Source organism: Rhodococcus sp. HNM0563 (assembly GCF_012726195.1).
Classification (GTDB): domain Bacteria; phylum Actinomycetota; class Actinomycetes; order Mycobacteriales; family Mycobacteriaceae; genus Rhodococcus.
This window is the reverse complement of sequence record NZ_JAASAF010000008.1, coordinates 230687-286975: the sequence shown is the minus strand read 5'-3', so window position 1 is coordinate 286975 and position 56289 is coordinate 230687. Positions and strand designations below refer to the sequence as shown.

Genomic DNA, 56289 nt, shown 5'->3' with positions numbered 1-56289 from the left:
GCGACGTTCCGGTGATGTATTGGAGGGGAATCCGCTTTGCCCGTTGCGCGATCATTGCCCGGTACGCGTCGACCATTGCGGGATCGACGAGAGGCACCAGACCGAGGCGGGTGCGTTCGATTCCGAGGAGGTGAGCAGCAAGCAACTCGGCGTCCACACGGGGACTCGGGACGCCCGCTTCTTCGAGCACCGATACGGCTTCGATGATGGCCAGGCGCAGGGGTTGACGACTCACGAGTACAGGGTCCCATGCGATCACGAACAGAACACGGATAGGTCTACTTCGCCACATCCGACACCACATCGTCGATAACGTCCCGGAAGTTGGGGAAACCGAAAGGAGTGTCATGAACAAGAACACATCACGCGCTGTCCGCGCCGCGGCAGTGGTCGCGGTGGGCGGTGCGGCAGCATTCGCAGGGACCGGCACCGCAGCGGCTGCTCCCATCGACTTCCAGCCGATTCCGGTGCTGTGCCCCGCCGGAATCGCGGAGACCCAGTCGTTGACACACACCGAGAACGACGCCGTCGAAGGTGACGAAGTCCTCTATGTCGTCAACCAGAAGAGTGTCGGCGGCGGGACGGTGTCCTGGATCAACATCAACACCGGTGCAACCGGAAATACGACTCTGGAATCGACCGAGGGCCTGTGGGGAGCTCCAGCCGCGCTGACCGAACCCGAGGCGGGAACGGTTCTGGCTGCGATCTGGGGTATGCACGAGAACGAAGCAGGTGAGCGGTGCTTCCTGCTCCCCGGCGTCGACATCGCTCAGGTGCCGGGCGAGTCGGACGAGGAAGAAGGATAAGAGCCGTCCACTCGACGAGAGGTCCGGTTCCGACGATCATTCCGCCGCGAGCCGGGCCTCTCTGTCTGCAGTACCCAGCGCGTCGAGCAGCGCGTCCATCTCACCGTCGAGTACGGCGTCGAGGTTGTGGGCCTTGAATCCGATCCGGTGGTCCGTGATCCGATTCTCCGGGAAATTGTAGGTGCGAATCCGCTCGGAACGGTCGACGGTGCGTACCTGGCTGGCCCGACCGGCCGACGCCTCGGCGTCCGCAGCTTCCTCCGCCGCTGCCTGCAGCCGTGCCGCAAGCACCTGCATGGCGCGGGCCTTGTTCTGCAACTGCGAACGTTCGTTCTGGCAGGTGACGACGATGCCGGTCGGCAGGTGGGTGATGCGGACCGCGGAGTCCGTCGTGTTGACTCCCTGCCCGCCCTTGCCGGACGAGCGGTAGACGTCGATCCGCAGGTCGGTCTCGTCGATCTGGACTTCTTCGACCTCGTCGGGCTCCGGGTAGATGAACACACCCGCCGCGGAGGTGTGCACACGCCCCTGCGATTCCGTCACCGGAACACGCTGGACGCGGTGGACGCCCCCTTCGAACTTGAGCCTGGACCACACCCCGTCACGCACGTCGGTCTTGGATTTGATCGACAAGGTCACGTCCTTGAAACCCCCGAGATCGGAGTACGTGGCCCCGAGGACTTCGACGCGCCACCCGGCGTGCTCGGCGAAACGCGTGTACATGCGGGCGAGATCTCCTGCGAACAATGCGGATTCTTCGCCGCCCTCACCGGACTTGACCTCGAGCACCACGTCGTCGGCGTCGTGGGGATCACGGGGAGCGAGCAGGTCGGTAAGCGTCTTGTCGAGCTCGGCGACGCGTTCTTCGAGGTCGGGAACTTCGGCGGCGAACGACGAATCGTCGGCTGCGAGTTCGCGGGCGGCCTCGAGGTCGTCACGCGCAGCTGCGAGCTTCGTGTAGGTCGACATGATCGGCGCGAGCTCTGCGAACCGTTTGCCCACTTTGCGAGCGGCCGACGGATCGTTGTGCAATGACGGGTCGGACAGTTGCTGTTCCAGGCCGGCGTGTTCGGCCAGGATGTCGTCGATGGCCGATGGCTTGGTCTGCCCCGCCATGGGTTCGCTCCGCTCTTGTCGTGAAAGTGCTGTGTTCTGCAGGAATCGGGGTCTCTGCAGGATCCGTTCCTCGGACGGGAACAAAAATGCCGACGCCCGGTCTGTACGAGGACAGAACCGGGCGTCGGCATTGCAGCTAGCTGTCGGCCGCAGCCTTCTTCGCAGTGCGCTTGCCGTAGCGAGCCTCGAAGCGTGCGACGCGTCCGCCGGTGTCGAGGATCTTCTGCTTGCCCGTGTAGAACGGGTGGCAGTTGGAGCACACCTCGACGTTGACACGGCCGGACTCGGACGTGCTGCGGGTCTCGAACGTGTTTCCGCAACCGCACACGACGGTCGTCGCGACGTAGTTGGGGTGGATTCCTGCCTTCATGGTGTCCCTTTCGTGGTCGCCGGGTCGCCTTCGCCATTCGAAGCCGTGAACCGGAACCGGACTCAACTGCTCGATTATGCCAAACGTATGGGCCCGGAAAAAATTCCCGGGCCCCGACGTCAGTCTTCCAGCGCCCCCGGCGCGGTCTTCGCGACCTGCATGAGGAACTCGATATTCGTCTTGGATTTCTTGAGCCGGTCGATCAGCAGATCGATCGCCTGGTGTGAGTCCAGACCCGACAGCACGCGACGCAGCTTGTGCACGACCGCGAACTCGTCGGGACTCATGAGGAGCTCGTCCTTACGTGTACCCGAGGGATTGACGTCCACAGCGGGGAACACGCGACGTTCGGCGATCTTGCGATCGAGCTTGAGCTCGGCATTGCCGGTGCCCTTGAACTCCTCGAAGATCACGGTGTCGCCGGTCGAGCCGGTCTCGACCATCGCGGTCGCGATGATCGTGAGCGACCCACCGTTCTCGATGTTGCGCGCAGCACCGAGGAAACGCTTCGGCGGATACAGCGCAGTCGAGTCGACACCACCGGAGAGAATGCGTCCCGAGGCGGGCGACGAGTTGTTGTATGCGCGGCCGAGGCGAGTGATGGAGTCGAGCAGGACCACCACGTCGCGACCCATTTCGACGAGACGCTTGGCACGCTCGATCGCGAGTTCGGCAACCGAGGTGTGATCTGACGGCGGCCGGTCGAAGGTCGAGGCGATGACCTCGCCCTTCACCGAGCGCTGCATGTCGGTGACCTCTTCGGGACGCTCGTCGACCAGAACCACCATCAGGTAGCACTCCGGGTTGTTGACGGCGATCGCATTGGCGATGTCCTGCAACACGGTGGTCTTACCGGCCTTCGGCGGCGAGACGATCAGCGCGCGCTGCCCCTTACCGATCGGCATGACCAGGTCGATCACACGCGTGGTGAGGATGTTCTGCTGCGTCTCGAGACGCAGGCGCTGGTTCGGGTACAGCGGGGTCAGCTTGTTGAACTCGGGGCGACGTTTGGCTGCGTCGACCTCACCACCGTTGACGGTGTCGAGCCGCACCAGCGGATTGAACTTCTGACGCTGATTGGCCTGTTCACCCTCACGCGGCACCCGCACCGCGCCGGTGATGGCGTCGCCACGGCGCAGACCGTTCTTGCGCACCATATTCATCGACACGTACACGTCGCTCGGGCCCGCGAGGTAGCCGGAGGTCCGTACGAAGGCGTAGTTGTCGAGCACATCGAGGATGCCCGCGACCGGCTGGAGGACGTCGTCTTCCCGGATCTCGGGTTCGCGCGAATCTCCGCCCCCGGATTCTCCGCGGTCGCGTCCGCGACGACGCTCGCGGAAGCGACGACCCCGGCGGCCGCGGCCGCCCTCTTCGTCGTCGTCCCCGCGGTTGTCGCGGTTGTCCTGACGCGGGCCCTGGTTGCGATCGCCCTGGTTGCGATCGTCACGGTTGCGATCACCCTGGTTGCGATCACCCTGGTTGCGATCACCCTGGTTGCGATCACCTCGCTGGCGTCCGCCATCGGATTCGCCGCGGTCCTGAGCCTTCCCTCGGTCTGCCGACCGATCACGGGACTCGCCACCACGCTCGGGGTCGGAGGTCTGCGACTCGCCGGAGACCTGCGACTCACCGCTCTGATTCTGATCCTGCTGGTCCGCACCGCGACGACCGCGACGCTGACGGCCGCGGCGCGGCGCCTCGTCGTCCGAGTCGGATGTCGGCACATCGACGGCAGATTTCTCGGCGGCTGCACGCTTCTCGGCAGGGGCACCCGCCTGGGCGGGCTCGGCCTGGGGCGCCTCGGCGGCGCGGGCGCGACGAGTACGCGCGGGGCGACTCGGTGCTTCCTCTGCGGCTTCGGCAGGAGCCTGGGCCGGCTCGGCCTGCGCCTTGGCAGCAGGCGCACTCTTCGTGCCGCTTCCTTGCTTTTCCTTGATCGCAGCGATGAGGTCGCCCTTGCGCATTCCCGATGTGCCCTTGATACCGAGTTCGGTAGCGAGAGCCCTCAACTCGACGAGCACCATGCCCGCAAGCCCGGTGCCACGGCGGGCTCCGCGCGCGGACTGTGCAGAATCGCCGGATCGGGTTCCTGCGGAAGCCTCGGCGGTGTCGGAAGCTGGTGTAGCGATCAGGTCCGTATCTGTCACGGAGATCCTTTCCTTCCCTCGCCCACTCATTCAGAGTCGAGGGTTCGTTCCGCAGATCAGCTACATGAACTGAGCTGGGATTTGCCGTACGAGTTCACGGAAGTCGAACGGTCGGCACGTCCGCCACCACACCGATGTCGGTTGGGTACGGCCGTGTCCCGTTCCCAAGATCGAGAGCAGGTGAGGATCGAACCAGGATCGGACGCCCCGATGGAGCTGGAGTGAATGCCCTGGAGAACCCGGCGACACGAGCGCACGACGTGCGGACATCCTCAGGATAGCGACGTTCTGCACGCAGGGCAAGAATCTATGTGACGCGAGGTTCTTGTGTGATGCACCACTCTCGCTCCCCGGCCGGGTCCGTCGACGACAACGGCCGGCCCGGATCTCCGGGCCGGCCGTCTCGTCACGATCACGCGACGTGATCACAGCGGTGGCAGTCAGTCGGTCTGCACCCCATCGGCGATGGGAAGGTCGAGCACGGTGAGGTCATCCGCCTCTGCAGCCGCGCGGAGTTCAGCCGGGATCGGTTCGGTTGTCAGGGCAAGTACCGTCGGCCCCGCCCCGGACACGGTCGCCGCGATCCCCGCACCGCGAAGAAGCGAGATCCACTTGGTGGTCAACGGCAGCGCCGGAGCACGCTGCGCCTGATGGAGCAGATCCTCGGTTGCCTGCATCAGCAGATCGGGTCGCTCGGTGAGCGCGACGACCGCGAGCGCAGCGCGACTGACATTGAACGCGGCATCACGATGCGGGACCAGGTCGGGCAGCAATCCACGAGTGTGGGCGGTCGACGACCGGACGGACGGAACGAGGGCGACGGCGTTGATGGACGGGTGCACCTTCAACGACACCGCTTTGTAGGCGCGGCGCTCCGAGTCGACCTCGGCCTCACTCCACGAGACGACAGCACCGCCGAGAACGCTCGCCGACGCATTGTCGGGATGTCCCTCGAATTCCGACGCCAACTGCACGAGCTGCGCTGAGTCGAGAGCTCGCTCCGGCGCGATCTTCCGCACCAGACCGTTCGCGGCAGCAAGCCCGCCCACAGCCGCAGATGCCGACGAACCCAATCCTCGCGAATGCGGAATCACGTTGCGACACAAGACATCCAGTCCGTCCGCCCACACGCCCGCGGCTTCGAGCCCACGTTCGACCGCGCGCACCACCAGGTGCGACGGCCCCCACGGCACCTCCTGCGCCCCTTCCCCTTCGACACGCACGTCGAGGCCGGAACCGGTTGTGGTGACGGTGATCTCGTCGTACAGCCCGAGCGCCAATCCGAGCGTGTCGAATCCAGGTCCCAGGTTGGCGCTCGAGGCCGGCACCCGGGCTGTCACCGAGACCCCTACGGGCAACGTCTGCGTCATGTCCTGTTTCCCAACGGAGGAGGGCGAGGCGGTCACTAGGCCAGCTCGAGCGCCGATGCCACGGCCACGGGATCGACCGGGATGGGTTCGACGACGGGCACATCGCGCAGCGCGGTGTCGGGGTCCTTGAGGCCGTTGCCGGTGACGGTGCACACGATCTTCAGGCCGGGCTCGAGCCAGCCTTCCTTCCGTGCCGCGAGCAGACCGGCGATCGACGCTGCCGAGGCGGGCTCGACGAAGATCGACTCGGTCTTGGCGAGGAGCCGGTAGGCCTCGAGGATCTCCTCGTCGGTAGCCGCACGGAACGCCCCACCCGACTCGTCCTTGGCTGCAACAGCACTGTTCCACGAGGCAGGCGCACCGATCCGGATTGCGGTGGCGATCGTCTCGGGATTGTTGACCGGATGACCGAGGACCAGCGGGGCAGCACCGGCAGCCTGAACGCCGAGCATGCGCGGTCGACGAGTGCTCATCCCATCCGAGAAGTACTCGGAGTACCCCTTCCAGTACGCGGTGATGTTGCCTGCGTTGCCGACGGGCAGCACGTGCACGTCCGGTGCGTCGCCGAGCGCGTCGACGATCTCGAATGCAGCGGTCTTCTGGCCCTCGATGCGCACAGGGTTGACCGAGTTGACGAGACCGATGGTGTCGAACTCGGAGGTGGTCTTACGGGCCAGTTCCAGGCAGTCGTCGAAATTGCCCTCGACCTGAACGATCTTCGCACCGTGCATGACGGCCTGTGCGAGCTTGCCCATGGCGATCTTGCCCTGCGGGACGAGGACGGCGCATCCGATCCCGGCCTTCGACGCGTACGCGGCGGCAGAGGCCGAGGTGTTGCCGGTGGAGGCGCACAGCACGGCCTGCTTGCCGGATGCGAGCGCCTCGGTGACGGCCATGGTCATGCCGCGGTCCTTGAACGAGCCCGTGGGGTTGAGACCCTCGACCTTGATGTGCACCTCACACCCGGTGAGCTCGGAGAGCCGTTCCGCCTGGAGCAGCGGGGTACCGCCCTCGCGCAGCGTCACCGTCTTCCAGTCGTCACCGATCGGGAGGCGGCCGCGGTACGCCTCGATCAGACCCGGCCACGGGGTGTGCACGGGGGTGGTGTTCTTGTCGACCGCACTCATTCGGCGGATCCCTCCAGTCTCAGGACGCTGGTGACAGCAGTAACGGATTCGAGATTCTCGAGCGCGGCGACGGTGTCCGCAAGCGCCCGGTCGGTGGCTCGGTGCGTGAGCACCACCAGACGAGCGCCGTCGCCGGCACCCTCCTGGCGCACAGCGGAGATACTGACACCCCGCGTGGCGAATTCGGCGGCGACAGCAGAGAGCACGCCGGCACGGTCGGCGACCTGCAGGTTGACGTAGTACCGGGTGACGATATCGCTCATCGGGGCGATCTCGAGCTTGGCGTACTTCGATTCGCGCGGACCCCGGCCACCCTGGACACGGTTACGCGCCGCCATCACGAGATCCCCCATGACCGCGGATGCGGTGGGCGCTCCCCCGGCTCCCTGGCCGTAGAACATGAGGCGACCGGCGGCCTGCGCCTCGACCACAACGGCGTTGAACGCACCGGCAACGGTTGCCAGGGGATGTTCACGCGGCACGAGAGCCGGATACACGCGGGCCGAGACACGGTCGCGGCCGTCCGGCCCTGCGATGCGTTCGCAGATCGCCAACAGCTTGATGGTGCAGTTGAGCGCACGGGCCGAGGTGAGGTCGGCGGCGGTGATCGAGCTCATGCCTTCGCGGTAGACATCCGAAGCAGTCACGCGGGTGTGGAAGGCGATGGACGCGAGAATCGCAGCCTTGGCCGCGGCGTCGAATCCTTCGACGTCTGCAGTCGGATCGGCTTCGGCGTAGCCGAGGCGGCCTGCTTCGGCCAATGTCGTCTCGTATTCGGCGCCGCTTTCGTCCATGGCGGACAGGATGTAGTTCGTCGTGCCGTTGACGATGCCCATCACCCGGTCGACGCGGTCGCCCGCGAGCGACTGGGTCAGTGGGCGGATCACCGGGATGGCGCCGGCGACGGCGGCTTCGAAGTACAGGTCGGCATTGTGCGACTCGGCCGCCTCGGCCAGTTCACCGGTGTAGGCAGCGAGGAGCGCTTTGTTCGCAGTGACCACCGACTTGCCTGCGTCGAGCGCGGCGCGCACCAGCGTGCGGGGTAGTTCGATACCCCCGATGAGTTCGACGACGAGGTCGACATCGTCGCGACGGACGAGCGCTTCTGCATCGGTCGTCAGCAGCTCCGCGGGAATTCCACGATCGGACGATGCGTCGCGCACCGCGACGCCCCGCAGTTCCAGGGGCGCACCGATGCGCTCTTGCAGGTCGAGCGCATCCTGCCGGATGATGTTGACGACCTCGGCACCAACGGTGCCGTGGCCGAGAACCGCAACACCGAGGGGCCGCTGCCCGGATGCACCCTCCGCCGTTGTGCTGGTCACTCCGTAACCTCCAAGCTCAGCAGATCTTCGATCGTTTCCCTACGCAGCAGGACGCGAGAGACCCCGTCCTTGACTGCCACGACAGCGGGGCGGGTCAGCATGTTGTACCTGCTGGACATCGAGTAGCAGTATGCACCGGTCGCCGCGACAGCCAGCAAATCTCCCGCACCGACGTCGCCTGGCATCCACGCGTCTCGAATGATGATGTCACCACTCTCGCAATGCTTACCGACCACCCGTGCGACGACAGGTTCGGCTTCGCTCCTGCGCGACACGAGCCGCGACTCGTACTCCGCCTGATACAGGGAGGTTCGGATGTTGTCGCTCATCCCACCGTCGACGCTGATGTAGCGCCGGCTCTGGCCGGCACCGACGGCCACGTCCTTGATGGTGCCCACCTCGTAGAGGGTGATGGTGCCCGGGCCTGCGATGGCGCGTCCCGGCTCGACGGCAAGGGTCGGCGTAGGCAATCCGACCAGTGCCGACTCCGTACGCACGATGTCGTTGAGTTTCGCCGCGAGGTCGGTGACCGGCGGCGGATCGTCGCTCGGCACGTACGAGATTCCGAGACCACCGCCGAGATCGACGATGTGCAGCTGCGAGGTCTTGTCGACCCCGAATTCGGCAACGATGTCGCGCAGCAGCCCGATGACACGGTGAGCAGCGAGTTCGAATCCGTCGACATCGAAGATCTGGGAGCCGATGTGGCTGTGCAGCCCGACCAGGCGCAGGTTGTCGGCCGCGAACACCCGGCGTACAGCGTCCATCGCGTGGCCGCCCGCCAGGGAGAGACCGAACTTCTGATCCTCGTGCGCGGTGGAGATGAATTCGTGGGTGTGTGCTTCGACACCGACGGTGACGCGAATCAGCACATCCTGAACGGCATCCAATTCACCGGCGATGGCATCGAGGCGGTCGATCTCGGCGAGCGAGTCCAGCACGATGTGTCCGACGCCGAACTCGACGGCGGTGCGCAGTTCGGCCACAGACTTGTTGTTGCCGTGCAGCGCGATCTTCTGAGCCGGGAAGCCTGCGCGCAGCGCTACCGCGAGTTCGCCCCCGGATGCGACATCGAGGCACAGGCCCTCCTGGTGCACCCACCGGGCGATCTCGGTGCACAGAAACGCCTTGGACGCGTAATGGACACGTGCTTCGGGGCCGAAGGCCTCAGCGATCTCACGGCACCGCGACCGGAAATCGTCCTCATCCACGACGAACAGCGGTGTGCCGTAGGTCTCGGCGAGTTCGGTGACGGAGACACCCGCGATGTGGGTGACGCCGTCGTCACCGCGGCTGGTGTTACGCGGCCACACGTGCCGGTGGAGCTCGTTCAGTTCGGTGGCGTTCTCGGGTCGTTGCGGCAGACCGGGCGCGTGCGGGATCTCTGCGTGCCGCGGGCCCGCGGGATGCGCGTTCACATCCGCTCCGGTGCACTGACGCCGAGAAGACCGAGCCCGTTGGCGAGGACCTGACGTGCGGCGGCACACAGAGCCAGACGAGCGGTGTGCAGGTCGCCGGGCTCTTCGTCGCCCTGCGGCAGGATGCGGCATGCGTCGTAGAACCGGTGGTAGGTACCGGCGAGTTCTTCGAGATATCGCGCCACGCGGTGCGGCTCCCGCAGTTCCGCTGCCTTCGCGACGACCCGCGGGTATTCACCGATGGTGCGGATCAGGTCGCCTTCGCGGTCATGGGTGAGCAGGGCCAGATCGGCGCCCTCCCCGCTCAGGCCGAGGTCGGCAGCGTTCCGCGCGATCGACGACAGGCGCGCGTGCGCGTACTGGACGTAGTAGACGGGATTCTCACTCGAGGCGGAGGCCCACAATGCCAGATCGATATCGATGCTCTGATCCACCGACGAGCGCACGAGCGAGTATCGGGCAGCGTCGACGCCGATGGCCTCGACGAGGTCGTCGAGCGTGATCACTGTGCCCGCACGCTTGCTCATCTTCACGGCCTGGCCGTCGCGCACGAGATTGACCATCTGGCCGATCATGACCTCGACGGTGTCGGGATCGTCGCCGAAAGCAGCGGCAGCCGCCTTGAGCCGTGCGATGTAGCCGTGGTGGTCGGCGCCGAGCATGTAGATGCACAGATCGAAGCCGCGGGAGCGCTTGTCCTGGAAGTACGCGATATCGCCGGCGATGTAGGCCGCATTGCCGTCCGACTTGATGACGACGCGGTCCTTGTCGTCGCCGTAGTCGGTGCTCTTGAGCCACCACGCACCGTCGTCGAAGTACAGGTTTCCGGACGCTTTGAGGGTCTCGACCGACTTTTCGACGGCGCCGGACTCGAACAGCGAGTTCTCGTGGAAGTACACATCGAAGTCGACGCCGAACTCGTGCAGCGTGCGTTTGATGTGTTCGAACATCAACTCCACGCCGACCGACCGGAACGCTTCGTTCCTCTCGTCCTCGGGAAGTTCGAGCACGCCGGGACGCTGGTTCTGGACCGACTGCGCGATGTCGACGATATAGGCGCCTGCGTAACCGTCCTCGGGGGCGGGTTCGCCGAGCGCGGAGGCGATGAGTGACCGGGTGAAACGATCGATCTGCGCGCCGTGATCATTGAAGTAGTACTCGCGGGTGACCTCTCCGCCCTGCGCGGTGAGGATGCGGCCGAGCGCATCACCGACCGCCGCCCAGCGGGTGCCGCCGAGGTGGATGGGGCCGGTCGGGTTCGCGGAGACGAATTCGAGGTTGATCTTCGTGCCCGCGAGGACGTCGGCGCTGCCGTACGCGTCGCGCTCCCCGAGCACCTTGGCGACTATCGCACCCTGTGCGTCGGCCGCGAGCCTGATGTTGAGGAAGCCGGGGCCTGCCACATCGGCGGAGTCGATGCCGTCGGCGGCGGTGAGCGCTTCGGCGAGCCACGTCGCGAGATCACGGGGATTCACGCCGACCTTCTTGGCAACCTGCATCGCGACATTGGTTGCGTAGTCGCCGTGCTCGGGGTTGCGAGGCCGCTCGACAGTGAGGGTCGCAGGCAGTACAGACGCGTCGAGGTCACGGTCGGCGAGCACTCTCGCGGCGGTTCCGTGGAGCAATTCGGCAAGATCGGCAGGAGTCACAGGTGTTCATCCTATTGGCTGCGGGGTAAAGGTGCGGACGGTCCCCCGCTGCCGGCGCCCGTAGAGTTGACGATGTGTCGTACCCGATGGTGCGCACGTTCGCCTGTCCATCCGTCGAAAGAGCACCCAGCGATGCCCAGCGGTCCGAGCAACGGCAGTTCCGGCAAGAAGAACACCGGCGCAAAATCGTCGAAGGCCATCCAGGCCGCCAAGAAGAACAGTGGCGGGGCCAAAGGCCTCCCGAAGCAGCGTCAGATTCCGTGGCTGACGATCGGTGGCATCGTCGCTGTCGTCGCACTGGTCGCTGTGATCGCGGTCAGCATCATTCCGCAGTACCAGGACAAGCAGGAGTTGTCGGCCTGGGTGCCGACCGAGGAGAACCAGGACCCGTCGCTGGCCATCGACGGCGTGGTCAATATCGAGTATCCGGCGGGCCAGCACGTAGCTCCCACCCAACGGGTGGCCTACGACCAGAACCCGCCGTTCGGCGGACCGCACGACGCGATCTGGGCCACCTGCACAGGGACCGTGTACGAGCAGGCCGTTCGCACCGAGAACATGGTCCATTCACTCGAGCACGGTGCAGTCTGGATCGCCTACAACCCCGATCTCCTCGACGACGCAGCAATCGAGACGCTCGCGGCGAAGGTCGACGGACGCACGTACATGTCGATGTCGCCGTACCCCGGACTCGACACGCCGATCTCGTTGCAGTCGTGGGGTCACCAGCTCAAGGTCGACAGCGTCGATGACGAGCGCATCGATCACTTCATCGAAGCACTGCGCCTGAACCGGTACACCTACCCCGAGATCGGTGCGAGCTGCTCGACGCTGCCATCGTCGTTCGATCCCGCGAATCCGCCTCCGTTCGATGCGTCCGCACCCGGCCCCGACGCGGTACCGATGGACGGCGGCACCGCGGACGGCACCGAGCAGATTCCCGCCGACATGCAGGCACCGGCAGGGAGCTGACGATGAACATCCCGGACGATCTGACGCGCGACTCGACCGGCCCCGCCCACGGGACCGGGAACCGTCGGATGCTGCTGGTGCTCGCTGCGGTCGCTGTGCTGGCGGTCGGTTTCCTGCTCGGGTTTCTCGCGCGGATCCCCCTCGAGGACTCGCGGCCGGCGGATCCGACGGCAGGTTCGGTGGATGTCGGGTTCTGCCAGGACATGACGGTTCATCACAACCAGGCGATCGAGATGTCGGCGATTGCGGTGACGAGCTCGCAGGATCAATACGTTCGCAATCTCGCCTACGACATCCTCACGACCCAGCAGAATCAGGTCGGACAGATGGAGGGCTGGCTCACGATGTGGGGGCAGCCACCGCTGCCGTCAGGCCCCTACATGACTTGGATGAGCGAGGACAGCGGTCATTCGCACGCGAGTACGGGCGAGGGCCACGGATCCGACTCGAAGGCAGGTTCCGACGGAATGGCCATGATGCCGGGGATGGCCTCTTCCGAGGATCTCGCGAACCTGCGCGCGGCGACCGGTATCGAGCAGGATGTGCTGTTCCTGCAGTTGATGCTGCGTCACCACGAGGGTGGGCTGCCGATGATGGAATACGGCGCGCAGTACGCGAGCGAATCGGTCGTTCGGGGCCTGGCTCAGAAGATGGTCGACACACAGACCAGCGAGTCCGAGCTGATGACGTCGATGCTGGCCGAGCGCGGTGCCGAGCCACTCCCGATGAACTGATCGATGGTCCGGCGTACCCCCGCCTGGGTCAGTAAACCGGCCCTGACCAGCCGATGTGGTGTTGAGCCGACAATGCGCTAGGCTGACTCCCGCACCACTGGTCACCCAGCGGGCCCGGATTGCCCTCGTAGCTCAGGGGATAGAGCGCTTGCCTCCGGAGCAAGAAGTCGCAGGTTCGAATCCTGCCGAGGGCACCACGACGCCCCCCGCTTCATTACGAGGCGGGGGGCGAACTCGTTCCGGTGGATCCTCAGACCCGCACGAAACGGGCGGGATGACTGCCGGGTACGAGTCGAGCACGTCCACGTTCGATGAGGTGACGCAGGTGCGCCGACCCTTCGGACATCGCCATCTGCTTACCGCGCGCCGGTGTCTCGTCCCACGGCCGGTACCACTTCATGCGGGACGTGGCCTCCCACAGCGTGAGCCCTTCGTCACCCAGCGATTCGTAGAGGTCGTCCAGGCGCTCCTCGTGGTGTTCGACCAGTGCCGCCGTCCGGGCCGCAAGGTCGTCGATGGGTTGGCGATGTGCAGGAAGAGTACGCCGCGCAGGAAGTTTCCCCACCGCACCCAGCGACTCGATGAATTCGCCGAGCGCATCCCGCTCCGCAACGGGAAAATCGAATTCACCGACGTGCGGTGTGGTCTTGGCGAGCACGTGGTCGCCGCTGAACAGGATCTCGTGTTCCTCGATATAGAAGCAGGCGTGTCCGGGAGTGTGCCCGGGCGTGAACACCGTGCGGAGCGTGCGTCCAGCGAGCGGGATGATCTCCCCATCGGTGAGTCGGCGATCGGGCGCGGACTCCGGTTTGCCCTCACCCTTGCCCGAGTCGGCGAGGTATTCCTCGATCTGCTCAGGAGGGGCTCCCGCGATGCGCCATTGCTCGACGGCGCGTTCGCTCCAATCGGCATCGGACATCATGTGGCCGAGCTGCTCGAAGTCCGATTCGTGCATTCCCACCCAGCAGCCGGAGGCCTCCCGGAGACGCGCCGTGAGGCCGACGTGGTCGGGATGGAAATGGGTGACCACGACACCTTCCACGTCGGTCACCGACAGTCCTGCGGCCTCGAGTCCCTGCTGCAGCGCGTTCCAGGATGTGTCGTTGTTCCAGCCGGCGTCGATCAGGACCACGCCGCGCGGGGATTCCACCGCGTAGACCTGGGTGTCGCCGACCGGGAGGTCAGCAACGGGAACGGGGATCGCGTGAATTCCATCGCCGATATCGAGTGAAGCTGTCATGGCACCGCCTGATTCTGATCTGTATCGCTTTGCTCACTATTCGTCGCTTTCGAAACTAGCTCAAAGGTTCAACTGATTGGCGGATTGGGTTCGATGATCGCGACGATCGACCGAATGTCGCCTGCGGGGATGTGGAAATGCTCGACGACCGAAACCGCCGTCGTCCGGTCCGGGCCTGCAGCGATGTCGAGAAGAAAGCGGGCAACGACGTCGTGGTGCCACTCGTGGAACGTCAACTCGCGCACCCGGCGGAGCGACCGGTACTCCGCCCCGTTCTCCAGACGATCTCGGATTTCGATCCCGCTGTCGCCGGTACGCTGACCGTTCTCGACGCGCCATGCGTCTTCAGCGAGCCGCACATGCGTTGCATCGTGGCTCAGAAGCGCGCGAATGTAGGAGCGCGCCATCGCCACCCGAGCACTGTCGGTGGGCTCGTCCGCGTGTGCGGACACGGCGGCCATGAGCGTGGGAGCCCAGTCCGGGCGGCAGATCACCAGATCGGGCAGGTACGGATGGGGCCTGTTGTATTCGAGGGGGGTGCCGTCGATTCGGGCGCAGAACATGCCCGCAGCCTGCGCGACCGCGACGGGTGCGGCCGAATCCCATTCCCATTGGCCCCCTGCATGCACGTACGCGTCGGCTTCGCCGCGTAGGACCGCCATGGCCTTGGCCCCTGCAGATCCCATACGTACGAGGTCGGCGCCCACCTTCCTCGCGACCTCACCGATGAACGCGGGAGGACGGCTGCCGCTGATCACAATGGAGGGCCGGTACCGTCCGAGGGGTTCGTGGGCGAAGGCCGATTCGTCGTTCGTCGAGTAGACGGCCCCGATCGCGGGCTGCGCGACGGCCGCGGCGGTGAGTCCCTTTCCTGCCTGCCACAACGCAACGTGGACTGCCCAATCGATGTAGCCGGGCCTGCCGTATTCATTCGAGCCGTCGAGCGGATCGATGATCCATACCCGCTCCGCGTCGATGCGCGCCGGGTTGTCGGCCGATTCCTCCGAGAGCACCAGGTCGCCGGGTCGCGCAGACGCGATCCGCTCGAGTATGTATGCGTTCGCAGCGTGATCACCACGGCGTCCGAGTTCGCGCCCGTAGTGTTCGTACCGTGCAGTTGCGCGAATGGTCAGCAACAGTTCTCCTGCACCCGCGGCGATCTCGGTGGCCAGGGCTGCGTCGTCGGTCATGCACTCCACAAAACCATGGTTCCTGCTCGCCGGGACCCGCGACCGTTGACCAGTTACTAGAACGCGTTCTATTGTCGGCTGCGGAAGAAGCTCACCGCAGCGGTAGACATCGGACGTTCAGGAGAACCGCGTGCTCACCGATCCACTGACAGCGGCCATCGCCGAAGCCGAGAAACTCGTGGCCACCGCACCGCACATCCGCACCGAACAAGACTTGACGGAGGGCTACGAGTACCTCGCCGGGGGAATCTCCGCGTGCGTGCACGCCGCGTTCGTGCACAGCAGTACACATCCGACATTCATCACGGGCACCGGTCCCTACGCCAAGATGGGTCTCGACAATCCCGACACTCTGTACTGGGGCGCTCCCGTGCGGGACAACGCCGAGTACGTCGTTACAGGACGTCGCGGCACCACCTGCGATCTGAGCTTCCAGGTGATGGCCGGTAATTACACCGATACGAACGTGCCCGGCAATGTGACAGCGTTCGACGATCGCGCGATCCGCATCGCGGACGACGACACCTTCGAGATCCGGTTCGGGCCCGGCCCCGAAGATCCCACGCGCAACTACTTCCACCTGTCCCCTGGTTCGTCGCAGCTCGTCGTCCGGGAGGTCTACAGCGATTGGACCCAGCAGCGCGGAACGCTCCGCATCGACCGGCTCGACACCTTGGGTACTCCCGCACCCGCCCCCACTCGCGACGACGTCTCTCGACGGTACGAGCGCGCCGCCCGCGCCCTGGTGTCGCGTGTGAAGACATGGCTGCAGTTTCCTCAGTGGTTCTATCTGGATCTTCCCGTCAACACCCTCACCGAGCCGCGTCGCACGCCCGGTGGGCTCGATACCCAGTACTCCTCGGTCGGTCATTTCGAGCTCTCGGACGACGAGGCGATGATCATCACGCTGCCCGCATCGGACGCCCCCTACCTGGGCTTCCAGCTCGGCAGTCTGTGGTACGTCTCGCTCGACTACACCGGTCACCAGACGTCGCTCAACAACTCCCAGGCACAGGTTGATCCCGATGGAATCATCCGGATCGTCGTTTCGAACCGCAATCCGGGGGTGACCAACTGGGTCGAGACCGTCGGTCACGACCGCGGCATCCTGCAGTTCCGCTGGCAGCGCCTCGACCGCCACCCGGGACCCGGAGAGGGTCCGGTTGCCGAAGTGGTCGCAGTCGACCGAGTGCCCGAGCTGCTGCCGTTCCATGGGTCGAATCGCATCACGCCGAACGACTGGGCGGCGCGCATCGCCGCCCGCCGGAGCGGCATAGCGGATCGGATGCTCGCGTGAGCGCCCCGGCGGGCCTCCTGCGCGATCAGGTGGTCGTCATCTCGGGTGTCGGCCCCGGACTCGGCCGCACACTCGCGGTACGGTGCGCCGAGCACGGCGCCGATGTCGTTCTGGCCGCTCGCACCCCGGAACGACTCGAACAGGTCGCGGCGGAGGTCACCGCGCTGGGCCGCCGCGCGGTGACCGTACCCACCGACATCACGGATGACGACTCGGCCGCCCACCTCGCACAGGTCGCGGCGCACGAGTTCGGGCAGGTCGACACCCTGGTGAACAACGCGTTCTCGATTCCCGCGATGAAATCGTTGGTGCGCACCGATTTTCAACATATTCGTGACAGCATCGAACTCACCGTGCTCGGCGCGCTCCGACTGACCGGACTGTTCACCGACCTACTAGGAACCGCGAAAGGTTCTGTGGTGAATGTGAATTCGATGGTCCTTCGGCATTCCCAAGAGCGCTACGGCAGTTACAAGCTGGCGAAGTCCGCACTACTCGCATCGTCACAGTCGCTTGCGACGGAACTCGGACCGAAAGGGATTCGCGTCAATTCCGTTGCCCCAGGATATATCTGGGGCCCGATTCTGCGCGGCTACTTCGAGCATCAGGCAGAGAAGTACGGCATGACGGTCGACCAGATCTACGACCACACCGCGACCGCGAGCGATCTGAAGCGCCTGCCCACCGTCGAGGAGATCGCCGATGCTGTGATCTTCCTTGCCTCGCCGATGGCATCGGCGATCACAGGCCAGTGCCTCGACGTCAACTGCGGCGAATACCACCACTGACGGGGACTGATCATGACCGAACGCACCACGATCGGCACCGCCGAATCGCTACACGAGTCCGCAACGCGCCTGACGGGCCTGACCGATTTCGGAACCGACAACTACAGCGAGGCACTCGGCGTCCTGCTCGACTCGTACGAGCGCGACGAGAAACTCACCCCACTCGGCAGCAAGATGTCGCGGGTGTTTCTGCGCGGAGCACTCGTCGCGCGGCTGTTGTCCGAGACCGCGTGGGCTCAGCACCCCGCGCACGCAGACGTCGAGATCACGCGACCGATCTTCGTGACGGGCCTGCCTCGCACCGGCACCACCGCACTGCATCGCCTCCTCACCGCCGACCCTGCCCACCAGGGTCTCGAGATGTGGCTGACCGAGATGCCGCAACCGCGCCCGCCCCGCGAGTCCTGGGGCGACAATCCGGTGTTCGCCGGGATCGAGTCGGCGTTCTCCCAGCATCACGTCGAGCACCCGGAGTTCATGGGTGTGCACTACATGTCGGCCGCCGAGGTCGAGGAATGCTGGCAACTCTTGCGCCAGTCGTTCCGGTCGATCTCGTACGAATGCCTCGCTCATCTGCCCACCTACTCGCAGTGGCTCGCCGGTCAGGACTGGACCGATGCGTATGCGCGCCATCGACGCAATCTTCAACTGATCGGCCTACCCGACGCCGGCAAGCGATGGGTGCTGAAGAACCCGAGCCACCTCTTCGCCCTCGACGAACTGCTCACGGTCTACCCGGATGCCCTCGTCGTGGTCACGCATCGCGACCCCCGCACGGTCATCCCTTCGGTCTGCAGCCTTGCCGCCCAGGCGACCGAGGGGTGGTCGGAGACATTCGTCGGCGACACCATCGGCCGCAGTCAACTCGACCTGTGGTCACGGGGTTACGCAACGTTCACCGAGGCCCGGTCGCGACACGACCCCGCACAGTTCGTCGACGTCGACTACCGGGACTTCGTCGCCGATCCGCTGGAGACGATCAGGGGCATCTACGACCGGCTCGACACCGACCTCACCATCGAGGCGGAGCGTGCGATGACGGCGATTCATGCCGAGAGCCGCAGCGGATCCCGCAAGCCCGCACACCGGTACACCCTCGAGGAATTCGGGTTGTGCGCCGAGGCCGTCGACGAACATTTCCCCGACTATGCATACCGCTGAATACGCCACCCGGCGACGGCCGGGTCGTTCCCGGCGTGACGCGTGGTGAGGATGTCGAGCAACGGAAACAGGGCCGCCGCGATCCGGTCCCCCGTCTCGACGAACTTGCGTTCCGACAGCCCGACCGGGTCGGGGATCCCCGGACTTCCGTCGGCATCGCTGGTGGAGCGATAGGCGTCGAGCCTCGTGACGGTGTCGGCTCCGGTCACGGTGGCGATCCGGTGCGCCTCGGTGAGGGTGAACGACTTCATCGATGAACCCGCGGCCAGTGCGCTGACCCGGTCGCGCTGGTCACCGGTCATGGTGAGCACCAGCGCTGCCCGTGCGATCATGTCCGAATCGACGCGGCGTGCTCGCCGTTCGGTCACGTGACCGCCCAGTCCCTCGATCACCGCGGCGGCTCGCGGTTCGATCGGGAACCCGACAAGTGCCCGGGTCCCGGCGCTCTCGGCGGTGAGTCCGCTGATCTGTCGTTCGGCGGCGTATGCGAGCGTGAGCCGCTCGGCGATCACGGAGCGGCACACGTTCCCGCTACAGACGAACAGAATGTGCACCCGCGCACTCTAGCGCCGACAGTATGCGCGCCTGACGTGCGCAGATGTTGGTCACCGCGGGTGAAGCCGCCGTTCACCGAGCCGACACCTACACGTCACCGAGCGCAGATTCGGAGCTGACCGACGGTGCCGGAACGACTCTCCGTCACTCTCGAACGAGACGGGGACGGTGCAGTCGACCGATACTTCGGTTAGCCTGACCTTCTCGCGGAGACGCCGCGGTTCAGGAGGTGTTGTGCACGTGTCGATTCGAAGAAGGATCATCCCGCTGTGCGCCGCGGTGTTGACAGCGTTCGCACTCACGGCGTGCGGACAGGATTCGGGGACGGACACGGGGGCGGACACGGCGGAGCGGAGTTCCGCGGAGGAGACCCGCGCCGTCGCAACCCCTATGGGAGAGGTGACGATTCCGGCTGACCCGCAACGCGTCGTCGTATTGAACTACGCGCTGGCCGGCTACCTCTACCACCTCGATGTTCCCATCGTCGGCGTCACACCCGAGGACGCGGACGTGGCGGGAACCTTCTCGGAGTTCTGGGCGGACGATGCAGAGGCTGCCGGAACCGAATTCCTTCCGTGGTCCGTAGACGGCTTCGATATCGAGGCCATCGCAGCGATGAATCCCGATCTCATCATCGCGGGCGGCGTCGGGTTCCCGTACCTTCAGGCTTCGGAGGCCTACGACAACCTCACCACGGTTGCCCCGACCGTGCTCGTGGACCGGCAGTTCCAGACCTGGCAGGAACAGTTCGGGTACCTCGCGAACGACGTGTTCGACCAGTCCGACGTACTCACGCAGCTGACGCAGGAGTACGAGGACCGCAGGACCGAGGTGATCGAGTCGATCACACCACCGCCCAACCCGGTCTCGTACGTCACGATCACGGCGGACGGCACTCCGTACGTCCTGATCGAGAACATGGGGCTGCCCGCCGATCTCGCCGACTTCGGGTTCGAACCGGCCCCCGTGTTCGCGGACAGCGGCGCCGAGCCCTACACGGAAGGCGGCGACATGTTCGAAGTCTCCCTGGAGACCATCGGGCAGGTCGTGACCACCCCGTCGGTGTTCGTCACCGGGTTCAACGGTCCCGGCCCGTCCGTCGAGGAACTGAAGGCCAACCCCATCTATGCCGCCCTTCCCGCATTCGCCGCCGGACACGCCTACGACATGCCGTATTGGGCGATCCGCGCAGACTACGACGAGTCGATGGCGTTTCTCGACCACCTCGAGGAGCAGTTCGCCTGACAGCCGCTCCGACGTGGGATGATCGAAAGTATGCCCGCACCACTTCCGCTCGACCCCATCGCCGAAGCCCACCGCCAGTGGACCCTCCACGGCTGGGGCGAGGTCGCCGACGGCATGGCCGCTGTGACCTCGGTTATGCGGGCCCAGCAGATCATGATCGCCCGCGTCGAGGAGGTCCTCAAACCGTTCGGTCTGACGTTCGCACGCTACGAACTGCTGACTCTCCTGCACTTCACGAAGTCGGGGGCGCTTCCGATGGCCAAGGCCAGTGCTCGACTACAGGTGCACCCGACCAGCGTCACCAACGCCGTCGACCGACTCGAAGGCGCAGGCCTCGTTCGACGCACGCCGCATCCGAGCGATCGTCGCGCCACACTGATCGAATTGACCGATGCCGGGCGCACGCTCGCCGTCGAGGCAACGGAGAAGCTCAATGCCGAGGTGTTCGCACGCCCCGGCATCCCGGAGGCAGACCTCGACGAACTGCTCCGAGTCCTGTCCGTGATGCGCCACGACGCAGGTGATTTCGACACAGGTGGCACGCCGACGAAGTGGTGAACGAGCAGTGAGGGCCGCCCCGGTCGGGGCGGCCCTCACTCGTCTCTACCGAATCCGCACGATCAAGCGTGCTTGAACTCCGGTGCGCGCTTCTCGATGAACGCGGCCATGCCTTCCTTCTGGTCGGCGGTCGCGAACGTCGAATGGAACACGCGGCGTTCGAATTTCACACCCTCGGCGAGCGTGGTCTCGAACGCGCGGTTGACCGCTTCCTTCGCCATGATCGCAACGGGCAACGACTTCGAGGCGATGGTCGTCGCCGTCTCGAGCGCGGCGTCGAACAGCTCGGCCACCGGCACGATCCGCGACACGAGCCCGGCGCGTTCGGCTTCCTCTGCGTCCATGTTGCGACCGGTGAGAACCATTTCCATCGCCTTGGCCTTGCCCACGGCGCGGGTCAGTCGCTGCGAGCCACCGATACCCGGGATGACGCCGAGGTTGATCTCGGGCTGCCCGAACTTCGCGGTGTCGGAGGCGATGATGAAGTCGCACAGCATCGCGAGTTCGCAGCCGCCACCGAGCGCGTAGCCGGAGACCGCGGCGACGATCGGGGTGCGTGCCGCCGAGAGGCGGTCCCACTCGGAGAAGAAGTCCTCCCCGTACACCTCGCTGAACGTCTTGGGCGCCATCTCCTTGATGTCGGCGCCGGCGGCGAAGGCTTTTTCGGAACCGGTGAGCAGGATCGCTCCGATCTCGGCGTCGGCATCGAGCTCCTCGACTGCCGCAACGACCTCGTGCATCAACTGGCTGTTGAGGGCGTTGAGCGCCTTCGGCCGGTTGAGCGTGATGATTCCGACTCGGCCCTTACGGTCGAGCAGGATGGTCTCGAACTCGCTCACTTGCTGTCCTCTTCTGTCGAACGGGTACGGATGTCGTTGATGATCGCAGAGAAATCGAGACCACCGCCGCCACCCTCGTTGAACCGGTGGTAGAGCTCCGCCGCGCGCAGACCGAGTTCCGCATCGACACCGTTGGTGCGGACCGCATTCGAGGCCAGGCCAAGGTCTTTGTCCATGAGTGCGACAGCGAATCCGGGTTGGTAGTCGTTGTTCGCCGGGGTCGTCGGGACCGGGCCCGGCACCGGGCAGTTGCTCGTCAGTGCCCAGCACTGTCCCGACGCGTTGGAGGCAACGTCGAACAAGGCTTGGTTGTCGAGGCCGAGTTTCTCGCCGAGTACGAACGCCTCGCTGATCGCGATCATCGACACACCGAGGATCATGTTGTTGCAGATCTTCGCGGCCTGGCCGTTGCCCGAACCGCCGCAGTGCACGACCTTGCGTCCCATGACCTCGAGCAACGGCTGCGCCGACCCGAAATCGTCCTCGGATCCGCCGACCATGAACGCGAGGGTGCCCGCGGTCGCGCCGGCGACACCGCCGGACACGGGTGCGTCGATGGCGCGGTGTCCCGCTGCCTGTGCGCGGGATGCGGCCTCACGAGCGTCGGCGACGTCGATGGTGGAGCTGTCGACGAACAGGGTGTCGGCCTTCGCGGTGGGCAGGATCTCGTCGTAGAGGTCCAGCACGAGTCCGCCGTTGGGAAGCATGGTGACGACGACGTCCGCGTTGCCCACGGCCTCGACCGCCGAGGCGACGATGGTGACGCCGTCCTTGGTGGCCTGTTCGGCAGCGGCGGGGACCGGGTCGAATCCGGTCACGGCGTAGCCGGCCTTCACCAGGTTCGCGGCCATCGGGCCGCCCATGTGCCCGAGTCCGAGGAAGGCAACGCTGGGGAGAGTGCTCATCTATCGATCTCCTTCGGGGACGGCGAGCCCGAGTTCGAGATCACCGAGCGGCTGGAAGTAGGCGTCGACGTCCGCGTCGGTGACGTCGGTGAGGGTCGCGGGGCTCCACGCGGGGTTGCGGTCCTTGTCGACCACCTGCGCGCGGATTCCTTCGACGAGATCATGGGTCTTCAACGACGCGAGCGACACTCGGTACTCCTCGTTGAGGACCTCTTCGAGGGTGTCGAGCTGCCGGGCGTGCCGCAACGACCGCAAGGTCGCCTCGAGCGCGACCGGAGACTTGCCGAGGATCGTCTCGGCTGTGGCCTGAGCGTCGGGAACATCACTGGCACGGAGTTGTTCGACGATCGCGCGAACGCTGTCGGCGGAGTAGGCCGCGTCGATCCAGCTCTGCTGCGCGAGCACGTCCGATTCCGGTGCGGGCTGCGAGTATTCGGCCAGCGCCTCTTCGACCGAACCCGATTCGAGCGCGGTGACGAACTTGTCGAGTGCTTCGGACGGGACGAAGTGGTCGGCGAACCCGAGTGCGATCGCGTCGCCCGCCTTCATTCGCCCGGTGGTCAGGGCGATGTGTGTGCCCAGCTCCCCCGGGGCTCGCGAGAGGAGGTAGGTTCCGCCGACGTCGGGAATGAACCCGATTCCGACCTCCGGCATTGCCAGAGAGGAACGTTCGGTGACGATCCGCACGTTGCCGTGCGCCGAGATCCCGATGCCGCCGCCCATCACGATGCCGTCCATGATCGCGACGTACGGCTTCGGGTAGCGGCCGATCGCGGCGTTGAGGATGTACTCGTCGCGCCAGAACTCCTGTGTGCCGGTGCCGCCGTCTTTCGCATCGTGGTAGATCGCAACGATGTCACCTCCCGCGCACAGACCACGTTCGCCTGCGCCGGAGACCACAACGGTCCGGATCGTGTCGTCGGTGGACCATTCGAGCAGCGCCTCGGCCATCGCTTGGACCATGGTGTGGTTGAGCGCGTTGATCGCCCTCGGCCGGTTCAGAGTGATCCGGCCGAGCCCGTTCTTCGCCTCGATGAGGATCTCGGGTTCGTTCCCCGTCATGCCGCTCCTGTCTGGGCCGCCGCCACCACGCTCCGCGCGATGACCAGCCGCATGATTTCGTTGGTTCCTTCCAGGATCTGGTGAACGCGCAGATCTCGCACGATCTTCTCGATCCCGTACTCGGCAAGGTAACCGTATCCGCCGTGCAACTGCAGGGCCTCGTTCGCCGCGGCGAAACCCGCGTCGGTCGCGAACCGCTTCGCCATCGCACAGAGTTCCACGACGTCGGCGGCCTCGGTGTCGAGCGCGTCGGCGGCCCGCCACAACAGGGTGCGCGCCGCTTCCAGTTCGGTGCGCATGTCGGCGAGCCGGAACTGCAGCGCCTGCGCATCGAGCAGCCGCTCACCGAATGCCTTGCGCTCAGCGAGATATGCGACTGTCCGATCGAGAGCGGTCTGGCCGCCGCCGACCGAACACGCAGCGATGTTCAGTCGTCCGCCGTTGAGCCCGTGCATCGCGATCCGAAAGCCGCCGCCTTCCTCGCCGAGGAGATTCTCCGCGGGAACGCGGGCGTCCTCGAAGATCACCTGTCGGGTGGGCTGGGCGTTCCAGCCCATCTTCTTCTCGTTGGCGCCGAACGACAGCCCCGGGGTGTCCTTCGGGATGATGAACGCGGATATTCCGCGGGCGCCGGTGTCGCCGGTGCGGGCCATCACCACGTACACGTCGGATGTGCCTGCACCCGAGATGAATTGTTTGACACCGTTGAGTACGTACTCGTCGCCGTCCCGGACGGCCTTGGTGCTCAAGGCAGCGGCGTCCGAACCGGCACCCGGTTCGGTGAGGCAATAGCTGCCGAGGTGCTCCATCGAGCACAGGCTCGGCAGCCACCGGCCACGCTGTTCGTCGTTGCCGTATTTGTCGATCATCCACGCCACCATGTTGTGGATCGAGATGTATGCGGCGATCGACGGGCAGCCCTTGGCGAGTTCCTCGAATATGCGGACGGAGTCGAGGCGTCGCAGCCCGGACCCGCCGACGTCCTCTCGAACGTAGATTCCTCCCATGCCGAGTGCTGCGGCCTTGCGCAGCACGTCGACCGGGAAGTGCTTCTCCTGGTCCCATTCGACCGCGTTCGGAGCCAGGTACTCGGTGGCGAAGTCGCGGGCGGTGTCGCGGATCGCCCGATCGTCGTCGGTGAGTGCGAACATTGTCGGTGCCGCCTAGTCCATGGTCGGGATGACGAAGTGGTCGGTGTCGGCCACGTGGGCGCCCTCGATGTCGCCTTCCTTGACACCGGAGGGGAAGCGCTGCGTGACGGTCTTGGTCTTGGTGTAGAAGCGGAAGGCATCGGGGCCGTGCTGGTTGAGGTCGCCGAAGCCCGATGCCTTCCAGCCGCCGAACGTGTAGTACGCGATCGGGACGGGGATCGGGACGTTGACGCCGACCATGCCGACCTCGACGCGGCGAGTGAAGTCGCGGGCGGTGTCGCCGTCGCGGGTGAAGATCGCGACGCCGTTGCCGTATTCGTGTTCGGTGGGCAGACGCAATGCTTCCTCGTAGTCGGCGGCGCGCACGACTGTCAGGACGGGCCCGAAGATCTCCTCGAGGTAGATCGACATACCGGGGGTGACCTTGTCGAACAGGGTGGGGCCGGAGAAGAAGCCGTTCTCGTGACCCGCGAGGACGAAATCACGACCGTCGACGACGAGCTCGGCACCTTCCTCGACGCCCTTGGCGATGTACCCGTGGACGCGGTCGCGTGCGTCGGCCGTCACGAGTGGACCGAAGTCGGCCTTCTCGTCGGTACCGGGACCGACGCGCAGATCCGCGATACGTTCGGTGAGCTTGGCGACGAGCCGGTCTGCGGTCTCCTCACCGACGGGCACCGCGACGGACAAGGCCATGCAGCGTTCGCCTGCGGCCCCGTAGGCGGCGCCGACGAGCGCGTCGGCGACCTGGTCCATGTCGGCGTCGGGCATGATGATCGCGTGGTTCTTGGCGCCGCCGAAGCACTGGGCGCGCTTGCCGTTCTTCGCGGCGGTTTCGTAGATGTACTGCGCGATCGGCGTGGACCCGACGAACCCGACGGCCTTGATGCGCGGATCTTCGAGCAGGACGTCGACGGATTCCTTGTCGCCGTTGACGACGTTGAACACCCCGGCGGGCAGGCCCGCTTCGAGGAACAGTTCCGCCAGACGCAACGGCACCGAGGGGTCACGCTCGGAAGGCTTGAGGACGAAGGCATTGCCACTGGCGAGGGCCGGGCCGGCCTTCCACAGCGGGATCATCGCGGGGAAGTTGAACGGGGTGATCCCGGCGACGACACCGAGGGGTTGCCGCATCGAGTAGACGTCGATGCCGGTGCCGGCGGAGTCGGTGAATTCACCCTTGAGCATGTGTGCTGCACCGAGGCACACCTCGATGACTTCGAGCCCTCGCTGAACGTCGCCGCGCGCATCGGGGATGGTCTTGCCGTGCTCGCTCGAGAGCAACGCGGCAAGTTCGTCCATGTTGTCCTGCACGAGTTGGACGAATCGCATCAGCACACGGACCCGCTTCTGCGGGTTCCACGAGCCCCATTCCTTCTGTGCCTCTTCGGCGTTGACGATGGCGGCCTCGATCTCCGCCTTCGTGGCGAGCGGGACGCGCGCCTGGACTTCACCGGTGCTGGGTTCGAAGACGTCCCCGAATCGTCCGGACGTCCCGGCGACATGCTTGCCGCCGATGAAATGGGTGAGTTCTCGAACGCTCATGTCGACCAGTCCTTTGAGATAGTTGTGTCGATGACCGAGGCGTAGCCGCAGACCACACCCGGAAGTCTTCGACCATCCTATAGTTGGAAGTCCATGTATGTCTACCGTCACATTCCGGGCCACCGCGTATCGAGCAGTAGATCAGCGCAAACGACGGTAGAGATCCTCGAGATCGGACATACCGCGGATCACCACGGCCTCATCCGTTCCACCCGCCCGCAGAGCCCGGCGCAGCAACATCGGATCCAGATCGTCCATCGCAGGCCGGAAACGCTCGACCGGAAGCTCCGGCAGTTCGGTGTCGTCCCCGTAGAAATCACCGTCGTCGGGCTCGTCCTCCTCGACCCCTCCGATGAGTCCCGACACCTCCACACCCCGCAGCGTCAAGACGGACATCGGGTTCTCATCGACGTGCTCGGCCAACAGGAACGCGACCGCCGCAGCATGCTTACACGGCCAACCGCCGTCGGGACACGTGCAGTCGAAGTCGAGTTCACCGGCGCGGCGCGGCAGCAACAGCGGCCCGAGTTCCTCGGGCAGCACTCCCCCCGCCAGGCGCGCGAGCAATCCGGGTGACGAACGCACCCGTTCGATCAGTTCCTCGACAGCCTCGTCCGACAACGTGCGCACCGTGACGGTGGCCGTGAACGGGCGCAGTTGGCTGCCCTGCACCTCGCCGATCACGGCGCCGGGCTCGAGTCGTATGGACACCACCTGACCCGATCGCGCATACGCACGGCCCCGGGTCAGCCGGCCTTTATCGGCCACCTGTTCCATCGTCGCGATGAGTTCTTTCGACCACCAGCTGCGGCCGATCGCGCCGCGCTTGGTGCGAGCCTCCACGCCGTGCATCGCCGATTCGGCGGTGCCGTACCTGCCTGCGTTCCTCCGGCCCGCCATCAGTCACCCACCGCATCGTCGCCCAGGGTCAGCAGCGAGTGCAGCTGATCGGTGGACAGTTCGGTGATCCAGTTCTCCCCCACTCCGACCGCAAGATCGGCGAGTTCCTGTTTCCCGGTGAGCATTTCATCGATCCGTTCTTCGACTGTGCCCACGCACACCAGCTTGCGCACCTGCACGTCGCGGCGTTGCCCGATGCGAAATGCGCGGTCGGTGGCCTGATTCTCGACCGCCGGATTCCACCAACGATCCAGATGCACCACGTGGTTGGCGGCCGTCAAGTTCAGACCCGTGCCACCCGCTTTGAGCGACAGAAGCATGATCGGGGGCCCTGCACCGTCCTGCTGGAATCGGGTGACCATGTCGTCGCGCTTCGCCTTCGGCACACCGCCGTGCAGGAACGGCACCTCGGTCGCGAAACGTTGTTCGAGATACGGCGCGACGAGGGTGCCGAACTCACGGAACTGCGTGAACAGCAGGACCTTCTCGCCGTCGCCGAGCACCGATTCGACGATGTCCTCGATCAACCCGAGCTTGCCCGACCGGTGCCGCCCGCGGCGCAGCACCGGAGAGCCGTCGCCGAGATAATGGGCGGGATGGTTACACACCTGCTTGAGGCGGGTCAGCGCCGCCAGCACTGCGCCCTTACGGGCCATTCCCTCCTTGTCGCGGATCTTGCGCATCATGTCGTCGACAACGGCCCGGTACAGCGCGGCCTGTTCGGCGGTGAGGTTGGCCCGCACGGTCTGCTCGAACTTCTCCGGCAGATCGGAGATCACGTCGGGGTCGGTCTTGACGCGCCTCAGCACGAACGGTGCGGTCAGAGCACGCAGTCGTGCGGCCGCCGCCGAATCATGATCGCGTTCGATGGGTACCGCGAACTTCGCCCGGAACCCTGCAGCGCTGCCGAGCAGTTTCGGGTTCGCGAAGTCGAGGATCGAGCGGAGTTCCTCGAGCCGGTTCTCGACGGGTGTGCCGGTGAGTGCGATTCGGTGTGCTGCGTGAATAGCGCGCGTAGCCCGTGACTGTCCGGTGCTCGCGTTCTTCACGTGCTGCGCCTCGTCGAGCACGATCCGCCGCCACCACAGCTCCGTCAGCTGCGCGATGTCACGCGCGACGATTGCGTAGGTGGTGATCACCAGGTCGTGATCGGCTACCGCTGCGGCGAGCGCCTCGTCGCGCAGACGCGAAGGGCCGTGGTGTACGTAGACGCGCAGACCCGGAACGAACCGCTCTGCCTCCCGATGCCAATTGCCGACGACGGACATCGGACACACCAGCAGCGTCGGCGCCGTGCCCTCACCCGGACTGCCTGGCTGTGACACCTCCTGTTCGTGGGCCAGCAACGCGAGCACCTGCACCGTCTTGCCCAGGCCCATGTCGTCCGCGAGCACAGCACCGAGACCGAGCCTGGTCATGAATGCGAGCCAGTCGAGTCCCCGCTGCTGGTAGGGGCGTAGTTCGGTGCGCATGTCCTTCGGCACCGGCACCGGCTCGGGATGCACCTGGCCGTCGAGCAGCGTCTCGACCCACCCGGAGGCGGTGATATCGGTGACTTCGACCGGCGGCGGGTCATCTCCGGTGAACTGCGCGAACAAGGAACCGAGCGAGCCGTCCTGCTCCGAATGGGCATTGACGTATTCGGCAGCGCGGGCCAGCGCCTCATTGTCGGCGCGAACCCATTTGCCGCGTAGCTTCACCAGGTCGCTGTTCGCGGCGACGAGTTCTTCCATCTCGGAGTGTGTGAGCAACATGTCGCCGACGGCGAGCTGCCACTCGTAGGTGACGATCGCGTTCATTCCCACCGAGCTCTCGTCGGCAGTCACCGGTGCGACCGATGAATTCACCTTCAGGCGCAGCGACGGGTCGACCGTGGCCCACGCTCTCGACAGTAGCAGCGACACGCCCGCCGCCTGCAGAGCGCGCGCGCCGTGCTCCACGAGATCGATCACGACCGGGGTCGGCAGCAGCAGATCCAGCGTGTCGGGGTCGCGCGGGACATCCTGTAGTCGCGGGTACGCGTTGAGCGCGGATCCGAGCTTGCGGACACCGATCTGAAGAAGATGCGCGTCGGTCGACTCCACCGGCAGGGGAATCGGCGACCGCCCCTCCGTCTGCAGGCACACTTCGAGACGCCACAACACGTCGGCACCGACGTCCGCATCGTCACTGTCGTCCGGCTCCACCAGGCGAAGCACGAGGCCGGGTTCGAATCCCGCGAGGCTGGCCCGCCACTCGTCGAGGGCGTCGGCCATCCGTTGGCTGCCGCGCGGATGCGGGTTGCCATCAGCCAGCGCGGCAACGAGGGGATGCAGCGACGTCGATGGCCGGTGCAGACCTCGCACGATCGGGTCGGTCAGCTCGGCACACATGTCGTCGAGCAGTGCCGCAGGACGGCCGAGCTGGCGTTGGACCGGCGGCATCGCCGCAGCGAGTTCCGCAAGCCACGCCCGTGTCTTCTCGCCGCCGAGGAGCTGCCAGCGAGCCCACCACTGTTTCTCGGCCCGCTCCAGCCCGGGCGCGACCCGGCCGGACTGCGCCCACCGTTCGATGCCACGTGCGACGTGGACGAGGAAACGCAGATCACCCGCAATTCCCTGCGCGCGGCGCGGGACGTCGAGCAGGAGTTCGGCCGCGTCGGGCGGTGCGACAGCGATGGCGGGCAGGACGCGCGGTGCGGTGTCACCGGGCAGCGTCAGCTCGACCCGGTGCCGGAAGGGCCGGTCCGTCCACCGGCGCAGCGCCGACGGTAGCTCCGCGCTGTCGGCAAGGCCGGCGGCAGGCGTTTCGTCCGGTTCGCGCCACAGCATGAGACCCGATCCCGGTGACCAGAGCCCGTGCAAGAACATCCCTATATGGTGCCAGCCCTCGTCGACATCCGAAGTGGCAGGCTGTGACCATGGCGCTTGCGTACGGTTTCTCGGAATACGGCGGACCCGATACCCAGCAGGTCTTCGACCTGGAAGTACCTCGGCCCGGCCCTGGTCAGCTCGTCGTCGCCGTTCACGCTGCCGGAGTGAATCCGGCCGACTGGAAGGTACGGACGGGCACCCGCAAGGACACCGTTCCGGTGACATTGCCTGCCGTCCTCGGACGGGAGGTGTCGGGTGTGGTCACGGCAGTCGGCGGGAACGGCCGGGACTTCTCGGTGGGCGATGCCGTATTCGGTTCGACCGCCACGGGTTTCGGCGGTTATGCCGAGTACACGGTGCTCAACGCGGACAGTGCCGCGTACAAGCCCGAAGCGCTCGGTTTCGCTGCGGCCGCGACCGTTCCGGTTGCGCTGGGCACAGCGCTCGACATCGTCGAGCAACTCGAGATCGTGGATGCGGACACCGTTCTGGTACTGGGCGCCGGGGGCGGTGTCGGCTCGGCCGTCACCCAACTGGCCCACGCGCGGGGCGCGGCGGTACTCGGTGTCACGAGTGCAGGGAAATCGGATCTCGTGGAGTCCAACAGCGGAATCTGGATAGAGTCCGGATCCGGCAGCGACGAACGGATCGTCGAGGCAGGCCAGCGGGTGGGGAAAGTGACGGTGATCGTCGACCTGGTGGGCGGGGACGTCCTGGCCGACGCCGCAGCTACCTGCGGACCCGCCGTGCGCCTGATCAGCGTCGCCGATCCGACCCTGGGGTCCGAGCTCGGCGGTTCGGGTGTCGACCGTCGCCGCACCACCGAGGTGTTCACGCGGGTCGCGACACTCGTCGAAACGGGTGTCCTCGACCCGAGGATCGAGCACACCTTCCCGCTCCGCGAAGCCGGACGCGCCCTGGCGCTCGTCGAGGAAGGGCACGCGCGCGGCAAAGTGGTCGTCACCGTCCGCTGAACACTCGCCGCCGAATACCGACCTCGAGCACGGTCTGGATCGAGGAGCGTGGGCGGAGGAGGATGTGCGTATGCCAGTCCTGATCCAGGTTCTCGAGCAGACATACAGTGCTCACACGCCGTGGGAACAGGTGAAGTACGCGTTCATCGACTGGGACCACGTCACCACATTGCGTCTCGACGGCCAGTGCGGGGTGTGGCTCGACGGGACCAAACACGGTGAGTCGCACCGACTCGCCGCGACCGCCAGTCCCGAGGATGCGATCTTCTTCCTGCTCAGGGTCTACGACCGGATCGCCGAATGCCGCCAGTCCGGTGGTTCCTGGATCGTCGGACACGACGGACGCACGGTCGCATCGATCCGCGCGACGCGTTTCCCGCTGACCACCGAGGGCTGACTTCCCAGTGCGTTCCGGCCGCGGCGTCGATGCCGCGCAGGTGGGTGCGTGCCCACGACATCACGCGCGCAAGTCCGTGGGGCGCGCAAACACGACATGTCGACGCGAACCTGTCACCATCATCCGATGCGTGGGGGAAACGCGAAGTGGTGGGTGCCGGCGGTGGTGATCGCCATGGTCGTGTCGTGGTGGTTCGACTCGTCTCCACCACCGTCGGATCCCGCTCCCGGTAGTCCTTCGCGCGCGCTGATCGACGAGTTGCTCGCCGCAGTGACGGTTGTATCCGTGCGGCCGCACCCCGGTGGATACGTGCGCGACTGCGGAGGCGAAGGTGGGTGTGTCTTCGGAGAAGCGTGGACGGACGAGCACCCCGGTCCGGGCGGGCGCGACGGCTGCGACACCCGCAACAACGTGCTCGCACGGGACCTTCGTGACGTCGTATTCCGGCCGGGCAGCGACGAGTGCGTCGTCCTCAGCGGAACACTCGACGATCCGTACACCGGCGCGCGCGTGCAGTTCCGGCGCACCCATGCGAACGCGGTGCACATCGATCACATCTATCCACTCGCGGCGGCGTGGGATCACGGCGCCGCGCAGTGGTCTGCGGAGCTTCGGCGGCAGTTCGCGAACGACGTGGTGTACAACCTCATTGCCGTCGACGGCGCCACGAACATGACCAAACGCGATCACACCCCAGCGGGGTGGCTACCTCCCGCCACCGGGTACCGGTGCTGGTTTGCAGGCAAGTATCTGACAGTCGCGCTGAGGTATGGGTTACCGATCACGGTGGAGGATCACAGCGCCCTCGCCGACTCTGCCCGCACGTGCCCGCGATGACGATCAGACGGACGGCAGATTCTGTGGAATCCAGGCGGGATCACGCTTTTCCATGAACGCCCGCATTCCTTCGCGGGGCTCCGGGGAAGTCTCGAGGGCGCCGAACATGGTTTGGTAGTCGAACAGTCCGTAGCGCTCGTTGAGCATGCGTTTGACCTGGGCGCGCGCGATGGGCGCCGTCTGCAACACTTCGCGGGCCGCAGTGAGGGCGGCTTCGCGCAGCTGTTCGTGCGGGACGACGCGGGAGATCACGCCGAGCCGCAGGGCCTCGGCCGCGTCGAATCTCCGGGCGGACAGGATCAGATCGCGGGCCGCTGCCAATCCGACATGTGCGGGCAGTGCCGCGGCAAAGGTTGCGTCGGGGATTCCGCGCAAGAGTTCGGGCACGCGGAAGGTGGCGCGGTCGCTGGCCACCGCGATGTCGGACATCATGGCCACGAGCAACCCACCCGCCTGGCAGATTCCGTTGACGGCGGAGATAACGGGCGCGCGGCTGTCGCGGATGGTCAGGAACGGGACGACTTCGTCACCTGAAAGCCCTTCCGGCAGTTGGTCGCCCGGCTCCGAGCGGCCGCCCAGATCGCCGCCCGGCGCGAAGACGTCGTCGACTCCGGTGATGATCAGGGCACCGAGATCGGGGTCGGTGTTGACCAGCTTGACCGCGCGCTTGAGGCCGTAGTACATCGCCGGGGTGAATGCGTTGCGTGCGGCAGGCCGGTCGATGATGCACCACCCGATCGCACCCTCGCGTTCGAATCGCAGTCCACCGGCACCCAGATCGTCTCCCATATCGCGAACATACATCATTCTTGTTTGCGAGAACAGCATTCCGGTCGGGGTGCGGGCTACCGTGTCAAGATGGCCTCGCGCATCTCCAAGGACACTCGGCTGTGCATCTCACTCTCGGGACGGCCCAGCAATATCGGCACCCGGTTCCACAACTACCTCTATGACGAACTCGGCCTCGATTTCGTGTACAAGGCATTTCGGCCCAGCGATATCGCCGATGCCGTGGCCGGAATCCGAGGACTCGGGATCCGGGGCGCGGGTGTGTCGATGCCCTTCAAGGAATCGGTGCTGCCGATGATGGATGTCCTCCACGACTCCGCCCGAGCAATCGAATCGGTCAACACGATCGTCAACGACGACGGCATCCTCCACGCTTACAACACCGACTACCAGGCCGTGGTGGACCTGCTTGCCGCACACGAGGTCGACCCCACCGTGCCGGTCGTGATCGCCGGGAGTGGCGGCATGGCCAAGGCGGTCGCGGCAGCACTTCGCCACAGCGGCTTCACCGAGGGCACCGTCGTCGCGCGCAACGAGACCAGCGGCAGGGCACTTGCTCAGAAATACGGCTACGCGTGGCGTGGCGATGCGACCGACCTCTCTGCGGGATTGCTCGTCAACGCCACTCCGATCGGAATGTCCGGCGGCGGAGCGGACTCCGAGGCGCTGCCGTTCCCCGGCAACCTGATCGCCTCGGCATCGACAGTGTTCGACGTGGTCGCCGTACCACCGGAGACCCCGCTCATCCGCGACGCCAGGGAGCACGGGGTGCGCACCATCACCGGAGCCGAGGTGATCGCACTCCAGGCGGCACTCCAGTTCGAGCTCTACACCGGCGTGAAGCCGACCTCCGAACAGATCCGGCGCGCATCCGAGTACTCCAGGCAGTGACATACGGCCGGCCGTATTCACCGCACCGCCGCCCTCACAGCACCGCTGTACTCACACTGTTCCGATGACCTCCAGCCCGTCCAGAACCACGCTCGCCGCGTCGACTGCAAGGTTCATCTCGGCGCGGGTCAGATCTCGGGTCGCGGGGTTCTGTAAGCCGAAGTTGTTGACCCAGGCCACCGTTCGTGCCGATTGGAACATGAACGTCGTGGTCGGAGTGTCGCCGACGAGATCCCCGACGAACCAACCGGTGAAGAACGGCTCCATATCGGTGCCGTAGACCCGCTCGAACTCGTCGGCAATGACCGGTGCCGCCGCGACGAGAGCCTCACCGAAGGTATAGAAGTCGCGGGTGTGCTGCGGTGTCGATCCGATCGCCTCGAGCGCCTCGGGGAAATCGATCACAAGATGCGCCACGATCGCGCCCGTGAGCACTCGCCCCGGGCTGCGGTCGCACTGCTCGGTGAGCGCGAAGGCCGCTGCCCAGTGGGGAGCCGGTGTACCGCCGGTGACGTACGCATGGAGGTTGGCCAGGTACAGCCGCACCACCTCGACCGCCAGTTCCTCCGCCCATTCCGGATCGTCGTAGATACCTGCCGTGAGGGTCGGCTCCGTCGAAGTGAGGATCTCGTCGAACGCGAGGACGAATGTTCCACGGTAATCGTCGCTGCGCGTGAGCACCTCGCGCAGTGCACCGATGCGAGCCTGCGCGTCGGCGAAGGTCTCGATCCCGGCCGGATCGGTGAGCGTGGCCAGCTCGGACGAGGGCTCGATGCCTGCGCACGCCGCCAGGGCGGGTGTTCCCTGGCCGCCAGGTGCGGCAGCGGCAACAGGCGCGCATACGACGGCACCGAACAGAGCCGCCGCGACCAACGGGAACGCTACACGTCCAGGAATTTTGAATGTCACCCTCGGTAACATACGCAGTCGCTCCCCCGCCGAACCACTCCCGGTGCATTCTTGCCGTCCCGCTGCGTCATCCGGTCGCGATCTCCCGGCGCGCATCACCCGACCACTGCGACCACGATCCGGGGAACAGGGACGCATCGATACCCACGATCGCCAGCGCTGCGATCTCGTGCGCCGCGGTGACCCCCGAGCCGCAGTACACAGCCACATCGCCGGTCACACCCAACTCCGCGAACCGGGCCGCCAGCTGATCCGCGGGCCGGAAGGTGCCGTCCTCACGGAGATTTCCGCCGGTCGGCGCGTTGATCGCACCGGGAATGTGCCCCGCACGCGAGTCCACCGGTTCCTCGTCGCCGAAATAGCGCTCCGCGCTACGGGCATCGAGGAGTACGCCGTGCGACGGAAACTCTGCGACCTCGTCGATGTCGACCGTCGGCATGTGTCCTGCGCTGAGAGTGACCGACCCCGGCCTGTGTTCCGCCCCGGGGCCGGCCGCGACAGGATGACCTCCTGCGATCCACGCGGGAAGCCCGCCGTCGAGCAGGCGGACGTCCGCCAGACCGGCCCATTCGAGCAGCCACCACGCGCGCGCCGCCGCCATTCCGCCGGTTGCGTCGTAGGCGACCACCGCGGAGCCGTCGGAGATCCCCCACCCGCGGGCTTCCGCTTGCAGGCGCTCGATGTCGGGCAGGGGATGACGGCCCAGTTCGACGGAGGGCGGATCGGCGAGCTCGGCGTCGAGATCGACGAACACGGCACCCGGAATGTGGCCTTCGCGGTACTTCTCCCGACCGTGCCGGTCGCCGAGCATCCAGCGCACATCCAACAGGATCGGTGGCACGCCGGCATCGATACGGTCCGCGAGTTCGGCAGCGGAGATGAGCACATTTCGGTGGGCCATACCGAATAGTGACACGTCGAGGCGCCTGAACGCGCCACAGTACTGCCCGATTCGTCCCTTTTCGGTGTCGGTTCTGCAATGTGGGCACTGTTGAGGGGATTTGCTGTCCGGTTAGCACTATCGTCGAGGCGTGACCAACCGCCAGCCGACGACACCTACAGCCGAACCGGGGCAATTCCCGGTACTGTGGCCGGTTCAGACCCGCTGGGCCGACAACGATCACTACGGCCACGTCAACAACGTGACCTACTATTCGTATTTCGACTCGGCAGTCAACGGCTGGCTCATGGCCACAACCGGCGTGGACATTCGCGAGCTCGACGCGATCGGCGTTGTCGCCGAGACCTCGTGCCGCTATCTCGCAGAACTGTCGTTTCCCGATCGCCTTCAAGTGGGCCTCTCGGTAGAGGGGCTCGGCCGCCGATCGGTGACCTACTCACTCGCCATTTTCCGCGAGGAGGACGACGGCACGCTCGTTGCTGCCGCCACCGGACGCTTCACACACGTGTACGTCGACATGAACACCCGGCGCCCCGTCCCGATCCCCGAGCAGATCCGGAAAGCCGTCCACAAACTCGTCACCCGCTCGGCCTGAGCCGCACATACGGTCGGTTGCCGACCGTCACCGAGGGATCATCCCGAGAAGCGGCACAGTGCGCTGGCGAACGAGTTCACGCATCACCAGCGACATGTTGGTGCGCTCTACACCGGGAATCTCGAGAATCTGCCCGGCAAGCCGGTACAGATCGTCTGTGTCGCGAGCGACGATCTTGACCGACAGATCGATCGGACCCGCAAGCCCGTAGACCTCGACGACCTCGGGAATCCCCTCCAGCGCATCGACCACCTCGGCGAGACGATGCTGGTCCACCGTGGTCGCCACGTACGCCGCAAGCGGGTAGCCGAGCACCACCGGATCGACTCTCCGCTCGAACGACGCCAGCAACCCTTCCTCATCCCAGCGCGCGAGGCGTGCCTGCACGGTGTTGCGGGACAACCCCAGTCGCTGAGCCAATTCGACACCCGTGGCCCTGGGCGTGCGGGCCAGCTCGATCAGCAGACGGGCGTCGGTCGCGTCCACATTGGTCATCCTTCACAGTGTGCCACCGTTCGACCGACGATCTCTGTGCTTCTTGCACAACCAGGCCGCGTTCGATTGCGCACTTTCACCGAACGTGGATCATGTGAGGTACAGCACAATACAAGCCCGGTTCGTCCCACAAGGACCTCCGGGCCTGCACCGACGAGGTGATCGACGATGGTTGCATCCCCGACCTATCCGGTCCAGCTCATCCAGCCCGATGGCCGGCGCGTCCACAACCCCGAATACTCCGCGTTGGTCGCCGACGTCGATGCCGCGCGCCTGCGCGAGATCTATCGCGATCTCGTCGTCGTCCGCCGACTCGACACCGAAGCCACCGCGCTCCAGCGACAGGGCGAGCTCGGGCTCTGGGCCCCGCTGACCGGCCAAGAGGCCGCACAAGTGGGATCCGCCCATGCGCTGCGGCCCGACGACTACATTTTCACCAGCTACCGTGAGCACGGAGTCGCCTGGTGTCGCGGAGTCGACCCCGCCGACATGACCCGGATGTGGCGCGGCTGCTCCCACTCCGGCTGGGATCCGGCCACCGTGAACATGACGAACCCCGCGATCGTGGTGGGTTCGCAGGGGCTGCATGCCACCGGCTACGCGATGGGCGCCAAGCTCGACGGCGCAGACATCGCGACCGTCGTCTATTTCGGGGACGGCGCCACCAGCCAGGGCGACGTGTCGGAGGCGCTGGGCTTCGCTGTGAGCTGGGGGGTCGGGGTCGTCTTCTTCTGCCAGAACAACCACTGGGCGATCAGTGCCCCCACTCAGGTCCAGACACCGGTTCCGCTCGCGCAACGCGCCGCCGGATTCGGGATGCCTGCCGTGCAGGTCGACGGCAACGATGTGCTCGCGGTCCTCGCAGTCACTCGACGTGCCGCGCAGCACACACGTGACGGAGCCGGACCGTTCTTCGTCGAGGCCCTGACCTACCGGATGGGGCCGCACACCACCTCGGACGACCCCAGCCGCTACCGCACCGACGCCGACCTCGACGAATGGCGAGCTCGCGACCCGATCGAACGGGTCCGAAAGTTGCTCGAACGGGAGGGCCTCGCCGACGACGCGTTCCTCGCCGACGTGAAGGACACCTCCGACACCGCTGCAACGCGCCTGCGCACCGGCACTCTCGCCCTGCCCGATCCGGAACCGCTGAGCATGTTCGACCACGTGTACGCCACCGAGCATCCCCTGATCGAACGCGAACGCGCCGACTACGCCGGCTATCTCACGAGCTTCGAGACGCCGAAATTCGATATCCCGGAGGAGGCCGCACGATGACCACCACGACGATGACACTCGGCGCAGCGCTCAATGCCGGTCTGCGACGGGCCCTCGAACACGATCGCAAGGTCGTGATCATGGGCGAGGACGTAGGCAAGCTCGGCGGTGTCTTCCGCATCACCGACACACTGCAGAAGGATTTCGGGGACGGCCGGGTGATCGATACCCCACTGGCCGAGTCCGGAATCGTCGGTACCGCGTTCGGGATGGCACTGCGCGGCTACCGGCCGGTGTGTGAAATCCAATTCGACGGGTTCGTCTACCCGGCGTTCGACCAGATCGTCTCCCAGGTCGCGAAGATCCACTACCGGACAGCGGGTGCCGTCCGAGCCCCTCTGACGATCCGTATCCCGTATGGCGGGGGGATCGGCGCGGTCGAGCACCATTCGGAATCGCCCGAGGTGTATTTCACGCACACCGCGGGCCTACGGGTGGTGTCCCCCAGCAACCCCGCCGACGCGTTCGCGATGATCCAGCAGTCCATCGCCCTCGATGACCCGGTGATTTTCCTCGAACCGAAGCACCGCTATTGGGAACGCGGCTCCGTCGACGTCGACGCGCAACCGGACCTGCCGCTCGATCGGGCCCGTATCGTCCGATCCGGGACCGATGCCACCCTCGTGACCTTCGGCGCACTCGTGACGACGGCCCTCCACTCCGCGGATATCGCTGACGGCGAGGGGCATTCGATCGAGGTCATCGACCTGCGGTCGCTGTCCCCCATCGATTTCGACACGATCGAGGAATCGGTGCGCCGCACGGGCCGGCTCGTCGTCGTGCAGGAGGCGCCTGTGTTCTGCGGGGTGGGGGCCGAAATCGCTGCGCATATCGGTGAACGTTGCTTCTATCAGCTGGAGGCTCCGGTACTTCGGGTGGGCGGATTCGACATTCCGTATCCCCCTGCAAAGCTCGAATCCCACCATCGCCCCGACCCCGACCGGATACTCGACGCCGTCGACCGCAGTCTCGCGGCGTGACGATTGGAGGACCGATGGTCGACACCGTCAAGGAATTCCGGTTGCCCGATCTGGGTGAGGGCCTGACCGACGCGGATCTTGTCGCGTGGAAGGTGCAGGTAGGCGACCACCTCGAGCTCAACCAGGTAATCGCCGAGGTGGAGACGGCGAAGGCTGCGGTGGAGTTGCCGTCGCCGTACGCCGGCACCGTCGCCGAACTGCTCGCCTCCCCCGGCGACACCGTGCCGGTGGGGGCGACGTTGCTGCGGATCACGGTGTCCGGTAGCGGTGGCTCCGATACCGACACCCCCGCCGCGAAGCCTGATCAGCCGGAAACCGAGCAGCGACCGCAGGTTCTCGTCGGTTACGGCCCCGGTGACGCCCCTGTCAGCAGACGCGCCTCTCGGAAGGCATTGTCCGAGACCGACTCCGACGAGAAGATGAGCAGCAGCGGCACTGTCGCGCTTCGGCCCGACGCGAAGCCCGGCGCCCGACGGGAGGCGAAGGACCTCGGCGTCGACCTCGCTACCGTCGAGGGCACAGGTCCCGGTGGTGTGATCACCCGCGCCGATGTGCGGCGCCGCGCCGACCGGGGTCTTCCGCAGGCATCCGGTACCGACGACGACACGCGCGTGTCCATCCGCGGGATACGCAAGCGCAGCGCCGCGGCCGTCACACGCAGTGCCTTCACGGCTCCCCATGCGACGGTGTTCCTGACGTGCGATGCCACGCATACTGTCGAACTGGTGACGCGGCTGCGGTCGTCACCTCCGTTCGACGGCACGCACCTGACATCGCTGTCCGTCGTCGCGACCGCACTGATGCGCGCCATCGCCGACGAGCCGTCGCTGAATTCGTCGTGGGACGAGGAAGCCCAGGAGATCGTCGTTCACCACCGTGTTCATCTGGGTGTCGCGACAGCCACCGACGAAGGCCTGAAGGTACCGGTGGTGCGCGATGCGCACGCGATGCGTCTACCCGAACTGGCCGACGCGATCGCTTCGGCCTCGGGCGGCGCGCGCTCGGGTGAGTCCACGCCTGTCGATCTGACGGGGTCGACGATCTCGATCACCAACGTGGGTGTGTTCGGGATCGACGCAGGCACCCCCATCCTCAATCCCGGGGAGGCCGCGATCCTGGCAGTCGGAGCGATCACCGACCGACCCTGGGTGGTCGACGGCGCTCTTGCGGTGCGGAAGGTCGTGACGTTGTCGCTCGCGTTCGATCACCGGCTGGTCGACGGTGAACAGGCCGGGCGCGCGCTTGCCGCGGTAGGCGCCATCCTGAGGGATCCGGTACCGACTCTCATCGCGAGACCCTGACAGCCCGCCTCACAGAATCCCGCTGGCGTGGAGCCACGTGATCGATGCTGCCCTCACACGCGCCCGCGCCGCAGTGTTCACCGTCTTCGGTATCAACGGCTTCCTCCTCGCGATGTGGGTCGTCCATATCCCGGTGGTTCAGCAGCGAGTAGGTGTCGGTCACGCCGCGCTCGGAACCCTGCTGCTTGCCCTCGCGGTCGGCGCCCTGATGGGTATGCAGGCGACCGGGTACCTCGCCGACCGGTTCGGCAGCAATCGCACCACCGTGCTGTTCGCGGCAATTCTCGCTGTCGCGGTGATCGGGCCCGGCCTCGCCACCGCGCCGTGGCAGCTTGCCGTCGCCCTGGTCGTATTCGGCTTCGCGAATGGTGCGCTCGATGTGTCGATGAACTCTCAGGCCGTACTCGTGGAGAGGCGCTACCACCGCCCGATCATGGCCGCGTTCCACGGGCTGTTCTCGATGGGCGGGATCGCCGGGTCGCTGGTGGGTGCAGCGACACTCGCCGTGGGAATCGACCCGCCGGTGACGTTGGCGGCGGCCGGAGCAGTCGGTCTCGCCGCGATCCTGTGGTCGGCCCCTCGTCTCGTGCCAAGTGAGCCGACACCGCACGTACCCGCGGAGAGCAGCGCGGGTGGGTCCTCGATGCGGGTGATCTTGCTCGGCGGCGTCGCGTTCGGCCTGATGCTCAGCGAGGGCGTCGCCAACGACTGGAGTGCACTCCAGGTCAAGGAGCATCTGGGCGCCTCGGATTCCGTGGCGGCGCTGGCCTTCGGTGCGTTCTCCGCGACGATGACGCTGGGCCGGTTCGTCGCCGACCGGGTGAGCGCGCGGATCGGCGGCGTCGCCGTGGTCCGGTTCGGCACTCTCGCGGCTGCGGCGGGCATGGCTCTGGTGATGACGTCGCCGGGGGTGCCGACGACCCTCGTCGGGTGGGCGTTGTTCGGGCTCGGCCTGTCGGGGGCGGTCCCTCAGATCTTCACCGCCGCGGGCAACATCGCGACCGGCACTCCGGGCAAGAACATGTCGCGGGTCGTCGGTCTGGGCTACATCGGGTTTCTTGCCGGTCCGGCTGCGATCGGCTGGATCTCGGAGGTGTCGTCGTTGACGGTGGCGATGGTGGTGCCGTTGGTGTGTGTCCTCGTCGCTGCGGCGCTCGCTCCGGCTCTCAAATGAAAAGTGTGGATCCGAGCCGGATTTCCCGGGCTCGGATCCACACCTTCGGGTCAGTGTTCTAGAGAGCCTTCAGCTCTTCCGTCACCTCTCCGACCATCTTCTTGGCATCCCCGAACAGCATCGACGTCTGATCCAGCGTGAACAGCGGATTCTCGATGCCCGCATAACCGGAGCTCATCGACCGCTTCATCACGATCACCGAACGGGACTGATCCACATTGAGGATCGGCATACCGTAGATCGGAGACGACGAATCCAAGCGTGCCGCAGGGTTGGTCACGTCGTTCGCGCCGATGACGATGGTGACATCGGTACGGCCGAACTCGCCGTTGATGTCGTCCATTTCCTTCATCGCGTCGTACTCGACGTCGGCTTCGGCGAGCAACACGTTCATATGACCGGGCATCCGACCGGCAACCGGGTGGATCGCGTACTTGACCTCGACGCCGCGCTCTTCGAGCAGCGCCGCCATCTCCTTGACCGCGTGCTGCGCCTGCGCGACCGCCAGACCGTAACCGGGGACGACGATGACCTGATTTGCATAGGCCATCTGGATCGCGGCATCGGAGGCAGAGGTCGCCTTGACGGTGCCACCACCGGGGCCTGCCGCCGCGCCGCCCTCGTCGCCGCCACCGAACGCGCCGAACACGATCGCCGGGATGGAGCGGTTCATGGCCTTGGCCATGAGGTTGGTCAAGATGGTGCCGGACGCGCCGACGATCATGCCTGCGACGATCATCGCCTGGTTGTTCAGCGCCAGGCCGGCCGCGGCAGCGGACAGACCCGTCAGAGCGTTGAGCAGCGAGATCACGACGGGCATGTCGGCGCCACCGATCGGCAGCACGACGAACAGACCCATCAGGCCCGCGATGACGAGCAGCAGCACGATCCACCACGACGCGAGCGGCTCACCGTCGGCGCTGATACCGATGTACACGGCGACCGCGATGGACGCGATCACGAGCACGATGTTGGCGAGCTGGAACAGCTTCGCCGCGGAGACCAGCTTCTTCTCGAGGTTCTTGTTCAGCAGCTCCTGCAGTTTGGCGAACGCGACGAGCGAGCCCCAGAAGGAGATCGAGCCGATGATCGCGGCGAAGAGCGAGCCGACGATCATGGTGACGGTCGGAATGTCGTCGAGGGTGGTGAAGCTCGAGGACTCGAGGTACTCGGCCCACGCGATCAGCGCGACGGTGCCACCGCCGACGCCGTTGAACAGCGCAACCAGCTGCGGCATCGCCGTCATCTTGGTCTTCAGGGCCGGCGGCACACCGAGGATGACACCGACGGCCAGACCGCCGATGATCAGACCCCAGTTCTCGGTCTCACGGATGTCGATGAGCACCGCGATGACCGCGACACCCATACCGACTGCGGCGATGTAGTTGCCGCGCACTGCGGTCTTCGGTCCGGTCAGGCCCGACAGACCGTAGATGAACATCGCGAACGCGACGATGTACAGGACTGAAACGAGGTAACTCATCAGGCGTCAGCCCCCTTCTCGGCAGCCTGCGGGGCCTGCTTGCGCTGTTTGAACATCCCGAGCATGCGGTCGGTGACGACGAAGCCGCCGACCACGTTCAGGGTGCCGAAGACAAGGGCGACGAACAGGATGATCTTGATTCCCCAGTGGGCGTCGCCGGGCAGGTGCCCGAGGACCACCAGGGCGCCGAGCACGACGATGCCGTGAATGGCGTTGGTACCGGACATCAGCGGCGTGTGCAGCGTGTTCGGGACCTTGGAGATGACGGCGAATCCGACGAATCCGGCAAGGACCAGAATCGCGATGTTCGCGAGCAGTTCGTTGTACATCTAGACGTTCTCCTTCGACCGCGTCACGCATGCACCCGAAAGGATCTCGTCCGAGAAATCGGGGGCGAGCGCGCCGCTCTCGTCGAGCAACAGCTCGATCAGCGCGGACACGTTCTTCGAATAGAGCTCGGACGCGTGCTCGGGCATCGTCGCGGGCAGGTTCAGCGGCGAGCAGATCGTCACGTCGTGCTTGACGACGGTCTGTCCGGGCTCGGTGAGCTCACAGTTGCCACCGGTCTCGCCGGCGAGGTCGACGATGACCGAACCGGGCTTCATGCCCTCGACGGCAGCGGCGGTCACCAGTCGCGGCGCGGGGCGACCCGGCACCAGAGCGGTGGTGATGACGACGTCGAAGCCCTTGATGGCATTCTCGAGCGCCTGCTGCTGCTGGGCGCGTTCCTCGTCGGTGAGCTCGCGGGCGTATCCACCCTCGCCTGCGGCATCGATGCCGAGATCGAGCCACTGCGCTCCGACGGAGCGCACCTGGTCGGCAACCTCGGGCCGCACGTCGTATCCGGTGGTGCGGCCACCGAGACGCTTCGCGGTGGCGAGAGCCTGCAGGCCCGCAACGCCCACGCCGAGCACCAGCACGGTCGCCGGCTTCACAGTGCCTGCAGCGGTGGTCAGCATCGGGAAGAAACGCGTCGATTCCGATGCGGCGACGAGCACCGACTTGTAACCCGACACGTTGCCCTGCGACGACAGCGCGTCCATCACCTGTGCACGCGAGATACGCGGGATGGCCTCGACTGCGTACGCCTCGACCCCAGCGGTGGTCAGTGCACCGATCTGGTTCTCCGCGTTGCGCGGAGCGAGGAAGCCGATGAGTTTCTGTCCCGACTTCAACCGGGCCACCTCGGCATCCGACGGCGGTGCGACCTTGACGACGATGTCGGCCGACCACGCGTCACCGATCGTGGCGCCCGCTTCCTTGTATGCACCGTCCGGGATCAGTGCGTTCTGACCGGCCCCGGGCTCGACGATGACGTCGAATCCCTTCGAAACGAGCGAGGGCACTACCTTCGGCACCAGCGCGACCCGCCGCTCGCCGTCGTTCGTCTCACGAACGACACCGACGGCCGGGCGGCGGCGGTCCCCGCTCTCCGTGTTCGATCCTTCGCTACTCAATATTCTCTAACTCCTGCGTCGAATGAAATTGCCGCGCGCGGCGCCGCGATCGGCGGCGAATGGCGTGTCTGTCGGCCATGTAACGGCCCTACACGTGTGTTGTAAGCCTTGCCAGACCTACCGCGCCCACAGGCGGGCCGCAACTGGCCCGGACTGTCTGAATCGAGTCCGAACAGTAAGAAAATGCAAGAATGTGAGGCACCTCACTTCACAGGCGCACCTTCGCATCTGTGAGAAGTCGACTCCGGGAGGTACACATGTCGCGACGTGAAGTCAGTGTCGAGCGGGTCTACGACCACCCTGGCGCCGAGGATTCCGTGCGTGTCCTCGTGGACCGGTTGTGGCCCCGAGGACTTCGCAAGGATGCTTTCCATTACGACGACTGGGCGAAGGAACTTGCACCCTCGACGGATCTGCGGAAGTGGTACTCGCACGACACAGCGTTGTTCGCAGAGTTCCGCGAGCGGTACATCGACGAGTTGATGTCGCCCGACGGTCGCGCCGCGATCGAGCGGCTCGACACGCTTGCCGACGGACGCCCCCTCGTACTTCTCACCGCCACCCGCGACGTCGAGCACAGCGGCGCGGAGGTCCTTGCCGAGCACCTGCGCGAGGAGTAATACGAAGCGAATGAGCGATGATCTCGGCGGCGACCCGGTGTGCTGGCTCGACCGCGTCTGCCCGGAATGCGGCCTGTTCCTCGACGACCCGGATGCGCCGTGCCCGCGCTGTGGACACGAGTGGGACAACTTCCCCACGACCTGATCCCGACCGCTACGGTCCGAAGACAGTCCCTACGAGAAGGCAATCCCTACGAGAAGACACATGGCCGTCCCTACTGCGATCTACGACCTCGCGTTTCCCGCGCGGCGCATCGCCGTGCTCACCGGCGCCGGGATGTCCGCCGAGAGCGGAGTGCCGACATTCCGCGATGCGCAGACCGGATTGTGGGAGAAATTCGACCCCGCGGCGCTCGCAACACCCGAAGCATGGAACGACGACCCTTCCCTTGTGTGGGCCTGGTACCAGTGGCGCGTCGAATTGGTGCGGCGAGTGCAGCCGAACGCCGGTCACCTGGCACTTTCCGACTGGGGACGCGCGACGGATATGCAGATCACGACGCAGAACGTCGACGATCTGCACGAGCGTGCAGGCAGCGCGGTCCTCGCACACCTGCACGGCAGTCTGTTCGAGCCGCGCTGCGCCGACTGCGGCAGCGCAGCCGAAGTCCCCGAACCGCCCGCGGCACCCGTCGAACGACTCGAGCCGCCGGTGTGCGCGGACTGCAGCGGACTGGTCCGTCCCGGCGTCGTGTGGTTCGGGGAGATGTTGCCCGAGCAGCCGTGGGAGGCAGCGACGGCGTCCCTGCGCGAGGCAGATCTTCTGCTGGTCGTGGGTACGTCCGGGGTGGTGTATCCGGCGGCGGGCCTGCCGTCGCTCGCACGACGCCACGGAGTTCCGGTGGTGGAGATCAATCCTGACGACACCGACCTGTCGGATCAGGCCGACCATGTGTGGCGCACGACCGCCGCGGTAGGGCTGCCGGAACTGGTGTCGGCGATACAGTGAGCAGGTGGACTCCTGCGTGTTCTGCGACATAGCCGGAGGTGCCGCGCCCGCCGCGCTCGTCTACCAGGACGACCATGTGGTCGCGTTCCTCGACATCCGGCCCCTGGCGCGCGGGCATCTGCTGGTGGTGCCGCGCACCCATTCCGAACGGCTCGAGGACCTCGACCCCGTGTACGCGGCGTCGATGTTCCAGGCGGGCCAGCGCATGGCCCGCGCACTCACCCGATCCGATCTCGCCACCGACGGGGCCAACCTGGTGGTCAACGACGGTCGCGCCGCATTCCAGACCGTATTCCACATGCACCTGCACGTCATTCCCCGATGGAACGGCGACCGCTTCCGTCTCGGTGTCGGCGTCCTCCGCCGCAAACACCGCAACCCTGAATCCACCGCTGCGGCCATCCGCGTCGGCCTCGACCGTCTTTCGAAAGAGGAGAATCTGTGACCACCCCGACCGGCAGTTCCGAAACCAGCGAATTCTCCATCGACGTCATCCGGCCGTTACTTCTCGAGCAGTTCGAGGTTCTCGACACGTTGCTCTCCGGCATCGACGGAGATGCCTGGTTCACCCCCACCGAACTGCCCGGATGGACAGTCAAGGACATCGCCGCGCACCTGATCGGAACCGAATCTCTGCTCGCCGGGATCGCCGCACCTCATGTCGACATCGACGTGCACACACTGGGCCATGTCCACAACGAAATCGCGGCGTTCAACGAGCTGTGGGTCGAGCATCTTCGCCGTGTCCCAGGACCGGAGGTACTCGCCCGCTACCGCGACATCGTCGCGCAGCGACGCGAGAGTCTGAATGCGATGACCCAGAACGACTTCGACGCCCCGGCCGACACCCCGGTCGGTCCGGCAACCTATGGCCGGTTCATGCGTATCAGGGTGTTCGACTGCTGGCTACACGAACTGGACATTCACGACGCGCTGGGTACCGTCGGCAGCGAAGGTGGTGCCCGAGCTCAACTCGGGTCCGCCGAGATCTTCGGTGCGGTGCCGTTCGTCGTGGGCAAGCGTGGCAAGGCTCCCGAAGGTTCGCGGATCACGATCGAGCTCACGGGGCCTCTCGCCCGCACGATCCATCTGGAGGTGGCAGGACGTGCGAATACAGTTGCGTCGCTGTCGGGGCCCGCGACGAGCACGATCACGATGGAATCTGCGTTGTTCGTGCGGCTCGCAGGTGGGCGTGTCAGCGGCGTCGACAAGCTCGGTGAGGTGGTTCTCGGTGGAGACACCGAGGTAGGAGGCCGTATCGTCGAGAATCTCGCGTTCACGATCTGACCGATGCGCCTGTTCCTGTCGTCCTACCGGTTCGGGTCCGATCCTGCGCGTCTGCTGGCGGTGACGCGCGGGCCCGGGCCCATCGCCGTAATCGCCAATGCCGGTGACGCATGGCCCGCTCGCGCGCGGGAGTCGAGTGTGACCAGCGAGTTCGGTCCGCTGCGGGGCCTCGGATACGAGCCGGAGGAAGTCGATCTCCGCGATCATCCTGCGGATCCGGATGGACTTCGAGCGCGGCTCGCCGCCTTCTCTTCGGTGTGGGTGCGCGGAGGTAACACTTTTGTGCTGCGCGCCCAGCTCGCCCGGAGTGGCGGCGACGCGGTGCTCACCGACCTGGTCGGATCCGGCGCCCTCGCGTACGGGGGCTACAGCGCCGGAGCCTGCATCGCGACTCCCACGCTGCGGGGGCTCGAGTTCTCGGATGATCCAGCGGAGGTCGTCGAGATCGGGGCAGGCCCGGTGCTGTGGGACGGGCTCGGCTGGATCGATCACTCGGTCGTTCCCCATGCGGGAGATTCGCTGCTGGGCGACGACGGCGTGGGCCGCACTCTGGAATATCTTCGCCGCGAGTCCATCCCATTCGTGGCGCTGCGCGACGACGACGCACTGGTGATCGAGACCGACGGTCCGACCCGGATGTAAAGTCGTGAGCATGTCGAACAACACTGAGACCGCCGTCCGCATCGAACACCTGCCCGAGCAGTCGCGGTTCGCACTGTTCATCGGTGACGATCTCGCAGCGTATGCCGACTACAGCGAGGCCGACGGACTACGCGACTTCGACCACACGGTCACCGAAGCGGACTTCCGTGGCCGCGGGCTCGCCGGGCAGGTCGTGCAGTACGCCCTCGACACGACCCGCCAGCAGGGCCTGAAGATCGGCACATCCTGCTCGTACGTCGAGAAGTTCGTCTCCGAGCATCCCGAGTACCGGAACTGACGGCGTCGTCCTCACACTGTCACATCGCGGCGGCGGAAGCCCACGACTGCCGCCGCGACCAACACCACCGTCGCCGCACCGAGTATGAGCATCGGTGCAACACTTGCACTTTCGTATGGTACGAGCGGTATATGAGAGAACGGCGAGAGGTCGCGCAGCCACTGCGACAGATTCAGCAGTTCACCGAACCACGCCACGAACACCGCATAGACGACGAGAACCCAGGCCAGGTTTGCCAGTCTCGGGACGAGCCCGACCAGCGCTAGCGACACCGAGAAGACGAACAATACCGCGGGCGCGTACGCCAGTGCAGCACCACACATCCGGATGATCCAGTCGGCCTCACCGGTCGCGATGGACATACCCAGACCGGTGGCAGCACCCGTGACGACCGATGCGACGACCACCTGCGCCACGATGACCGCGACGATCCACAGGAACGATCGCGTACGCGGTGTCCCGGTGACGATCACCAGTCCGATTCGGCCGGCATCCTCGTCTGCGTGGATACGCATGACCGCTGAGACGGCGAACGCCGCGATTCCCACAACGAGGAACAGCAGCATCGTCGCACCGAACGAGGCGGTGAGCGATTGTGTGTCACCACCGAGGAATTCGCCGATGTCGGGGACGCTGTCGACCATGTCCTGGATCGAATCGGCGAGAGTGCCCATCGCCAGTCCGAGGAGTGCAAGGGCTGCCGTCCACGCCACGAACGTCCCGCGCAGCAGCCGCCATGCCGGTCCGGGCGGAGTGAGCAGCGACGCCGAGGCTTCGGCGGGCCCCGGCTTCGGAGCACGCAACCCGGCGCCGATGTCCCGGCGCCGCGAGAGCGCAACAGCGAATACGAGCAGTGCACCGATCGCCACCACCGACAGCAGCAGCGGCCACCACCGCTCGTCGACGTAGAGGCGGGTCTGTTGCGCCCATGCGATCGGCGACAGCCACGACACCCAGGACCCTGTGGGTTCGAGAATGTCGCCGAACCCGCGTACGAGGAAGGCCACCGCGAGGACCGCGAGTGCGGTGCCCGACGCTGTCCGCGAATGCTCACTGAACTGCGCCGTCACAGCAGCCACTGCGCCGAACAGCAGGCCCGTGACAGCCGTGGCCACGCCGAACAGCACCGATCCCGTGACAGGGAGGCCTCCCGCAAGCAGCGCGAGAGTGACACCGGCACCGACGATCGAGTCGGCGACCGCGACGGCGAGCAGAGCGGCCGCGGGGGGCGCGAACGGGCCCACGGGGAGCGCACGAAGCAGTTCGAGTCGCCCGGCTTCCTCTTCGGCACGCGTGTGCCGCACCACGAGCAGAATGTTCATGATTGCGACGGCAACGATGAGCGTCAAGCTCAGCTCGTTGGCGGTCATCGCGCCCAGTGTGTAGTTGTCGGCTCCGTACGCCGGACCGGTCATCAGCACCGCGGCGGGGTTTTCGAGCAGTGCCGCGCGGGCCTGCCTGGCCGCCTCGTCCGGATAGGCCGCGATGAGACTTTCGACGGTCACGTACACGGTGAATGCGAGTGCGAGGGTCCACACCGCGATGCGTACACGATCCAGCCGGAGGTAGAGCCGGAGCAGGTCGCCGATTCCACTGAATCGGTGCGCACTTCGGGCATCGATGTCGGCACCGGAAGCGAGTACGGCGGTCATCGGGTCGTCACCTCCTCTTCTTCGGGCGCATCTGTGGGGGTATCGCCGTAATGACGCAGGAAGAGTTCCTCGAGTGACGGCGGGGTGATCGTCAGATTCGCGATGTCGAGTTCTGCGAGTGCGCGCAGTACGGGGGTGACCGCAGCATTGTCGACGTCGAAGGCGAGATGACCGTCGTCGTAGGTCAGGTCGTGCACGCCGGTGAGCGATGCGAACCCACCCGGGAGCGTGGGCACGGTGGCTCGCACCGCGGAGCGGGTCAGGTGCCGCAACTGCGCGAGAGTCCCTGTCTCCACGTCTTTTCCGGAGCGGATGATCGTCACGGTGTCGCAGAGTTTCTCGACCTCGGCGAGAATGTGACTCGACAGCAGCACCGTTCGTCCGGCGTCACGCAATGCGCGCACCTCGTCGGTGAACACGGCCTCCATCAGTGGGTCGAGTCCGGACGTGGGCTCGTCGAACAGGTACAGTTCGACGTCCGACGCCAACGCCGCGACGAGTGCGACCTTCTGCCGGTTACCTTTCGAATAGGTGCGAGCCTTCTTGGTGGGGTCGAGTTCGAATCGCTCGAGAAGTTCGGCTCGGCGGGAAGGGCTGTCACCGCCACGGATACGAGTCAGCAGATCGATGATCTCGCCGCCGGTGAGCGCAGGCCACAAATTGGTGTCACCCGGAACATACGCGATGCGACGGTGGATCTCGACCGCATCGGTCCACGGATCGAGCCCGAGGACACGTGCCGAACCGGAGTCGGCACGCAGCATGCCGAGGAGCACGCGGATCGCCGTTGACTTTCCGGCCCCATTGGGGCCGAGAAACCCCGCCACTGTTGCAGTTCCGACTTCGATCGAGAAGCCGTCGAGGGCACGGGTGGTGCCGAACGTCTTGACGAGGTCGACGGTTTCGATGGCCGGTGTATCCATGATGCAACCTCCGTGATCGGTTACGAGAGAGCCGCCTCGCGAGCGGCCAGATACGCGGTGAGCATGCTCGAGTCGGTAAGGAGCGGTTCGGTGTAGAGCTCGAGCAACGGGAGCAGGAGACGGTCGGTGTAGGAACTGAGCCAAGCGGGCAGTGCGTCGAGGTCGAGGGGCTCGTTCGGCCCGGGGACATGCAGCAGGAGCGCGCCGGTACTCAATTCGACCAGAGCCCGCGCCCGTGCCTCAGGATTGCGACTGCGACTCACGACGCCGGACTCGGTGCCTTTCGCGAGGTAATCCTCGGTGGTGGCCACCAGATGATCGAGGAACTCTTCGGAGGCGGGGCCGCGGGCCTGGAGACTCCGGATCAGGTAGCCGATGAGCGGGGCGTAGCTCCCGATGTTCTCGAGCTGAGCGAGCATTGCCGCGACGCCGCTGCCCGGCTCGAGGGCCGAGGATTTGAGCTCTCGGATGCTGCCCAGGACGTACCCGTCGCAGTGCTCGCGCAGACCGGCCCGGGAACCGAAGTGGTGCACGATGAGCGAGGCGCTCACGCCGCATTCCGAGGCGATGGCCCGGAGTGAGACGTTCACCCCATCCCGAGCAACGCAACAGATCGCCGCGTCGCGGATGCGAGCGCGTGTGGTGAGGTCGGAAACGCCCTCGGTTGAACGCATGTTCCAAGGGTTGCACACGCGTTCAACGACGTCAAGACTGCGCCACCGGCCCGGTTCAGGAGAAACCCATCACCTGCGCGCCCCACACCTCACGCATTGCGCCCTCCGGGTCTGCGACCACTGTGTCTCGTGCATCGATGAGTAGGGTGGCCCGCTCACGCGGCTCGTACTGCGGCCAGTGCTTCGACGCGTCCAGTGCGGCAGGAACCGCGTGCTTCGCGAACGCCAACCATCGTCGCTGGATCCGGCCCGACACCTCGATCGCACTCTTGCGCCCACCGAGCCAGAAACTCGGATCTCGACCGAGCGTGCCGAAATTACCGAATACGTAGGGTAATTCGGTTGCGTGCCCGGCACCGATCCGCGCTGCCTTGAGCATCGGCGTTGCGTGGTCGAAGCGGTACACCCACGTGGGGGAATGCTCGGAGTGCGCTTCCGCCACCCACAACACCGGCATCCGGAACCCGGCGTCGCGGGACAAGGCCATCGCCCCGCTCGGCTTCGGCAGATCGGGATACGCTGCGGCGATCTCGGCGAGCCGCGCGGGCTCGAGATCGGGGCGGTCCTTCGCAAGCGCCTCCAGCATGGCGCGCACGGACGAATCGTCGACCGGCATCAACGGCGACTTCATGAACCGGAAGATCGACGGCTCGTCCTTGTTCGAACCGATGATGAGCGGCACCCGGTGCGACAGGCCTTTCTGGAATGCCGCGACCGGGTACTTGGGCACGAGGTCGCGATCGACCACCGGCGTCATGGCCAAGGTGCCCGGAACTTTCGTGGGGATCTCCCCGACCACGGTTTCGGCCGCCTCGACGAGCTGCTCGAAGGGCATCTGCCGAAGACGCCCCACCCGAGCCGGAGGCACCTCGAGGATCCCGAGGAACCGCTCGGCGACCACCGCGGCACGCTCACGGCCGTATACCGACGTCGCCGGCGGCGACTGCGCGATCGCCCGATGGAACAACCCATCCGCACGAGGCACCGTCATCAGCGTCGTGACCGAGCCCCCACCGGACGATTCGCCGAACAGGGTGACATTATCCGGGTCGCCTCCGAAGTTCGCGATGCAGTCGCGCACCCACTCGAGCGCCGAAATTTGATCTCGCAAACCCAGATTCGACTCGTATGTGTCGTCGGCGGACGAGAAGGACGACAGATCGAGGAATCCGAGGGCGCCCAGGCGATAGTTGAGGGTGACCACCACGACGTTCCCCGCTTCGCAGAGCGCACGCCCGTCGTAGATCTTCTGACCCGAGTAACCGATGACATAGGCACCACCGTGGATCCACACCATCACCGGACGTTTCTCGCCGTCCGGTTCGGGCGCCCAGATGTTGAGGGAGAGGCAGTCCTCCCCGATCGACATCTCGGGCGAGATTCCGATCGGGCTGTTCGGGCTCTGCGGAGCGATCGGACCGTACCGCTCGCAATCGAGCACGCCCGACCACGGCCGGGGACTCTCCGGCGAGCGGAATCTCATGTCGCCGCCGGTCGGGGCCGCAAACGGGATCCCCTTCCACGAATACACCGCGCCGTCGCGGTACCCGCGGGCGTCGCCGTACTTGCATCCGACAACGAGCGTCTCGGCGTCCACATGACCTCCCGGTGAGCTTCTCGCATCCCAACGTACCCATCGGCAGCCGTGCCCACGGCCCGCCCGAGGTGCTATCGTCGCCTCCGACCGACACGGGGTGCTTCGCGACAGCGGGGCTGAGATCACACCCGTCGAACCTGATCAGGTAATGCTGACGAAGGGATGATTCGGGATGACTGTGCCTGCGCACGCTTCACCGACCGACCGTTTCACCGATGTCCTGTGGGACCGCACGAAGGTTCTGCGCGACTCCATCGACGACCTCGAGTTCCTGCGCCGCCTCGGCGACGGCACATTGCCGCTCGAGTCGTTCCGCTTCTACATCGAGCAGGATGCGCTCTACCTGGCCGGATACGCGAAAGCGCTCGCATTACTCTCCGCCAAGGCGCCCGATCCGGTCACCGGCGCATTCTGGGCCACGAGTTCCGCGACGGCTGCAACCGAAGAATCGGCGCTGCATCGGCAACTCCTGACCGGGGGTGCACTGCCCGCGAACGACGATCATGTCGCGCATTCCCCCGCGTGCCTCGGCTACGTGTCGTATCTGACGGCGACCGTCGCGACCGAGCCGTATCCGGTGGGAGCCGCCGCGGTGTTGCCGTGCTTCTGGATCTACGCCGACGTGTGCCGCGACCTTGCGTCCAGCGCAGCTGCTGTGCTTGCTGCCGACCCGGCCCACCCCTACGCGCGATGGGTCGCCACCTATGACGACCAAGGATTCCAGAATTCGGTCGCCACCGCACGCACCCTCGTCGACGCTGCAGGGGCCGCGGCCACCGAGCCCGAACGCGACGCGATGATCGACGCGTTCACGCTTGCGACCCGCTACGAGTTGCTGTTCTGGGATACCGCCCTGAACACGCAGCCGTGGCCCGCATCGTGACGCTGCGGCACCGGATCGTCTCGCTCGCCGCCGCCGTCTTCACGCTGTGCGCAGCCAGCGCGTGCGCCGGTGGCGGTTCCGACGACACGATCCGGTTCGCACTCGACTGGACGCCCAACACCAACCACACCGGTCTGTACGTGGCGCTGCAGGAAGGATTGTTCGACGACGCCGGGCTCGACGTCGAGATCCTTCCTTACAACGATGCGTCACCCGACACTCTCGTCGACGCGGGCAATGCGGAGTTCGGGATCTCGACCCATGGAATGGCTACGTTCGCACGCGCCGCGGGAGCACATACCGTTGCGGTCCTCGCCCCGCTACAACATTGGGCGACAGCGATAGCCGTCAAGTCCGACCGCGACGATCTCACGCGACCGGCCGATCTCGACGGCCGGATCTACGCGGGGTTCGCCGACCCGGGCGTCTCGGAAACGCTGGCGCAGGTCATCCGCAACGACGGAGGACAAGGCGAGTTCGAAGAGATCGTTCTCGGAACGTCGGCGTACGAGGCCGTCTACTCGGGTACCGCGGACTTCACCGTCTCGTATCTGGCGTGGGAGGGACTCGAAGCGGAGCATCGTGGACTGCCGATGCGCTATTTCGACTACACCGACTACGGCTTCCCCGATCAGTACGCGATCGTCGTGAACGGCAACGAGGACTGGCTCGCCGAGAACCCCGATCGTGGTCGCGCGTTCGTGCAAGCACTGCAGCGTGGCTACGAGATCGCTGCCGACGATCCCGATCGGGGCGCGCGTGCGCTGCTCGACGCCAACCCGGGTACGTTCTCGAACGAAGAACTCGTCTTCGAGAGTCAGCGGATGCTCTCCGCCGACTTCATGCGTGACGACCAGGGACGCGTCGGGACCCTCGACGCGAGCAGATGGGCCGGGTACGCCCGGTTCCTGTACGAGCAGGGGCTGCTCACCGGTCCCGACGGCGCGCGGTTGACCACCGAGCCCGACTGGTCGACCTACCTCACCGATGACTACCAAACGCACTGAGCCCGCGGGGGCCGAGATCCGGGTCACGACAGGCCGGAACTCCCCGCTCCGACGCCGCATCGATCGTGTACTTCCTGCGATGGTCGTCGCGGTGGTACTCGTCGCGACATGGCAGCTCTATGTGATGGTCAGCGGAATCCGCCCGCAAGTGCTGCCGTCCCCCACGCGCGTGTTGCAGCAGGGGTGGGCACATCGCATCGCCATAGCCGAGCACGCCGCTGCGACACTGCAGGTCACACTCGTCGGTTTCGTGGTGTCGCTGACCGTGGCGTGGCTACTGGCAGTCGCGGTCGATTTCTCGCCGTTCCTACGGCGAGCATTCGTGCCGCTGTTCGTCGCCTCGCAGACACTGCCGATCATCGCAATTGCCCCGCTCATGATCATCTGGTTCGGATTCGGTCTCCTGCCGAAGATTCTGGTGATCGCGCTGGCCACCTTCTTTCCGATGGCGATCGGCCTGATCGAGGGATTTGCCGCGACCGATCGCGAGGCCGGGGCACTTCTGCGCAGTATGGGAGCCACTCGCTGGCAAGAGTTCCGGTACGTGCGTCTTCCCTCGGCGCTCCCTCGGTTCTTCACCTCGCTGCGCATCGGCATCACCTACGCCGTGGTGGGCGCGGTGTTCGCGGAGTACGTCGGCGCCACATCGGGGCTCGGCATCTACATGGCCATCCAGAAGAATTCGTTCCGCACCGATCTGGTGCTCGCCGCGGTACTGGTCACCGCGACAGTGTCATTGGTGTTGTACCTGCTCACGTACGTGGCACAGCGCTTGATCGCACCGTGGGCCCTCGGCACAGAGAATCGAGCAACAGGGAGCCACGCATGAGTGCCGTCACCCTCTCCGGCGTCCACCGGTCGTTCGACGGCAACCACGTGCTCGACGACGTCGGGTTCGACGTGTCCCCAGGGGAATTCGTATCGGTCATCGGTCCGAGCGGGTCGGGGAAGTCCACGCTGTTCGGTCT

58 protein-coding genes, 1 tRNA gene and 1 riboswitch (2 of these 60 only partly in view) are annotated in these 56289 nt (G+C 65.9%); of the genes, 29 read left to right on the top strand and 30 right to left on the bottom strand.

Annotation, left to right across the window (positions count from 1 at the left end):
- Positions 1–235: the start of a peptide chain release factor N(5)-glutamine methyltransferase gene (prmC, locus tag HCA61_RS19665; RefSeq protein ID WP_169689871.1), read on the bottom strand. 686 nt of this gene lie to the left of the window's left edge; 235 of the gene's 921 nt are visible here — the first part of the coding sequence; its start codon is at positions 233–235; the stop codon falls past the left edge of the window.
- 112 nt (positions 236–347) lie between these two features.
- On the opposite strand from prmC, the gene HCA61_RS19660 reads away from it, so the two are divergent.
- Entirely contained in the window at positions 348–806 is a 459-nt protein-coding gene (locus tag HCA61_RS19660) for a hypothetical protein (RefSeq protein ID WP_169689870.1), read from the top strand.
- A gap of 36 nt (positions 807–842) precedes the next feature.
- Here HCA61_RS19660 and prfA read toward each other — a convergent pair whose 3' ends face one another.
- The 8 genes from prfA to argS form a co-directional block, all read right to left on the bottom strand.
- Positions 843–1922, bottom strand: a complete 1080-nt coding sequence (gene prfA, locus HCA61_RS19655) for a peptide chain release factor 1 (protein ID WP_169689869.1) — start codon at positions 1920–1922, stop codon at positions 843–845.
- 136 nt (positions 1923–2058) lie between these two features.
- On the bottom strand, positions 2059–2292 hold the full coding sequence (rpmE, locus tag HCA61_RS19650) for a 50S ribosomal protein L31 (RefSeq protein ID WP_169689868.1): 234 nt from the start codon (positions 2290–2292) through the stop codon (positions 2059–2061).
- Between the two features lie 119 nt (positions 2293–2411).
- Positions 2412–4442 carry a transcription termination factor Rho gene (gene rho / locus HCA61_RS19645; RefSeq protein WP_169689867.1) on the bottom strand — a complete coding sequence of 677 codons (2031 nt, stop codon included), beginning with the start codon at positions 4440–4442 and terminating at the stop codon, positions 2412–2414.
- 440 nt (positions 4443–4882) lie between these two features.
- Positions 4883–5812 carry a homoserine kinase gene (gene thrB, locus HCA61_RS19640; protein ID WP_169689866.1) on the bottom strand — a complete coding sequence of 310 codons (930 nt, stop codon included), beginning with the start codon at positions 5810–5812 and terminating at the stop codon, positions 4883–4885.
- Positions 5813–5847: 35 nt separating this feature from the next.
- A complete protein-coding gene (gene thrC / locus HCA61_RS19635) occupies positions 5848–6939 on the bottom strand; it encodes a threonine synthase (RefSeq protein WP_169689865.1) in 1092 nt (363 codons plus the stop codon).
- Complete coding sequence (locus HCA61_RS19630) at positions 6936–8264, bottom strand: homoserine dehydrogenase (protein WP_169689864.1); 1329 nt, start codon at positions 8262–8264, stop codon at positions 6936–6938. The genes thrC and HCA61_RS19630 overlap by 4 nt, the downstream gene beginning before the upstream one ends.
- Positions 8261–9682 carry a diaminopimelate decarboxylase gene (gene lysA / locus HCA61_RS19625; protein ID WP_169689863.1) on the bottom strand — a complete coding sequence of 474 codons (1422 nt, stop codon included), beginning with the start codon at positions 9680–9682 and terminating at the stop codon, positions 8261–8263. The genes HCA61_RS19630 and lysA overlap by 4 nt, the downstream gene beginning before the upstream one ends.
- Positions 9679–11331, bottom strand: coding sequence for an arginine--tRNA ligase (gene argS / locus HCA61_RS19620; protein WP_169689862.1), 1653 nt, complete (start codon positions 11329–11331; stop codon positions 9679–9681). The genes lysA and argS overlap by 4 nt, the downstream gene beginning before the upstream one ends.
- A gap of 132 nt (positions 11332–11463) precedes the next feature.
- On the opposite strand from argS, the gene HCA61_RS19615 reads away from it, so the two are divergent.
- The 3 genes from HCA61_RS19615 to HCA61_RS19605 all read left to right on the top strand — a co-directional run bounded on the left by HCA61_RS19615 (position 11464) and on the right by HCA61_RS19605 (position 13234).
- The gene (locus HCA61_RS19615; RefSeq protein ID WP_169689861.1) at positions 11464–12303 is read left to right on the top strand and encodes a DUF3105 domain-containing protein; all 840 of its coding nucleotides are present in this window, start codon (positions 11464–11466) and stop codon (positions 12301–12303) included.
- 68 nt (positions 12304–12371) lie between these two features.
- Positions 12372–13037 carry a DUF305 domain-containing protein gene (locus tag HCA61_RS19610; protein WP_240959886.1) on the top strand — a complete coding sequence of 222 codons (666 nt, stop codon included), beginning with the start codon at positions 12372–12374 and terminating at the stop codon, positions 13035–13037.
- Positions 13038–13158: 121 nt separating this feature from the next.
- Positions 13159–13234, top strand: a tRNA-Arg gene (locus tag HCA61_RS19605).
- A 53-nt stretch (positions 13235–13287) separates the two neighbouring features.
- Here the strand turns inward: HCA61_RS19605 and HCA61_RS19600 are convergent.
- Positions 13288–14277 carry an MBL fold metallo-hydrolase gene (locus HCA61_RS19600; protein ID WP_169689859.1) on the bottom strand — a complete coding sequence of 330 codons (990 nt, stop codon included), beginning with the start codon at positions 14275–14277 and terminating at the stop codon, positions 13288–13290.
- A gap of 68 nt (positions 14278–14345) precedes the next feature.
- Positions 14346–15467, bottom strand: a complete 1122-nt coding sequence (locus HCA61_RS19595) for a 3'(2'),5'-bisphosphate nucleotidase CysQ (protein ID WP_169689858.1) — start codon at positions 15465–15467, stop codon at positions 14346–14348.
- Between the two features lie 130 nt (positions 15468–15597).
- Between HCA61_RS19595 and HCA61_RS19590 the strand changes: the two genes are divergently transcribed.
- Genes HCA61_RS19590 through HCA61_RS19580 form a run of 3 tightly spaced genes read left to right on the top strand, consistent with a single transcriptional unit; the run spans position 15598 to position 18713 of the window.
- Positions 15598–16764, top strand: coding sequence for a hypothetical protein (locus tag HCA61_RS19590; protein ID WP_169689857.1), 1167 nt, complete (start codon positions 15598–15600; stop codon positions 16762–16764).
- The gene (locus HCA61_RS19585; RefSeq protein WP_169689856.1) at positions 16761–17552 is read left to right on the top strand and encodes an SDR family oxidoreductase; all 792 of its coding nucleotides are present in this window, start codon (positions 16761–16763) and stop codon (positions 17550–17552) included. Before HCA61_RS19590 ends, HCA61_RS19585 begins: the two co-directional genes overlap by 4 nt.
- 12 nt (positions 17553–17564) lie before the next feature.
- Complete coding sequence (locus HCA61_RS19580; RefSeq protein ID WP_169689855.1) at positions 17565–18713, top strand: sulfotransferase; 1149 nt, start codon at positions 17565–17567, stop codon at positions 18711–18713.
- Here HCA61_RS19580 and HCA61_RS19575 read toward each other — a convergent pair.
- Positions 18698–19267: a low molecular weight phosphatase family protein gene (locus HCA61_RS19575; protein ID WP_169689854.1), complete on the bottom strand. Its 570-nt coding sequence runs from the start codon at positions 19265–19267 to the stop codon at positions 18698–18700. The genes HCA61_RS19580 and HCA61_RS19575 overlap by 16 nt on opposite strands.
- A 241-nt stretch (positions 19268–19508) precedes the next feature.
- Here HCA61_RS19575 and HCA61_RS19570 point away from each other — a divergent pair, with 241 nt between their 5' ends.
- Positions 19509–20513 (top strand): ABC transporter substrate-binding protein, encoded by a 1005-nt coding sequence (locus HCA61_RS19570; RefSeq protein ID WP_206040299.1) that lies wholly within the window; start codon positions 19509–19511, stop codon positions 20511–20513.
- Positions 20514–20543: 30 nt separating this feature from the next.
- The gene (locus HCA61_RS19565) at positions 20544–21071 is read left to right on the top strand and encodes a MarR family transcriptional regulator (protein WP_169689853.1); all 528 of its coding nucleotides are present in this window, start codon (positions 20544–20546) and stop codon (positions 21069–21071) included.
- 62 nt (positions 21072–21133) lie between these two features.
- On the opposite strand, the gene HCA61_RS19560 is transcribed toward HCA61_RS19565, so the two are convergent.
- From HCA61_RS19560 to HCA61_RS19530, 7 genes are all read right to left on the bottom strand, one after another.
- Entirely contained in the window at positions 21134–21910 is a 777-nt protein-coding gene (locus HCA61_RS19560) for an enoyl-CoA hydratase (protein ID WP_169689852.1), read from the bottom strand.
- Positions 21907–22815, bottom strand: coding sequence for a 3-hydroxyisobutyrate dehydrogenase (gene mmsB / locus HCA61_RS19555; RefSeq protein WP_169689851.1), 909 nt, complete (start codon positions 22813–22815; stop codon positions 21907–21909). The genes HCA61_RS19560 and mmsB overlap by 4 nt, the downstream gene beginning before the upstream one ends.
- Positions 22816–23877 (bottom strand): enoyl-CoA hydratase/isomerase family protein, encoded by a 1062-nt coding sequence (locus HCA61_RS19550; RefSeq protein ID WP_169689850.1) that lies wholly within the window; start codon positions 23875–23877, stop codon positions 22816–22818.
- The gene (locus HCA61_RS19545) at positions 23874–25028 is read right to left on the bottom strand and encodes an isobutyryl-CoA dehydrogenase (RefSeq protein ID WP_169689849.1); all 1155 of its coding nucleotides are present in this window, start codon (positions 25026–25028) and stop codon (positions 23874–23876) included. The genes HCA61_RS19550 and HCA61_RS19545 overlap by 4 nt, the downstream gene beginning before the upstream one ends.
- Positions 25029–25040: 12 nt before the next feature.
- The gene (locus tag HCA61_RS19540) at positions 25041–26573 is read right to left on the bottom strand and encodes a CoA-acylating methylmalonate-semialdehyde dehydrogenase (RefSeq protein WP_169689848.1); all 1533 of its coding nucleotides are present in this window, start codon (positions 26571–26573) and stop codon (positions 25041–25043) included.
- Positions 26574–26714: 141 nt separating this feature from the next.
- Positions 26715–27473, bottom strand: coding sequence for an SWIM zinc finger family protein (locus tag HCA61_RS19535; RefSeq protein ID WP_169689847.1), 759 nt, complete (start codon positions 27471–27473; stop codon positions 26715–26717).
- Positions 27473–30322: a DEAD/DEAH box helicase gene (locus HCA61_RS19530; protein WP_169689846.1), complete on the bottom strand. Its 2850-nt coding sequence runs from the start codon at positions 30320–30322 to the stop codon at positions 27473–27475. The genes HCA61_RS19535 and HCA61_RS19530 overlap by 1 nt, the downstream gene beginning before the upstream one ends.
- Before the next feature lie 50 nt (positions 30323–30372).
- On the opposite strand from HCA61_RS19530, the gene HCA61_RS19525 reads away from it, so the two are divergent.
- From HCA61_RS19525 to HCA61_RS19515, 3 genes are all read left to right on the top strand, one after another.
- Positions 30373–31299, top strand: coding sequence for an NADP-dependent oxidoreductase (locus tag HCA61_RS19525; RefSeq protein ID WP_169689845.1), 927 nt, complete (start codon positions 30373–30375; stop codon positions 31297–31299).
- A gap of 70 nt (positions 31300–31369) precedes the next feature.
- The gene (locus HCA61_RS19520; protein WP_169689844.1) at positions 31370–31696 is read left to right on the top strand and encodes a hypothetical protein; all 327 of its coding nucleotides are present in this window, start codon (positions 31370–31372) and stop codon (positions 31694–31696) included.
- Between the two features lie 126 nt (positions 31697–31822).
- On the top strand, positions 31823–32533 hold the full coding sequence (locus tag HCA61_RS19515) for an HNH endonuclease family protein (RefSeq protein ID WP_206040298.1): 711 nt from the start codon (positions 31823–31825) through the stop codon (positions 32531–32533).
- 3 nt (positions 32534–32536) lie between these two features.
- Here HCA61_RS19515 and HCA61_RS19510 read toward each other — a convergent pair whose 3' ends face one another.
- Entirely contained in the window at positions 32537–33322 is a 786-nt protein-coding gene (locus HCA61_RS19510; protein ID WP_169689843.1) for an enoyl-CoA hydratase/isomerase family protein, read from the bottom strand.
- Positions 33323–33391: 69 nt separating this feature from the next.
- On the opposite strand from HCA61_RS19510, the gene HCA61_RS19505 reads away from it, so the two are divergent.
- A complete protein-coding gene (locus HCA61_RS19505) occupies positions 33392–34213 on the top strand; it encodes a shikimate 5-dehydrogenase (RefSeq protein ID WP_169689842.1) in 822 nt (273 codons plus the stop codon).
- Positions 34214–34264: 51 nt separating this feature from the next.
- On the opposite strand, the gene HCA61_RS19500 is transcribed toward HCA61_RS19505, so the two are convergent.
- Positions 34265–35122: a DUF5995 family protein gene (locus HCA61_RS19500; RefSeq protein WP_346777607.1), complete on the bottom strand. Its 858-nt coding sequence runs from the start codon at positions 35120–35122 to the stop codon at positions 34265–34267.
- A 67-nt stretch (positions 35123–35189) separates the two neighbouring features.
- Complete coding sequence (locus tag HCA61_RS19495) at positions 35190–36023, bottom strand: sulfurtransferase (RefSeq protein WP_169689840.1); 834 nt, start codon at positions 36021–36023, stop codon at positions 35190–35192.
- A gap of 130 nt (positions 36024–36153) precedes the next feature.
- Between HCA61_RS19495 and HCA61_RS19490 the strand changes: the two genes are divergently transcribed.
- Entirely contained in the window at positions 36154–36618 is a 465-nt protein-coding gene (locus HCA61_RS19490) for a thioesterase family protein (protein ID WP_169689839.1), read from the top strand.
- A 27-nt stretch (positions 36619–36645) separates the two neighbouring features.
- On the opposite strand, the gene HCA61_RS19485 is transcribed toward HCA61_RS19490, so the two are convergent.
- A complete protein-coding gene (locus HCA61_RS19485) occupies positions 36646–37113 on the bottom strand; it encodes an Lrp/AsnC family transcriptional regulator (RefSeq protein WP_169689838.1) in 468 nt (155 codons plus the stop codon).
- A 168-nt stretch (positions 37114–37281) separates the two neighbouring features.
- Here HCA61_RS19485 and pdhA point away from each other — a divergent pair, with 168 nt between their 5' ends.
- From pdhA to HCA61_RS19465, 4 genes are read left to right on the top strand one after another with little or no spacing between them, the layout of a single operon-like run.
- Positions 37282–38394: a pyruvate dehydrogenase (acetyl-transferring) E1 component subunit alpha gene (pdhA, locus tag HCA61_RS19480; RefSeq protein WP_169689837.1), complete on the top strand. Its 1113-nt coding sequence runs from the start codon at positions 37282–37284 to the stop codon at positions 38392–38394.
- Complete coding sequence (locus HCA61_RS19475; protein WP_169689836.1) at positions 38391–39374, top strand: alpha-ketoacid dehydrogenase subunit beta; 984 nt, start codon at positions 38391–38393, stop codon at positions 39372–39374. The genes pdhA and HCA61_RS19475 overlap by 4 nt, the downstream gene beginning before the upstream one ends.
- A gap of 14 nt (positions 39375–39388) precedes the next feature.
- A complete protein-coding gene (locus HCA61_RS19470) occupies positions 39389–40675 on the top strand; it encodes a dihydrolipoamide acetyltransferase family protein (protein ID WP_169689909.1) in 1287 nt (428 codons plus the stop codon).
- 40 nt (positions 40676–40715) lie between these two features.
- Positions 40716–41849, top strand: a complete 1134-nt coding sequence (locus HCA61_RS19465) for an MFS transporter (protein WP_169689908.1) — start codon at positions 40716–40718, stop codon at positions 41847–41849.
- A gap of 58 nt (positions 41850–41907) precedes the next feature.
- On the opposite strand, the gene HCA61_RS19460 is transcribed toward HCA61_RS19465, so the two are convergent.
- From HCA61_RS19460 to HCA61_RS19450, 3 genes are read right to left on the bottom strand one after another with little or no spacing between them, the layout of a single operon-like run.
- Positions 41908–43332, bottom strand: coding sequence for an NAD(P)(+) transhydrogenase (Re/Si-specific) subunit beta (locus HCA61_RS19460; RefSeq protein ID WP_169689835.1), 1425 nt, complete (start codon positions 43330–43332; stop codon positions 41908–41910).
- Complete coding sequence (locus HCA61_RS19455; protein WP_169689834.1) at positions 43332–43661, bottom strand: NAD(P) transhydrogenase subunit alpha; 330 nt, start codon at positions 43659–43661, stop codon at positions 43332–43334. Before HCA61_RS19455 ends, HCA61_RS19460 begins: the two co-directional genes overlap by 1 nt.
- Positions 43662–44789, bottom strand: a complete 1128-nt coding sequence (locus HCA61_RS19450; RefSeq protein WP_169689833.1) for a Re/Si-specific NAD(P)(+) transhydrogenase subunit alpha — start codon at positions 44787–44789, stop codon at positions 43662–43664. It lies immediately after the preceding gene.
- A 257-nt stretch (positions 44790–45046) separates the two neighbouring features.
- On the opposite strand from HCA61_RS19450, the gene HCA61_RS19445 reads away from it, so the two are divergent.
- The 7 genes from HCA61_RS19445 to HCA61_RS19420 are packed head-to-tail and all read left to right on the top strand — an operon-like array spanning position 45047 to position 48585.
- The gene (locus HCA61_RS19445; protein ID WP_169689832.1) at positions 45047–45409 is read left to right on the top strand and encodes a DUF488 family protein; all 363 of its coding nucleotides are present in this window, start codon (positions 45047–45049) and stop codon (positions 45407–45409) included.
- Positions 45410–45419: 10 nt separating this feature from the next.
- Positions 45420–45554, top strand: a complete 135-nt coding sequence (locus HCA61_RS26665) for a hypothetical protein (RefSeq protein WP_277352042.1) — start codon at positions 45420–45422, stop codon at positions 45552–45554.
- A 60-nt stretch (positions 45555–45614) separates the two neighbouring features.
- On the top strand, positions 45615–46358 hold the full coding sequence (locus tag HCA61_RS19440; RefSeq protein WP_169689831.1) for an NAD-dependent deacylase: 744 nt from the start codon (positions 45615–45617) through the stop codon (positions 46356–46358).
- Between the two features lie 4 nt (positions 46359–46362).
- Complete coding sequence (locus tag HCA61_RS19435; protein WP_169689830.1) at positions 46363–46803, top strand: HIT family protein; 441 nt, start codon at positions 46363–46365, stop codon at positions 46801–46803.
- A gap of 38 nt (positions 46804–46841) precedes the next feature.
- Positions 46842–47645, top strand: a complete 804-nt coding sequence (locus HCA61_RS19430; RefSeq protein ID WP_346777609.1) for a maleylpyruvate isomerase family mycothiol-dependent enzyme — start codon at positions 46842–46844, stop codon at positions 47643–47645.
- Between the two features lie 3 nt (positions 47646–47648).
- Positions 47649–48287: a Type 1 glutamine amidotransferase-like domain-containing protein gene (locus HCA61_RS19425; RefSeq protein ID WP_169689828.1), complete on the top strand. Its 639-nt coding sequence runs from the start codon at positions 47649–47651 to the stop codon at positions 48285–48287.
- A gap of 10 nt (positions 48288–48297) precedes the next feature.
- On the top strand, positions 48298–48585 hold the full coding sequence (locus HCA61_RS19420) for a GNAT family N-acetyltransferase (RefSeq protein WP_169689827.1): 288 nt from the start codon (positions 48298–48300) through the stop codon (positions 48583–48585).
- Positions 48586–48596: 11 nt separating this feature from the next.
- Here HCA61_RS19420 and HCA61_RS19415 read toward each other — a convergent pair whose 3' ends face one another.
- From HCA61_RS19415 to HCA61_RS19400, 4 genes are read right to left on the bottom strand one after another with little or no spacing between them, the layout of a single operon-like run.
- The gene (locus tag HCA61_RS19415) at positions 48597–50237 is read right to left on the bottom strand and encodes a polyketide antibiotic transporter (protein WP_169689826.1); all 1641 of its coding nucleotides are present in this window, start codon (positions 50235–50237) and stop codon (positions 48597–48599) included.
- Positions 50234–51160, bottom strand: a complete 927-nt coding sequence (locus tag HCA61_RS19410) for an ABC transporter ATP-binding protein (protein ID WP_169689825.1) — start codon at positions 51158–51160, stop codon at positions 50234–50236. The genes HCA61_RS19415 and HCA61_RS19410 overlap by 4 nt, the downstream gene beginning before the upstream one ends.
- A 20-nt stretch (positions 51161–51180) precedes the next feature.
- Complete coding sequence (locus tag HCA61_RS19405; protein ID WP_169689824.1) at positions 51181–51834, bottom strand: TetR/AcrR family transcriptional regulator; 654 nt, start codon at positions 51832–51834, stop codon at positions 51181–51183.
- A 55-nt stretch (positions 51835–51889) separates the two neighbouring features.
- Positions 51890–53431 (bottom strand): carboxylesterase/lipase family protein, encoded by a 1542-nt coding sequence (locus HCA61_RS19400; RefSeq protein WP_169689823.1) that lies wholly within the window; start codon positions 53429–53431, stop codon positions 51890–51892.
- Positions 53432–53514: 83 nt separating this feature from the next.
- Positions 53515–53611, top strand: a riboswitch (TPP riboswitch).
- On the opposite strand from HCA61_RS19400, the gene HCA61_RS19395 reads away from it, so the two are divergent.
- The 4 genes from HCA61_RS19395 to HCA61_RS19380 form a co-directional block, all read left to right on the top strand.
- On the top strand, positions 53604–54314 hold the full coding sequence (locus HCA61_RS19395) for a TenA family protein (RefSeq protein WP_169689822.1): 711 nt from the start codon (positions 53604–53606) through the stop codon (positions 54312–54314). It overlaps the preceding riboswitch by 8 nt.
- A 44-nt stretch (positions 54315–54358) precedes the next feature.
- On the top strand, positions 54359–55321 hold the full coding sequence (locus HCA61_RS19390) for an ABC transporter substrate-binding protein (RefSeq protein WP_240959880.1): 963 nt from the start codon (positions 54359–54361) through the stop codon (positions 55319–55321).
- 79 nt (positions 55322–55400) lie between these two features.
- Entirely contained in the window at positions 55401–56150 is a 750-nt protein-coding gene (locus tag HCA61_RS19385) for an ABC transporter permease (RefSeq protein WP_240959879.1), read from the top strand.
- A protein-coding gene (locus tag HCA61_RS19380; protein WP_169689820.1) for an ABC transporter ATP-binding protein crosses the window boundary here: on the top strand, positions 56147–56289 show its beginning. It continues 607 nt past the right edge of the window; the window shows 143 of its 750 coding nt (coding positions 1–143); the start codon lies at positions 56147–56149; the stop codon falls past the right edge of the window. Before HCA61_RS19385 ends, HCA61_RS19380 begins: the two co-directional genes overlap by 4 nt.

What these genes read in the sequence shown, in the direction of transcription:
- HCA61_RS19660 (WP_169689870.1), top strand. Translation starts at nt 348, where the DNA reads ATGAACAAGAACACATCACGCGCTGTCCGCGCCGCGGCAGTGGTCGCG.
- prfA (WP_169689869.1), bottom strand. Translation starts at nt 1,922, where the DNA reads ATGGCGGGGCAGACCAAGCCATCGGCCATCGACGACATCCTGGCCGAA.
- rpmE (WP_169689868.1), bottom strand. Translation starts at nt 2,292, where the DNA reads ATGAAGGCAGGAATCCACCCCAACTACGTCGCGACGACCGTCGTGTGC.
- thrB (WP_169689866.1), bottom strand. Translation starts at nt 5,812, where the DNA reads ATGACGCAGACGTTGCCCGTAGGGGTCTCGGTGACAGCCCGGGTGCCG.
- thrC (WP_169689865.1), bottom strand. Translation starts at nt 6,939, where the DNA reads ATGAGTGCGGTCGACAAGAACACCACCCCCGTGCACACCCCGTGGCCG.
- HCA61_RS19615 (WP_169689861.1), top strand. Translation starts at nt 11,464, where the DNA reads ATGCCCAGCGGTCCGAGCAACGGCAGTTCCGGCAAGAAGAACACCGGC.
- HCA61_RS19610 (WP_240959886.1), top strand. Translation starts at nt 12,372, where the DNA reads ATGCTGCTGGTGCTCGCTGCGGTCGCTGTGCTGGCGGTCGGTTTCCTG.
- HCA61_RS19600 (WP_169689859.1), bottom strand. Translation starts at nt 14,277, where the DNA reads ATGACAGCTTCACTCGATATCGGCGATGGAATTCACGCGATCCCCGTT.
- HCA61_RS19595 (WP_169689858.1), bottom strand. Translation starts at nt 15,467, where the DNA reads ATGACCGACGACGCAGCCCTGGCCACCGAGATCGCCGCGGGTGCAGGA.
- HCA61_RS19580 (WP_169689855.1), top strand. Translation starts at nt 17,565, where the DNA reads ATGACCGAACGCACCACGATCGGCACCGCCGAATCGCTACACGAGTCC.
- HCA61_RS19565 (WP_169689853.1), top strand. Translation starts at nt 20,544, where the DNA reads ATGCCCGCACCACTTCCGCTCGACCCCATCGCCGAAGCCCACCGCCAG.
- mmsB (WP_169689851.1), bottom strand. Translation starts at nt 22,815, where the DNA reads ATGAGCACTCTCCCCAGCGTTGCCTTCCTCGGACTCGGGCACATGGGC.
- HCA61_RS19550 (WP_169689850.1), bottom strand. Translation starts at nt 23,877, where the DNA reads ATGACGGGGAACGAACCCGAGATCCTCATCGAGGCGAAGAACGGGCTC.
- HCA61_RS19545 (WP_169689849.1), bottom strand. Translation starts at nt 25,028, where the DNA reads ATGTTCGCACTCACCGACGACGATCGGGCGATCCGCGACACCGCCCGC.
- HCA61_RS19540 (WP_169689848.1), bottom strand. Translation starts at nt 26,573, where the DNA reads ATGAGCGTTCGAGAACTCACCCATTTCATCGGCGGCAAGCATGTCGCC.
- HCA61_RS19535 (WP_169689847.1), bottom strand. Translation starts at nt 27,473, where the DNA reads ATGGCGGGCCGGAGGAACGCAGGCAGGTACGGCACCGCCGAATCGGCG.
- HCA61_RS19530 (WP_169689846.1), bottom strand. Translation starts at nt 30,322, where the DNA reads ATGTTCTTGCACGGGCTCTGGTCACCGGGATCGGGTCTCATGCTGTGG.
- HCA61_RS19525 (WP_169689845.1), top strand. Translation starts at nt 30,373, where the DNA reads ATGGCGCTTGCGTACGGTTTCTCGGAATACGGCGGACCCGATACCCAG.
- HCA61_RS19520 (WP_169689844.1), top strand. Translation starts at nt 31,370, where the DNA reads ATGCCAGTCCTGATCCAGGTTCTCGAGCAGACATACAGTGCTCACACG.
- HCA61_RS19515 (WP_206040298.1), top strand. Translation starts at nt 31,823, where the DNA reads ATGCGTGGGGGAAACGCGAAGTGGTGGGTGCCGGCGGTGGTGATCGCC.
- HCA61_RS19510 (WP_169689843.1), bottom strand. Translation starts at nt 33,322, where the DNA reads ATGGGAGACGATCTGGGTGCCGGTGGACTGCGATTCGAACGCGAGGGT.
- HCA61_RS19505 (WP_169689842.1), top strand. Translation starts at nt 33,392, where the DNA reads ATGGCCTCGCGCATCTCCAAGGACACTCGGCTGTGCATCTCACTCTCG.
- HCA61_RS19495 (WP_169689840.1), bottom strand. Translation starts at nt 36,023, where the DNA reads ATGGCCCACCGAAATGTGCTCATCTCCGCTGCCGAACTCGCGGACCGT.
- HCA61_RS19485 (WP_169689838.1), bottom strand. Translation starts at nt 37,113, where the DNA reads ATGACCAATGTGGACGCGACCGACGCCCGTCTGCTGATCGAGCTGGCC.
- pdhA (WP_169689837.1), top strand. Translation starts at nt 37,282, where the DNA reads ATGGTTGCATCCCCGACCTATCCGGTCCAGCTCATCCAGCCCGATGGC.
- HCA61_RS19475 (WP_169689836.1), top strand. Translation starts at nt 38,391, where the DNA reads ATGACCACCACGACGATGACACTCGGCGCAGCGCTCAATGCCGGTCTG.
- HCA61_RS19470 (WP_169689909.1), top strand. Translation starts at nt 39,389, where the DNA reads ATGGTCGACACCGTCAAGGAATTCCGGTTGCCCGATCTGGGTGAGGGC.
- HCA61_RS19460 (WP_169689835.1), bottom strand. Translation starts at nt 43,332, where the DNA reads ATGAGTTACCTCGTTTCAGTCCTGTACATCGTCGCGTTCGCGATGTTC.
- HCA61_RS19455 (WP_169689834.1), bottom strand. Translation starts at nt 43,661, where the DNA reads ATGTACAACGAACTGCTCGCGAACATCGCGATTCTGGTCCTTGCCGGA.
- HCA61_RS19445 (WP_169689832.1), top strand. Translation starts at nt 45,047, where the DNA reads ATGTCGCGACGTGAAGTCAGTGTCGAGCGGGTCTACGACCACCCTGGC.
- HCA61_RS26665 (WP_277352042.1), top strand. Translation starts at nt 45,420, where the DNA reads ATGAGCGATGATCTCGGCGGCGACCCGGTGTGCTGGCTCGACCGCGTC.
- HCA61_RS19440 (WP_169689831.1), top strand. Translation starts at nt 45,615, where the DNA reads ATGGCCGTCCCTACTGCGATCTACGACCTCGCGTTTCCCGCGCGGCGC.
- HCA61_RS19425 (WP_169689828.1), top strand. Translation starts at nt 47,649, where the DNA reads ATGCGCCTGTTCCTGTCGTCCTACCGGTTCGGGTCCGATCCTGCGCGT.
- HCA61_RS19420 (WP_169689827.1), top strand. Translation starts at nt 48,298, where the DNA reads ATGTCGAACAACACTGAGACCGCCGTCCGCATCGAACACCTGCCCGAG.
- HCA61_RS19415 (WP_169689826.1), bottom strand. Translation starts at nt 50,237, where the DNA reads ATGACCGCCGTACTCGCTTCCGGTGCCGACATCGATGCCCGAAGTGCG.
- HCA61_RS19410 (WP_169689825.1), bottom strand. Translation starts at nt 51,160, where the DNA reads ATGGATACACCGGCCATCGAAACCGTCGACCTCGTCAAGACGTTCGGC.
- HCA61_RS19405 (WP_169689824.1), bottom strand. Translation starts at nt 51,834, where the DNA reads ATGCGTTCAACCGAGGGCGTTTCCGACCTCACCACACGCGCTCGCATC.
- HCA61_RS19395 (WP_169689822.1), top strand. Translation starts at nt 53,604, where the DNA reads ATGACTGTGCCTGCGCACGCTTCACCGACCGACCGTTTCACCGATGTC.
- HCA61_RS19385 (WP_240959879.1), top strand. Translation starts at nt 55,401, where the DNA reads ATGGTCGTCGCGGTGGTACTCGTCGCGACATGGCAGCTCTATGTGATG.